This window comes from uncultured Desulfovibrio sp. (assembly GCF_902477725.1).
Taxonomy (GTDB): Bacteria; Desulfobacterota; Desulfovibrionia; order Desulfovibrionales; family Desulfovibrionaceae; genus Desulfovibrio.
Genome location: NZ_CABSIF010000004.1, coordinates 230,687 through 282,124, shown reverse-complemented (window position 1 = coordinate 282,124; position 51,438 = coordinate 230,687). Strand labels below are relative to the sequence as shown.

General features: G+C 57.6%; 45 protein-coding genes and 2 pseudogenes (1 of these 47 running past the window's edge). 30 read left to right on the top strand and 17 right to left on the bottom strand.

Translation table 11 applies throughout. The features are described 5' to 3' along the window. Positions 1 to 240 precede the first annotated feature (240 nt). A complete protein-coding gene (locus RDK48_RS05315) occupies positions 241 to 507 on the top strand; it encodes an RNA-binding protein (RefSeq protein WP_022658563.1) in 267 nt (88 codons plus the stop codon). Between the two features lie 337 nt (positions 508 to 844). Here RDK48_RS05315 and RDK48_RS05310 read toward each other — a convergent pair whose 3' ends face one another. Beyond that, entirely contained in the window at positions 845 to 1,057 is a 213-nt protein-coding gene (locus RDK48_RS05310) for a hypothetical protein (protein WP_298992598.1), read from the bottom strand. A gap of 165 nt (positions 1,058 to 1,222) precedes the next feature. Next, positions 1,223 to 1,510: a hypothetical protein gene (locus RDK48_RS05305; protein WP_298992601.1), complete on the bottom strand. Its 288-nt coding sequence runs from the start codon at positions 1,508 to 1,510 to the stop codon at positions 1,223 to 1,225. A gap of 1,304 nt (positions 1,511 to 2,814) precedes the next feature. Between RDK48_RS05305 and RDK48_RS05300 the strand changes: the two genes are divergently transcribed. The 11 genes from RDK48_RS05300 (at position 2,815) to tolR (ending at position 19,348) form a co-directional block, all read left to right on the top strand. Beyond that, a complete protein-coding gene (locus tag RDK48_RS05300) occupies positions 2,815 to 5,751 on the top strand; it encodes a pitrilysin family protein (RefSeq protein WP_298992603.1) in 2,937 nt (978 codons plus the stop codon). Continuing rightward, on the top strand, positions 5,751 to 6,647 hold the full coding sequence (locus RDK48_RS05295; RefSeq protein WP_298992605.1) for an ABC transporter ATP-binding protein: 897 nt from the start codon (positions 5,751 to 5,753) through the stop codon (positions 6,645 to 6,647). The genes RDK48_RS05300 and RDK48_RS05295 overlap by 1 nt, the downstream gene beginning before the upstream one ends. Before the next feature lie 65 nt (positions 6,648 to 6,712). Continuing rightward, positions 6,713 to 7,381 carry a hypothetical protein gene (locus RDK48_RS05290; protein ID WP_298992607.1) on the top strand — a complete coding sequence of 223 codons (669 nt, stop codon included), beginning with the start codon at positions 6,713 to 6,715 and terminating at the stop codon, positions 7,379 to 7,381. Next, the gene (locus RDK48_RS05285; RefSeq protein WP_298992610.1) at positions 7,381 to 8,694 is read left to right on the top strand and encodes a DUF4857 domain-containing protein; all 1,314 of its coding nucleotides are present in this window, start codon (positions 7,381 to 7,383) and stop codon (positions 8,692 to 8,694) included. The genes RDK48_RS05290 and RDK48_RS05285 overlap by 1 nt, the downstream gene beginning before the upstream one ends. Before the next feature lie 119 nt (positions 8,695 to 8,813). Further along, the gene (locus RDK48_RS05280; RefSeq protein ID WP_298992612.1) at positions 8,814 to 11,405 is read left to right on the top strand and encodes a TonB-dependent receptor plug domain-containing protein; all 2,592 of its coding nucleotides are present in this window, start codon (positions 8,814 to 8,816) and stop codon (positions 11,403 to 11,405) included. 21 nt (positions 11,406 to 11,426) lie between these two features. Beyond that, a complete protein-coding gene (locus tag RDK48_RS05275) occupies positions 11,427 to 13,361 on the top strand; it encodes an extracellular solute-binding protein (protein ID WP_298992613.1) in 1,935 nt (644 codons plus the stop codon). Continuing rightward, entirely contained in the window at positions 13,361 to 14,458 is a 1,098-nt protein-coding gene (locus tag RDK48_RS05270; protein WP_298992615.1) for a microcin C ABC transporter permease YejB, read from the top strand. The genes RDK48_RS05275 and RDK48_RS05270 overlap by 1 nt, the downstream gene beginning before the upstream one ends. Continuing rightward, on the top strand, positions 14,455 to 15,525 hold the full coding sequence (locus tag RDK48_RS05265; RefSeq protein ID WP_298992617.1) for an ABC transporter permease: 1,071 nt from the start codon (positions 14,455 to 14,457) through the stop codon (positions 15,523 to 15,525). The genes RDK48_RS05270 and RDK48_RS05265 overlap by 4 nt, the downstream gene beginning before the upstream one ends. Then, entirely contained in the window at positions 15,522 to 18,107 is a 2,586-nt protein-coding gene (locus tag RDK48_RS05260; protein ID WP_298992619.1) for a dipeptide ABC transporter ATP-binding protein, read from the top strand. The genes RDK48_RS05265 and RDK48_RS05260 overlap by 4 nt, the downstream gene beginning before the upstream one ends. A gap of 117 nt (positions 18,108 to 18,224) precedes the next feature. Further along, the gene (locus RDK48_RS05255) at positions 18,225 to 18,914 is read left to right on the top strand and encodes a MotA/TolQ/ExbB proton channel family protein (protein WP_022658554.1); all 690 of its coding nucleotides are present in this window, start codon (positions 18,225 to 18,227) and stop codon (positions 18,912 to 18,914) included. 2 nt (positions 18,915 to 18,916) lie between these two features. Continuing rightward, positions 18,917 to 19,348, top strand: coding sequence for a protein TolR (tolR, locus tag RDK48_RS05250; RefSeq protein ID WP_298992623.1), 432 nt, complete (start codon positions 18,917 to 18,919; stop codon positions 19,346 to 19,348). Positions 19,349 to 19,360: 12 nt separating this feature from the next. Here tolR and RDK48_RS05245 read toward each other — a convergent pair whose 3' ends face one another. From RDK48_RS05245 to RDK48_RS05195, 11 genes are all read right to left on the bottom strand, one after another. Beyond that, complete coding sequence (locus RDK48_RS05245) at positions 19,361 to 19,489, bottom strand: hypothetical protein (RefSeq protein WP_298992625.1); 129 nt, start codon at positions 19,487 to 19,489, stop codon at positions 19,361 to 19,363. A gap of 133 nt (positions 19,490 to 19,622) precedes the next feature. After that, a complete protein-coding gene (locus RDK48_RS05240; RefSeq protein ID WP_291442389.1) occupies positions 19,623 to 20,711 on the bottom strand; it encodes an ABC transporter substrate-binding protein in 1,089 nt (362 codons plus the stop codon). A 204-nt stretch (positions 20,712 to 20,915) separates the two neighbouring features. Continuing rightward, positions 20,916 to 21,683, bottom strand: coding sequence for an ABC transporter ATP-binding protein (locus RDK48_RS05235; RefSeq protein WP_374042249.1), 768 nt, complete (start codon positions 21,681 to 21,683; stop codon positions 20,916 to 20,918). An 18-nt stretch (positions 21,684 to 21,701) separates the two neighbouring features. Then, positions 21,702 to 22,574, bottom strand: coding sequence for an ABC transporter permease (locus RDK48_RS05230; RefSeq protein WP_298992630.1), 873 nt, complete (start codon positions 22,572 to 22,574; stop codon positions 21,702 to 21,704). Positions 22,575 to 22,578: 4 nt separating this feature from the next. Beyond that, entirely contained in the window at positions 22,579 to 23,391 is an 813-nt protein-coding gene (locus RDK48_RS05225; RefSeq protein WP_192111466.1) for an ABC transporter permease, read from the bottom strand. Positions 23,392 to 23,407: 16 nt separating this feature from the next. Then, positions 23,408 to 24,109 carry an ABC transporter ATP-binding protein gene (locus RDK48_RS05220; protein WP_022658549.1) on the bottom strand — a complete coding sequence of 234 codons (702 nt, stop codon included), beginning with the start codon at positions 24,107 to 24,109 and terminating at the stop codon, positions 23,408 to 23,410. 558 nt (positions 24,110 to 24,667) lie between these two features. Then, positions 24,668 to 24,922, bottom strand: a complete 255-nt coding sequence (locus tag RDK48_RS05215; protein WP_298992635.1) for a hypothetical protein — start codon at positions 24,920 to 24,922, stop codon at positions 24,668 to 24,670. Next, positions 24,922 to 25,986, bottom strand: coding sequence for a DMT family transporter (locus RDK48_RS05210; protein ID WP_298992639.1), 1,065 nt, complete (start codon positions 25,984 to 25,986; stop codon positions 24,922 to 24,924). Before RDK48_RS05210 ends, RDK48_RS05215 begins: the two co-directional genes overlap by 1 nt. An 11-nt stretch (positions 25,987 to 25,997) precedes the next feature. Then, the gene (gene gcvH / locus RDK48_RS05205) at positions 25,998 to 26,399 is read right to left on the bottom strand and encodes a glycine cleavage system protein GcvH (RefSeq protein WP_298992643.1); all 402 of its coding nucleotides are present in this window, start codon (positions 26,397 to 26,399) and stop codon (positions 25,998 to 26,000) included. Positions 26,400 to 26,403: 4 nt separating this feature from the next. Continuing rightward, positions 26,404 to 27,831, bottom strand: a complete 1,428-nt coding sequence (gene lpdA, locus RDK48_RS05200) for a dihydrolipoyl dehydrogenase (protein ID WP_298992646.1) — start codon at positions 27,829 to 27,831, stop codon at positions 26,404 to 26,406. 8 nt (positions 27,832 to 27,839) lie between these two features. After that, positions 27,840 to 28,277 carry an OsmC family protein gene (locus tag RDK48_RS05195; protein WP_298992649.1) on the bottom strand — a complete coding sequence of 146 codons (438 nt, stop codon included), beginning with the start codon at positions 28,275 to 28,277 and terminating at the stop codon, positions 27,840 to 27,842. A gap of 205 nt (positions 28,278 to 28,482) precedes the next feature. On the opposite strand from RDK48_RS05195, the gene RDK48_RS05190 reads away from it, so the two are divergent. Further along, positions 28,483 to 29,901 carry a sigma-54-dependent Fis family transcriptional regulator gene (locus tag RDK48_RS05190; protein ID WP_298992652.1) on the top strand — a complete coding sequence of 473 codons (1,419 nt, stop codon included), beginning with the start codon at positions 28,483 to 28,485 and terminating at the stop codon, positions 29,899 to 29,901. A gap of 59 nt (positions 29,902 to 29,960) precedes the next feature. Here the strand turns inward: RDK48_RS05190 and RDK48_RS05185 are convergent, their stop codons facing one another. The 3 genes from RDK48_RS05185 to RDK48_RS05175 all read right to left on the bottom strand — a co-directional run bounded on the left by RDK48_RS05185 (position 29,961) and on the right by RDK48_RS05175 (position 34,087). Further along, the gene (locus tag RDK48_RS05185; RefSeq protein ID WP_298992655.1) at positions 29,961 to 30,950 is read right to left on the bottom strand and encodes a hypothetical protein; all 990 of its coding nucleotides are present in this window, start codon (positions 30,948 to 30,950) and stop codon (positions 29,961 to 29,963) included. A gap of 610 nt (positions 30,951 to 31,560) precedes the next feature. Further along, complete coding sequence (locus tag RDK48_RS05180; RefSeq protein WP_298992658.1) at positions 31,561 to 32,109, bottom strand: hypothetical protein; 549 nt, start codon at positions 32,107 to 32,109, stop codon at positions 31,561 to 31,563. A 91-nt stretch (positions 32,110 to 32,200) separates the two neighbouring features. After that, the gene (locus tag RDK48_RS05175) at positions 32,201 to 34,087 is read right to left on the bottom strand and encodes an alkaline phosphatase family protein (protein WP_298992661.1); all 1,887 of its coding nucleotides are present in this window, start codon (positions 34,085 to 34,087) and stop codon (positions 32,201 to 32,203) included. Positions 34,088 to 34,746: 659 nt separating this feature from the next. Here RDK48_RS05175 and RDK48_RS05170 point away from each other — a divergent pair. After that, positions 34,747 to 36,321: an outer membrane homotrimeric porin gene (locus RDK48_RS05170; RefSeq protein WP_298992664.1), complete on the top strand. Its 1,575-nt coding sequence runs from the start codon at positions 34,747 to 34,749 to the stop codon at positions 36,319 to 36,321. Positions 36,322 to 36,505: 184 nt separating this feature from the next. On the opposite strand, the gene RDK48_RS05165 is transcribed toward RDK48_RS05170, so the two are convergent. Next, positions 36,506 to 37,354, bottom strand: coding sequence for a MerR family transcriptional regulator (locus tag RDK48_RS05165; protein ID WP_298992667.1), 849 nt, complete (start codon positions 37,352 to 37,354; stop codon positions 36,506 to 36,508). Positions 37,355 to 37,850: 496 nt separating this feature from the next. Between RDK48_RS05165 and RDK48_RS14935 the strand changes: the two are divergent. The 16 genes and pseudogenes from RDK48_RS14935 to RDK48_RS05090 form a co-directional block, all read left to right on the top strand. Continuing rightward, a pseudogene (locus RDK48_RS14935) lies at positions 37,851 to 38,087 on the top strand (BMC domain-containing protein); the annotation flags it as partial. A 93-nt stretch (positions 38,088 to 38,180) separates the two neighbouring features. Continuing rightward, positions 38,181 to 38,447 (top strand): BMC domain-containing protein, encoded by a 267-nt coding sequence (locus RDK48_RS14930; protein ID WP_227117840.1) that lies wholly within the window; start codon positions 38,181 to 38,183, stop codon positions 38,445 to 38,447. 20 nt (positions 38,448 to 38,467) lie between these two features. Beyond that, on the top strand, positions 38,468 to 39,919 hold the full coding sequence (locus RDK48_RS05155) for an aldehyde dehydrogenase family protein (protein ID WP_298992674.1): 1,452 nt from the start codon (positions 38,468 to 38,470) through the stop codon (positions 39,917 to 39,919). A gap of 58 nt (positions 39,920 to 39,977) precedes the next feature. Then, positions 39,978 to 42,536 (top strand): choline trimethylamine-lyase, encoded by a 2,559-nt coding sequence (cutC, locus tag RDK48_RS05150; RefSeq protein ID WP_298992679.1) that lies wholly within the window; start codon positions 39,978 to 39,980, stop codon positions 42,534 to 42,536. 57 nt (positions 42,537 to 42,593) lie between these two features. Beyond that, on the top strand, positions 42,594 to 43,526 hold the full coding sequence (gene cutD / locus RDK48_RS05145; protein ID WP_298992683.1) for a choline TMA-lyase-activating enzyme: 933 nt from the start codon (positions 42,594 to 42,596) through the stop codon (positions 43,524 to 43,526). A 57-nt stretch (positions 43,527 to 43,583) separates the two neighbouring features. Continuing rightward, positions 43,584 to 43,847, top strand: a pseudogene (locus tag RDK48_RS14925) (BMC domain-containing protein); the annotation flags it as partial. Between the two features lie 279 nt (positions 43,848 to 44,126). Then, entirely contained in the window at positions 44,127 to 45,638 is a 1,512-nt protein-coding gene (locus RDK48_RS05135; RefSeq protein ID WP_298992688.1) for an acetaldehyde dehydrogenase (acetylating), read from the top strand. A gap of 127 nt (positions 45,639 to 45,765) precedes the next feature. Next, positions 45,766 to 46,053, top strand: coding sequence for a BMC domain-containing protein (locus RDK48_RS05130; RefSeq protein WP_022658528.1), 288 nt, complete (start codon positions 45,766 to 45,768; stop codon positions 46,051 to 46,053). 212 nt (positions 46,054 to 46,265) lie between these two features. Beyond that, entirely contained in the window at positions 46,266 to 46,937 is a 672-nt protein-coding gene (locus RDK48_RS05125) for a phosphate propanoyltransferase (RefSeq protein WP_192111450.1), read from the top strand. A 1-nt stretch (position 46,938) separates the two neighbouring features. Continuing rightward, entirely contained in the window at positions 46,939 to 47,760 is an 822-nt protein-coding gene (gene eutJ / locus RDK48_RS05120) for an ethanolamine utilization protein EutJ (protein ID WP_298992697.1), read from the top strand. A 58-nt stretch (positions 47,761 to 47,818) separates the two neighbouring features. Further along, positions 47,819 to 48,412, top strand: coding sequence for a hypothetical protein (locus tag RDK48_RS05115; RefSeq protein ID WP_022658525.1), 594 nt, complete (start codon positions 47,819 to 47,821; stop codon positions 48,410 to 48,412). Between the two features lie 7 nt (positions 48,413 to 48,419). After that, the gene (locus RDK48_RS05110) at positions 48,420 to 48,707 is read left to right on the top strand and encodes a EutN/CcmL family microcompartment protein (protein WP_022658524.1); all 288 of its coding nucleotides are present in this window, start codon (positions 48,420 to 48,422) and stop codon (positions 48,705 to 48,707) included. 3 nt (positions 48,708 to 48,710) lie between these two features. Beyond that, positions 48,711 to 49,283 carry a BMC domain-containing protein gene (locus RDK48_RS05105; protein WP_209817672.1) on the top strand — a complete coding sequence of 191 codons (573 nt, stop codon included), beginning with the start codon at positions 48,711 to 48,713 and terminating at the stop codon, positions 49,281 to 49,283. Between the two features lie 29 nt (positions 49,284 to 49,312). Then, complete coding sequence (locus RDK48_RS05100; RefSeq protein WP_022658522.1) at positions 49,313 to 49,642, top strand: hypothetical protein; 330 nt, start codon at positions 49,313 to 49,315, stop codon at positions 49,640 to 49,642. Positions 49,643 to 49,687: 45 nt separating this feature from the next. Beyond that, a complete protein-coding gene (locus RDK48_RS05095; protein WP_108702565.1) occupies positions 49,688 to 49,966 on the top strand; it encodes a BMC domain-containing protein in 279 nt (92 codons plus the stop codon). A 201-nt stretch (positions 49,967 to 50,167) separates the two neighbouring features. Beyond that, positions 50,168 to 51,438, top strand: the 5' portion of a protein-coding gene (locus RDK48_RS05090) for a 4Fe-4S dicluster domain-containing protein (RefSeq protein WP_227117586.1). The gene runs 55 nt beyond the window's last position; 1,271 of the gene's 1,326 nt are visible here — the first part of the coding sequence; it begins with the start codon at positions 50,168 to 50,170; the stop codon falls past the right edge of the window.

Genomic DNA, 51,438 nt, shown 5'->3' with positions numbered 1-51,438 from the left:
AATAATAAAAAATAATTTTTTAGTCTGTATCCCACTGATCCGCCAGATAATAGTTCTATAAAAAATGTAAATTCCCGCCGTCATGCTACTTATTTTAAAATAACATTCATTGACATTTTCTGCACACCACCCTATGTTACCACATCACTGATTGGGTATAGTAAATTTTTCGCCAGAGACTTTACATGGGTAAGGCTTCAAGCAGAAAGTCTACCTCCCCTTAACCCCTTGGAGTCTCACATGGCTACTTCTATTTATGTCGGCAATTTGTCTTGGTCTGCTACCCAGGACGGCGTTGAAGCTCTCTTCAAGCCCTATGGCGATGTTCTTTCCGTGAACCTGATTTCTGATCGCGAAACCGGCCGCGCCCGTGGCTTCGGTTTTGTTGAAATGGACGAAAGCAGCGCCATCAACGCCATCTCTGCCCTTGACGGCAAAGAAGTTGACGGCCGCGCTCTGCGCGTGAACAAGGCTGAGCCCAAAAAGCCCGCCGCCCGTCGCTGGTAAGTCCAGCAAGCATTTAAAATGCAGGAAGGCCGTGATTTTCACGGCCTTCTTTTTTTGTCTGAACTATGCCACAGGCCTGCGCACAGTAATTCAACCGCCCTCGAAAAATTGCCTGTCTCTACCCAAGCTGCTACCAGAATGGTTAACAGTTTGCTAAACCGCCTCTCCCCCACAGAGACCCTACTTCCCCAGAGAGTCGCAGTCTGGATCCATCCACCATCAAAACAAAGGGGGTGAGATGAACCGCCCCAAGGATGCAACGTTCAGCTCTTGCGACCAAATAACGTTGCCACCCCTGACAAGGACAGCCCTACTCACACCCTTATTTTACCCAGCTTTATAATGCCGTTGCGTCAAGGCGCGTTCTCAGCTCATCTGCAACAAAGCGCAAGTTATTAGTAAAAGTATCTTTTTTCACTAACGACGTATTCATACCAAGCCATTTATGTAATTTCAAATCATCGGATGCTGGCGGAAGACTATCAAGATATCTTTTCCAATTCGATAAAATTCGTTCTATTTCAGCACGCTGTTTTGAGTTAATTTGCATAATTCATTCTCCCTGTTCATGTTCAAAAAAATTGTACCTCCTCACATGGGCAAATAAATGTTACCCATTGTAAAATAAAAGCATGGTGCGGATTGATTGTAGAATAATTCATGGCCTGTGTCTGATATTTGCAAGCATCATGCATTGCAAATTATTCAGAAAACGTCATTCAATATCATCTTTGTACATGAAAAGGACCTGATCAACATTGTCTTGTCCTTCCCGAGTTTCATCCCATCCGGCAATGCCTCTACCCTCTAATATCTGTCTGATTATTTTTACAAAGTCATTAGCTCCTTTCGTCTTGTATGAAACACCGTCATCAATAATGATGGACATTGTTTTGCCATCGCCCGATGGCAAAATTTTCATTTCATGACCATCTGCAAGGGTGAATATTTTTTCACCTTCACTCTTGAGAGCCACAGAAACAAGATCAAGTTGATATTCCACAGCTACTCCCATCAATCAATACCTGCTAGCAGTGTACCATAACAAATTAACAGTGTCTCTAAAATTGCTATAATTAAAAAAACTAACAAAAATATACATCAATAACAAAACTACACTACACATACAATTAACCTTATTGTCATTTAACTGTACGCATTGGCAAACGCTGAAACAGCCTTTCATAAATCCGCTGACAAGGCGCACTTAACCATGTCTAATAATTTAATATTATTTCCATCGTTCCTTTCAGCCCTGTTTGCAAACAGGGGATCGCAAAGGCCTGCCTAACAAACCTATGAGCTAGCAGGGGAACAAAAAGATACTGTGAGTTGTCCACTTTCAAGCTGTCCGGGTTTATGCCACCGCTCAGAACACCTGGCAGGCCTTTGTGGTTAATCCCTTTTGACTACTGGCAACAAGAAGATTATGTTGCCCGCATGAACAAAGAAAACCTTCCTGTCATTCATCCCTGCATCAAATGTGGAAAGGCCCCAAAGGTCGAAGTATCCAGACCCGAAGGCAGAATTAACGACATATATCGGCTTGTCTGCGAATGCGGAAACTGCCCCTTGCAGTGGTCTGTGAGCGAATCCGCTGCTATCAGACTGTGGAATTCATATGTTGCATCCTGATAACAGGTAGCACTGCAAATTTTTTGAAATCTGCAAGAACCTAACAATAAACTGAAATACGCATGGCACGCTACATGCCTTGCATTATCATGTTTTTATCGCATTAATGCTGATTTATTAGCAAGTTGCGAGAACGTGCAGCAGTTGTTGGCAAATCAGATACATTTTCTGAGGATGTCAGCAGTGTGGCGCTGCCAGCAGATTCAAACTTGGTGCCGGGTAAGGCGGTGCAGCCAGTCAGCCTAAACAGGCAAGGAGGAGAAGCACAACTCCTCCTTCTTTTTTTACGCACTCGCAACTACTTGCAGATACAAATAATTTGCCCCCCGGCACCCTCTCACCGCCTCCAACGCAACCTGCCCCCCTCTCGACGGTAACCGCTATAGCTCCGCGCCTTCTCCTTTTCAAAGGGCACTCCTTTCCGAATGTACCCGCAGCAAACGTTTTATAAAAGTCATTTTAATTCAATATGTTATGAAATTATTATCAGAAACTCCAGCCCTTTAGATTTTCTGATATTTTTCATAAGTTATACCAACTTACAAATAATACCCCATTATAATTGACACTATTTGAATTTCAGACTAGTTAACTAAACCAAAAGAAATTCAATTTCATTTCCATATAGCAATTTTCATTACTCCAGACACCCAAACATGCGGATATGAAGACATGCCCATATTTTTGACCGAATCAATCCTTGCCCTGTGCATTGTGTTAACGGCCTTAACTTCCACATCATTTGCAAAAAATATCCTTACAAACGCCCCCCCGGAAGCATTTTGGTACGACGGCAAATGGGCGCACGAGCATTCTGACCTGCCGCCAGATCCTGCCATCACCTTTGGGCGGCTGCCAAACGGTTTCCGTTATGCGGTCATCCCCAATGCCAAACCAGCTGGTCGCGTTTCCATGTATCTGAATGTTCAGGCTGGTTCGCTGATGGAAACGCCCAGCGAGTTAGGCTACGCCCACTACATTGAACATATGGCGTTTAACGGAACGCACAATTTTGCCCCCGGATCGCTCATTCCCTTTTTCCAGCGCCACGGCATGAGTTTTGGCGGCGACACCAATGCCCATACTGCATGGGCAGAAACCGTCTTCAAGCTCAACCTCACATCCAGCGACACCAGCACTCTTGCCATGGGGATGAAAATTCTGCGCGACTTTGCGGATGGCATCCAGTTTGCCCCGCAAGAAGTCGCCAAGGAGCTGGGCGTTATTCTGGCAGAGAAAAATGTGCGCGACAGCGAAGCCATGGCAAGCAAACGTCAGCGCACTGCCCAGCTCTATGCGGGCACAGCCTTTGTGAACCAGCCCATCGGCACGGAAGACTGCATCCGTGGGGCAACCTCCGAGCGCCTGAAGGCTTTTTACCGCAAATGGTACCACCCGGAACGCATGATTCTGGTTATCGCAGGCTCCGTCACTGCCGATCAGGTCAGTCAGCTTGTGAAAAACAGCTTTGCAGACATGACGAACCCCGGCCCGGTGCCCTTCCCCCCGTCATGGGGCGAGGCGTGGCTTGGCGGCATCCAGGCGCAAGGGGAGCCGCGCGCCATCAGCGGCGAGGAAATTTCCGTAATAATGCGTTTCCCGCGCATGCACCAGCGCGATACGCGTCTGAATCAGCAAAACCAGCTTGTGGACTCCGTGCTCGGGTACTGCATGCAGCGCCGCCTGCTGGAGCGAGACCAACGCGACAATCTTTGGAACAACGCGCGCTTTGTCGCAAACTGGCGGCAGGGTCTTACTCCTTCTGCCGCAATCGGGCTGGCAACGCACTCCGGCGGCTGGCAACAGGCGCTGCCTGCCCTGGCACAAGAGGTGAAGCGGGCGGCAACGCACGGCTTCACCCGGCAGGAGATAGCTCAGGCACTTGATTTTGCTGAAAAAAGAATTTCCCGCTTCAAGGAGCAGCGCGCTGGCATGAGCAATGCCGATGTGGCAGACCAGTTTGTACGCACCGCCAATGCGGACTACGTTCAAACCGCGCCCACCTTTGATCTGAACCTGTTCCGGCAGTTGCGGCCCGCCATCACGGAAGATGCGGTCAATGCGGCGCTCCGCTCCATGCTGGCAATGGAAGATGTTTTCCTTGCCGTGGGCAGCGCCACACCGCCCGATGCAGCCGCCATCCTCACAGCATGGCAAGAGGGCCTTGCTGCACAGCCAGCGCCCACGGTGCAGACAAAATCCATTGCCTTCCCATATCTTGAACTTCCGGCGGCAGCATCGGCAACTGCGGCCCCCGCAGATGCGCCCATAGCCAGCCGTGATCTTTCCCAGCCGGGCAGCCCGGCTGTAACCCTCCTCCAGACCCGTCTGAGCGACGCCGTTGAATGCTACGTGCTTCCGCTTAATTTTGAGCCCAACAAGGCCTCGGTGCAGCTTCTCTTCGGCAAGGGATACGCCAACTTGCCCGACAGCGTCATTGCCCTTGCCCAAACAGCCAGCGCAACTCTGGCAGAAAGCGGCCTCGGCGCGCTTTCGCGCCTTGAAACGCAAAAACTGTCGGAGCGCATGGGCGGCAGGGTCGGTGAGGTGCACGGCCCCAACAACGCCATCATCAGCGTTGAAGGCGACTCCCGGCAGCTTGAGCTGCTGGTGCAGGCGGTGTGGACGCAGTTCAGCGATCCGCAGCCTGCGGCTGACGACCTCCAACGCGCCCTGCGCAAACTTGAAGCTCAAAACCGCAAACAGACTGAAACGGTTGAAAAAGTTTCAAAAATCGCAGGGCAGGCCTTTTTTTACGGCAATGTGCGCAGATATCAGCCCCTCAGGCCCGAGGAAGCGGCCAGCCTGGGTATTGACGATGTGCGCAGCTTTATCGCCGCCAGCCGTAAAAAAGAGCCTGTGCGTGTGATCATCAGCGGCGATATTGATCCCAATACTGCAATTTCACTGGCAAAACGCTACTTCGCTCACATCACAACCCAGCCTGCGGCTGTGGAAGAAAAACCCGCTCCGCTAGAATTTCCTGCTGGCAAATCCGCGAGCATTCAGGTTCCGGATTCTGTTGATCAGGCTGTTGTCCGCAAGGCATGGCGTCTTGATTTCGCACCGCAGGGCAACAGGGAGGTTCTGGCTGCCCGGCAGCTCGCGGCAGCGCTGCTGCGCGACAAACTGCGCCGCGATCTGCGCGAACGCATGGGTGCAAGCTACAGTCCCAGCGCCTTTTACCGCACCATGCCCAATGAGGACGGCTATTCCCTGCTCCAGATCGATGTACACACCAACCGGGAACAGATGGGGCAGGTTAAAGAATATCTGGGGACTCTCGCCCCCTGGAAGGTGAGCCAGCAGGAACTGGACCGACTGCGCCTGCCCATGCTCACCCAGGTTCAGACCAGCCGCAGCAACACCCAGTACTGGCAGCGCATGCTGCTTACGGAACTGGCTACAGGCTACCCCTATCTTGAATGGAGCAAAACAACAGAGAGCAATCTGCAAAACTGCACAAAAGAAGCTGTAGCGGAGGCTCTGAAAGACCTTCTGGCAGCTCCCTCTGCCCTATGGACAGTTGCGGCGCATCCCCAAAAGAATGCCAACAAGGAAAAAATAGTCAGGCCCAGCAAGACCAATACAGCCAAGGAGAGCAAGTGATGGATGAGCTTATTTCATGCGAGGCTCTTCGCCACAGCTACCACGGCACAGAAGTGTTGCACGGCGTTGATTTCAGCGTATCGCGTGGCGAGATTGTGGGCTTGCTGGGTAAAAACGGCGCGGGGAAAAGCACCAGCATCAACATCCTGATGGGCTTCATGCAGCCGGATTCGGGCCGGTGCATGGTCATGGGGCACCCAAGCCACGCCATCCCGCCGCAGGCGCGCGCGCGTATCGGCCTGCTGCACGAGGGCTTCATCCAGTACAATTTCATGACCATCGGCGAGATTGAACGCTTCTATTCCAGCTTTTATCCACAGTGGGACAGGGGCATCTATTATGATGTGGTGGGCCGCATGGACATACCCTTTACCCGGCGCATCACCAGACTTTCCTGCGGGCAGCGCTCGCAGGTCACGCTGGGCCTCATCTTGGCGCAACGGGCCGAACTGATGATCCTTGACGATTATTCCCTAGGCCTTGATGTGGGCTACCGCCGCCTGTTTCTCGACTTTTTGCGGGACCATGTGCGCCGCTACGGAACCACGGTATTGCTGACCTCCCATGTGGTGCAGGAGCTGGAAAACCTGCTTGATTCGCTGGTGGTTATCCACAAGGGAGCAGTTCTGGCCAAAGAACGCCAGGCGGATTTCATGCGTTCATTTTTGCGCTATGATCTGCCGCTTTGCACTGCCGCAAACGAGTTGCGCAACAACGAGGGCCCCCTTCTGCGGGTCGAGCGCTGCGCAGACAGGTTGATGCTGTTCAGCCGGGCCCAGCCGGATGAAATGCGCGTTTTTCTTGAAGCACGAGGGGTGGCTTGCCCGGATGGCGCGCCCCAACCCGTGCCCATGACCTTTGAAGACGCATTTGTGGGCCTGACGGGCAGATACTAGGGCATTCCAACGGCAATCTACTCTGAACGGCACAGCAACACGGCATAGAGCAAAGCAGGAAGGACATGATCAAGGCATTGTTTTTTAAGGAATGGATCAAATTGCGCTATTTTTGGTGCATACCCTTTATTTTCGCTGGCGCGGCCCTTGCGGACTACCACCTGACGTTCAAGGGCGTGCTTTCCATGCACGGAGCCGTGGATACCTGGAACGGGCTGATATTCAAGGAGAGCATCTATTTTACCTCTCTCCAGTGGGCCTTCATTCTTGGCGGCATCTGGCTTGCCTCGGTGCAGATGGCCCCTGAATGCTTGGGTAAAAGACTGCGCCTGCTCTTCCACCTTCCGGTCAACGCCATTCCTGCTCTTGCTGTTCAGGCCGCAACCGGTCTGGGCCTGATGGCGCTTGTATTCTGCGCCGCATCCGCAGGCTTTGCCCTGATAAACAATCACCACGGCCTGCCGCCGGAGCTTTCCGTACCCATGTTCAAAACCCTGCTGCCCTGGGGCCTGGCTGGCATCACAAGCTGGTGCGCCACTGCCGCCGCCATTGCCGACCCTTCGTTCAAACGCAAGATATGCTTTGCTCTGGCGGGATTCGCCTATGTAACCATGCTGACAGGGGGGCGAGGCTTCGCACCCATGAGCAACAGCACATGGCTTTACGCCGCGGCATGTCTGCCCTGGATTCCGGCTGTGGCCGCAGCCGCCCTGCGGGTCAAGGAGGGAGAATAATGCGTATTTACTGGCTGCGCCTTGCCCCGGTGTTTCTGGGCATTTTTGTTCTGGCCTGGTTTGTTCCGCAACTGTATCTGCGGGCCACGCGGGCGGATTATCTTCAGCTGAGCGCTGTATACAGTTCGGTAAAAAAGGACTTTATCATTTTTGAAACCGGCCCTTCGGTGTTCCAGTTCAGGGACGAGGAAGGCAACCGCATCAGCCAGCGCGATGGGCGCATGGCCCTGCCCTACATGTTTTCGCGCGATGTGGAAAAATGGGGCGGGTTCCCCATGAGCATTAACGGGCGCTCCGTCACCTTCAGGGATGCGCAGGAAGGCGTGCGCCTGCGGGCAACCCCGCGCGAAGTCATGCTCCCGCAGTCCCGCGTTCTCGTGCTTATGGAATCTGCGCCAGAAACCGCGTCATTTTCCCTGCCGCCAGACATCCTGCTGCTGGACGACACCCGCCTGCGCTTTGTGAATTGCGCCGACGGCAAGGAAAACACCGCCAAGGGAACCGCCTATACCGCCGCAGTGCTCACCGCCGGGGTGCAGTTTCCCCTTCAGGCTGCGGGCAGCAATGCCGACCCCTTCAAAAGCATTGATGAAGGCCTCTTTTTCGTGGATGCAAAGGGTATGCTCTTCCAGTTGCTCATGGTGCGCGGCAAGCCCGAATGCCGCAACACCGGGCATCTCATCCCCGGCAAAACGCTGCGCGTGGATGTGCGCGAAAACAAATACAGCGACCTGCTGGGCACCATCGCCACAGAAACTGGTCTGTACATAAACAGGCGCGGTCAGGCCCCCATGCGGCTGCCCATGCAGTATCAGCCTGATGTGCAGAATGTTTCGGTGTGGGCCACCCCGCTGGACGCGACCTTTAACGTGAACACCCTTGGCTCGCGCCTGGCGCAGGATGTGCTTGTGATTGCCGCCGACGGCGACCTTAAAATCATCCGCAACCTGCTGCTCAGCCCCCCTGCAACGGTTGTTGAACGGCAGATGAGTCAGCAGCGCTGGCTTTCATTCCTCTGCCCCCTGACTGTGGTGCAGTTTGAACCCCATATTGCCGGAACCAGCCTGAAAATCGCCCTGCCGGAATATCCCCTCTGGGCCGCTGGCGGAAACCTGCTAAGTTTGATCCTGCTCCTTGCCATCCGTAAGCGGCAGGGCAACAGACGCATGGAATCCGGTACGCTGCTGCACACCTGCGCACCCGAAATCCTGCTTGTACTTGTTTTTGGTCTGCCTGCCCTGCTGACGCTTCTGGTTGCAGGCCCTCTGGCACGGATGCTGCCGCAGGGCTGTCATTGCGGCAGCGCCGCTTAACATACACGGGTTGATGCTGCGCTCACGCGCGCGAAAGGCAGTGCGCCTGCAATACGGGCGCATGGACTTTCGGTTTGTCTGTCACAGGAAGAAAGGTAGCCTTAAAGATGAAAAGGAAATTGCATTCTTTTTTTAAGAAAAAAGCGCTCTGCGTGCAGCTCATGCTGCTGGCTGCGGCACCGCTGGCGCAACTCCCCTCTGCGCGCATGGCGCTTGCTGTGGAATCGGAATCGCCAGATGACGCAGCCATTGAGGAGGCTTTGCGCCGCAATGGTGCGCCCTCCCCAGCTCAGCAGGGCAAACCGGCGGAAGGCGCAGCTGCGGACGAATCAGCCGGGAAAGTACACCGGCTGGAAGGGGTGCAGGTTCGCGGCCAGACAGAACAGCCCGGCGAAATTCTGATTGACCGCCGCACCATGGACATGACCCCCTCAGCCACCAACAGCATCAATGACCTGTTGCGCGGGCAATCCAACGTGCAGTTTGACTCGTCCTCGCGCAGCGGCATGCTCGGCGGCGAGATCACACCGCCCAAAATTTCCATTCGTGGCGCAAAGCACTACGAAAACAACTTCATCATCAACGGTCTGGGCAACAACAACCGCATCAATCCCGGCGGGTATGAACACACCGGCAACGCCGCCATTCCCAGTGGAGACTCGCAGTCCATCATGCTCAGCACCGACATGCTGGACACCGTGAAAGTCTACACAGAGAACGTGCCCGCCAAGTACGGCGACTTTCTTGGCGGCGTGATTGACGCCAAGCTGCGCGACGCTGCCTCCGACAGGTGGCGCGGCATGGCGGCCTTTCGCTATACAGACAGCAACCTGACGCAATTTCACTACACCAGCAGCGACAGCAACGCTCAACCCCTTGCGGGCAACAATTACCAGCCGGAATTTTACAAGTATTATCCTTCGCTGCGGCTGGAAGGCCCCCTGTGGCAGAACGGCCCCGGAGTCATGATGGCCTATACCAACACCACATCCATCATCCCGCTCAAACTCAAGGCTGGCGATGGATCCGTGACCGAACGCCGCCTCAATGAGAACTACCTATTCAAGATCAACACGCCGGAGAGCAGCCCCCTGTATCTGAGCCTCACCACCATTTACGCGCCCTACAAGGCCACCCTGTACAACGCCAATTTCAAGGACGGCGGCGAATACAGCGTGAACAGCGGCGGCGTTGATATGATGCTCAACAGCCACTACGACTTTCCCATCGGGCGCTGGAGCAACGACATCACCTACAGCAAGAACAATCTTGACCGAAAAAACAGCAAAGATGTCAACTATGTGTGGAAAGTAAGCCCTTCCACCAAAAGCTGGGCCTATAGCAACAATCTGGCAACGGAAGGCGGCTACGGCGACTACCTTCAGCAGCAAACCACCCTGAGCTGGGCCAGCAGCATGGACTTCAAGGCCTTTGGCCCCAAGTACTTTACGCATCAGCTGGAAACAGGCTTTGAACTCAAAAAGATCATGCTGGAGAGCGAGCGCAAGGGGTACACGGTTTTTACCAACGCTGCGCTGGCCAGCGGGGCATCGGGATCGTACGGCAACGGCGTCATAACCGGCGAGCAGTACGCCAAGACAAAACAGGTTTACAACGACCTTGAGCGCCGCGAGAGCGTATTTGCCCCGGCATTTTATTTACAGGACACCATCAAGATTGAGCGGGTAACTATCCGCCCCGGTGCGCGCGTTTCCTACGATTCGCTGACAGAAAACACCGATGTGGCTCCGCGCTTTTTTGTCAATGTCGACCTGCTCAACGACAACCGCTTTAATGTTTTCGGAGGTTACAACCGCTATTACGGCACTCAGGTAATGGAAAGAGCCTTGCACGGCAGCTCATTCTTGCAAACCTTCACGCGTGCGAACTGGAACTCCCCCTGGGTTGCGGGCGCGAAAACGCCCCCCGGAGCGTTCCGCCTTGGGTCCCTCAAAACGCCGTACAACGATGAATACACTCTTGGGGCTTCGGCTGACGTGTGGGACACGCTGTTCAAGGCCACCTACGTCAAACGCGACTACCGCAACCAGCTCAAGGGCGCAATGGTCAAGGAAGACGGCGTCAGCTACACCCAGTACTGCAACGATGGCAAGACTGACTACAAGGGCATCACGCTTTCTGCCGAGCGCACCTTTGATTTTGGCGACTGGGGCAAACACACGGGCGAGCTTTCCGCCACATGGTCCAAAACCGAAGGCAACTATACGGACTGGACAAACGCATCGTACAACGAAACGGATAACGTTCTCCGCGATCCAAACTTTGTGTTGCTCAACGGCGTGGTCACGCCAATTGGCGACATGCCTGCCAGCAACTTCAACTCCCCCTGGGTTATCGCCTACACCCACAGCGCCCAGTTCTGGGAAGACCGCCTGCGCCTCATGGGCCAGTTGCGCTGGGAACAGGGCGGTAAACGCCTTTACAATGATTCCGGCTCAACCAATGTGGTCGGGCCTTCCGGCCTTCTCCTCTCGTCCTACAGAACGGCCTATCAGGAAGACAGCCTCAACGTGGACGCCAAGCTGAGCTTTGACGCCATCAAGTACAAGGATCAGACCCTTACGCTGGAGGTGGAAGCGCTTAACTTGCTGGACAGAAAAAACCTGTCCAACCTCAGCACTACCGCCACATCACAGGGCACCTACGCCCTGGGCCGCCAGTTTTACTTTGGCGTAAAATACACCTTTTAACGCATCTGGAGCCACCACGTCATGCATGCTGAAACGGCAGCGGCAGCCGCCACCCCACGTCACCCAGCCATGAATCGCGCGCCTTACTGGCCGTTGCGCGGTAGTCTGGCTGCGCTCAAGGCTGGCGTGTGCGCGGCGCTGCTGGCCGCCGTAACAGTTTCGCCCGCCCTGGGCGCGCCCTATGAGGTTCTGGGCCTGTGGGAGGATGCGCAGCAAAGCGAATCTCTCCCGCCCTTTACCCACGTAAACCCGGACGCGCCCAAGGGCGGGAGGCTCCGCCTGAGCGCCATTGGCACATTCGACAGCTTCAATCCCTTCAGCCCTCGTGGCGTCAGCGCGGCGCAGCTTGGCCTGACCTACGAAACGCTTGGCACAAGCCAGCGCGGCACGGAGGAGTTCATCATGCGCGGGCTGCTGGCCGAAAGCTTTGACCTCTCGCCTGACCGCACAACCCTGCGTGTGCGCCTGCGCCCGCAGGCCAAATTTTCTGACGGCGCCCCGGTTACAGCGCAGGATGTGGCCTTTACATTCACCGCACTCATCAAGCAGGCCTCGCCCGTCTACCGCTCCTATTACGAGCAGGTGCAAGGAGTTGAAATTACTGGTGAACATGAGGTGATCTTCAAACTTGCCTCCGGCACCAACCGCGAGCTGCCGCTCATTGTCTGCCAGATGCCCGTGCTGCCCGCCCACTGGTGGCAAGGCCGCAATCTGGGCGACCCGCAGACGGACATCATGCCCGGCAGCGGCCCCTACCGACTTGCGGGCAGCGTTATGGGCTCGCGCCTCATTTACGAGCGCCGCAAAGACTGGTGGGGGCAAGACCTGCCCGTCAATCAGGGCCGCTACAATTTTGATACGGTTCAGGTTGATTATTACCGTGATGTTTCCGTTGCGCGCGAGGCCTTTTTTGCCGGAGAAGCGGATTTTTACAGCGAAAGCAATATCAAGGACTGGACCAATGCCTACAATGTGCCCGCCGTGCGCGATGGCCGCATTACCCGGCAGCTTCAGGAGTATGCCAGCCCCATGGGCCTGGGCGGCATTTTCATGAACACCCGGCGCCCGGCACTGGCTGACAGGCGCGTGCGCCAGGCGCTGAGCCTGCTGTTTGACTTTGACTGGATGAACAGCGCCTTCTTTTACAATGCCTACACGCGTTACAGCAGTTTTTTCACTGGCTCCCCCTTTGCGGCGCAGCCCCTGCCCTCCGCCGGGGAGCTTGAACTCATGGAGCGCTGGCGCGACAAACTTGATCCCGCAGTTTTCGGCCCTCTACCCGTGCAGCCCGCTGGCGGGCGCGATACCGAACGTCAAAGAATGCGAGCCGCCCTGCACCTGCTGGAACAAGCCGGCTGGCGCATACAAAACAGCGAGATGCTCAACGCTCAGGGGCAACCCCTCAGCCTGACCATCCTGACCAGTTCGCCCTCCATGCAACGCGTGTACACGCCCTTTCGTAATACGCTCAAAAGGTTGGGCATCACGCTCAACGTGCGGCTGGTGGATCAGACCCAGTACGTCAGCCGCGTGCGGGCATTCGACTTTGACCTTATTCAGGCCACGGTGCGGCAGTCGTCCAATCCCGGCAACGAGCAGCGCAACTACTGGTCTTCAACGGCTGCCGGGGCGCGCGGCTCGCGCAATTATGCGGGCATACGCGATGCCGTGATTGACACGCTGGTGGACGAACTGGTGGCGGCCCCCACCCGCGAGGATCTGCACACCCGCGCCGCACTGCTGGACAGGCTGCTGCAACACGGCTGCTACGTCATCCCCGCATGGTACAGCGGCAGCATGCGCATAGCATGGTGGAAAGACCGCATCACCCCGCCAGCAGAGCAAGGCAATGAAGGCGTGGACATCATGGCGTGGCATGTCCCGGCAGCCGGGGCCACGCCGCCCGCGCAGGCGGTTCCCGCCGCCGCTGCGCAAACCGACAGGGAGGCGCGCTGATGCTGCGTTACACTCTTCGCCGTCTGTTGCTCATATTCCCCACGCTGCTGGGCATTCTGACCATCAACTTTTTTATTGTGCAGACTGCGCCCGGCGGGCCTGTGGAGCAGTTCATCGCCATGCTGGAAGGCAGCGGCAGCGCCTATATGGAACGGGTGGGCAGCGCTGGGGCCGACCTGCCCGCCGCAGGCATGGCAGATACTGCTGAAAGCGCCTATTCCGGCGCGCGCGGGCTTAACCCGCAAACGCTGGACGCCATCCGCAAGCTCTACGGTTTCGACAAGCCCATTCTCACCCGGTATGGGGAAATGCTGCGCGACTTTGCCACGTTTGATTTCGGCAAAAGCCTGTTCAAGGCAGACAGCGTAGCCGGGCTCCTTGTGAATGCCTTACCTGTTTCCATCAGCATTGGCGTGTGGAGCACCCTGCTCATTTACCTTGTGTCCATACCCGTAGGCATAGCCCGGGCCGTACGCCGGGGCAGCACCTTTGACTTCGCCACCGGGGCCGTCATGGTGGCGGCCAGCGCCATCCCCGGTTTTCTGTTTGCCGTGCTGCTGATTGTGCTGTTTGCGGGCGGCTCCTACTGGCAGATATTCCCGCTGCGGGGCCTGCACACTCTGGGTTACGAGAGCCTGCCCTTCTGGCGGCAGGTGCTGGACTACCTGCACCACATGGCCCTGCCCGTGCTTTCCATGACCATCGGCGGTTTTGCCGGGCTCACCATGCTGACCCGCAATTCCTTTCTGGACGAGCTGAGCAAGCAGTATGTTGAAACAGCGCGCGCCAAGGGCCTGAACGAAAGAACCGTGCTCTACGGGCATGTGTTCCGCAACGCCATGCTGATCATCATTGCCGGGCTGCCCGGCGCGTTTGTGCGCATGTTTTTTGCCGGATCACTGCTGATAGAGACCATATTCTCGCTCAACGGGCTGGGGCTGCTGGGATTTGAGGCCGCCATGCAGCGGGATTATCCCGTCATGTTCGCCACGCTCTACATTTTCACGCTCATCGGCCTTGTGACGTCCATCATTGGAGATCTGACCATGACAAAGGTTGATCCCCGCATCGATTTCAGCGGGAGGAGCAAGGCATGAACCCCATCACACGCCGCAGATGGCAGACATTCCGCAGCAACCGCCGGGCATTCGTCAGCCTGTGCCTGTTCTGCCTGTGCTTTGCCGCCAGCCTGAGTTCCGAATTTCTGGCCAATGACCGCCCCCTGGTGGTGAGCTACGAAAACCGGCTCTACTTTCCCATGTTTCACACTCTGGACGAGCGCGTCTTTGGGGGCGACCTGCCCATTGCCGCCGACTTTGCAGACCCATTCATCCAGACCGCCATCGCGGAGCGCGGCTGGGCCTTGTGGCCCCCGGTGCGCTATTCTTTCAACACCATTTCGCGGCAGGAGGGCACAACCTTTCCCGCGCCGCCAGGGCACGGCAACTGGCTGGGCACGGACGATCAGGGGCGGGACATTCTGGCGCGGCTGCTTTATGGGTTCCGCATTTCCGTACTGTTCGGTCTGTGCCTCTCGTTTTTCGGCTGCGCCGTGGGCATGACCGCAGGGGTTGCCCAGGGCTATTACGGCGGGCTGCCAGACCTGCTGTTTCAGCGCTTCATGGAGGTGTGGGGCGGGATTCCCGTTCTCTACCTTATCATCATCATTTCCAGCGTCATGACCATGGGATTCTGGGCGCTGCTTGCCCTCATGCTGGCCTTCAGCTGGATGCGCGTGGTGGGCGTGGTGCGGGCCGAGAGCCTGCGGGCGCGCAACATGGAATACGTGCGGGCGGCCCGTGCGCTGGGCGTGCCGGATAAAAGCATCATGCTGCGCCATGTGCTGCCCAACGCCGTTGTGGCCCTGATTTCCATTCTGCCATTTTTGGTCAATGCCTCCATCGTCACCCTGACATCGCTGGACTTTCTGGGTTTTGGGCTGCCGCCAGAATACCCCTCGCTGGGCGAACTGGTGGTGCAGGGCAAGAACAACCTCTTTGCCCCGTGGATAGGCCTTGCCGCCTTTTTTACCCTTGCGGGCATGCTGACCTGCCTCGTTTTTATTGGCGAGGGCCTGCGCGACGCCTTTGACCCAGGCGTATTTTTGAGCGGCGGCGCGGCAGACGCGGAAACCCCGCAAAACACATGGAGGGAGCAGGCATGAGCCTTCTTGACGTTCAAAACCTGCATGTGGCCTTTGCCAGAGCTGATGCCAAAACCGGGAGGGGAATCTCCGACCCGGCAGCCCTTGGCACAGCCAGGGGCACGGCTATGCGCACAGTGGTGCGCGATGTTTCATTCAGTGTGGAAAAGGGCCAGTGCGTTGCCCTTGTGGGCGAGAGCGGCGCGGGCAAAACCCTCACCTCCCGTTCCATCGTGCGTCTGCTCCCCGGCGGGGCGCACGTAACGCAGGGGCGCATTCTGTTTAAAGGCGAGGACGTGCTCAGCCTGCCGGATAAGTCCGTCATGGCCCTGCGCGGACGCAAAATCGGCATGGTTTTTCAGGATCCGCTGGCAGCGCTCAATCCCCTGCACCGCGTGGGCGATCAGGTGGCCGAATGCCTGCGCGCGCACGAAAGCCTGAGTGAGGAGCAGGTGCGCTCGCGGGTGCTGGATCTCTTTGACCTTGTGCGGCTCGACCATGCTGTGGAACGTTACAGGGCATACCCGCACCAGCTTTCCGGCGGACAAAGGCAGCGCATCATGCTTGCGCTGGCCGTGGCCAACAAGCCCGACCTGCTCATTGCAGACGAACCCACAACCGCTCTGGACGCCACCGTGCAGCAGGCTATTCTGGAGCTTTTGCGCGACATGCGCGCGGAACTGGGCATGAGCCTGCTGCTTGTGAGCCATGATCTGGGCATGGTGCGGCGATTTGCGGATACGGTTCACGTGATGCGCCACGGCGAAATTGTGGAGTCCTCCTCCTCGCTCTTTGCAGACCCGCAACACGAATACACCCGTGCCCTGCTCCACACAGGCAGCCGTCAGTGGGCCGAGGATGTTCCCCGGCATGGCGGCAGCCCCATTCTGGAGGCTCAGGGTCTGAGCGTGGATTTTTGCCGCCCGAAAACGCGGCTTTTCCAGCGGGTGCAGCTGCCCTTTACCGCGCTGGACAACGTGAGCTTTGCCCTGCATCAGGGCGAATGCCTGGGCATTGTGGGCGAGAGCGGATCTGGCAAATCAAGCATGGCCCTGGCCGTGCTGCGGCTTGTGGCCAGCCGTGGCGGAATCCGTCTTATGGGCAAAGAAATCCAGAATCTGACCCATGCGCAAATGGCCCCCCTGCGCGCCAGCATTCAGGTGGTCTTTCAAAACCCCTATCTTTCGCTCAATCCGCGCATGTGCGTGCATGACCTCATTGAAGAAGGCCTGCGCGTGCACGCCCCACGAGCGCAGGACAGGCCGCAGCGCGTTCTTGAGGCGCTGCGGGATGTGGGACTTTCCCCGGCATATGCCAGCCGTTTCCCGCACGAACTTTCCGGCGGTGAACGCCAGCGTGTAGCCATTGCGCGCGCTCTTGTGCTGCGCCCCCGCATACTGCTGCTGGACGAACCCACCTCATCGCTGGACAGGGCGCTGCAATTCCAGATTATTGAGTTGCTGCGTGGTTTGCAGCAACGCTTTGGCATGTCGCTGATCTTTATCAGCCATGATCTCACGCTGGTAAAAGGCTTTTGCCAGCGGGTGCTTGTGCTGGACAAGGGCAAATGCGTGGAACAGGGGCCAGTGCGGGAAGTCTTTTGCCAGCCGCAGTCGGCCAAATTGCGCGAGCTGCTCAAGGCTTCCGCCCAGAGCGAAGACCAACATCTGCCCGCCGCTGGCCCTGTGGCGGCGCGCCCCACCCTGCGGCGCATCAATCCGCAAAAACTGGGCGCGGTTTCTGCCGCATCCCGCGAAACGCACAAAAGAGGCCTGCTGTTCTCGCTGGGCGTACACGTCGGGCTGTTTATATGCCTGTGGGGCATCCCTTTGCAGGCCTCTGGCGGCGGCGAATCGTCCATGCGGGTTTCCCTTGTGGGCATGGGCATGGGCACTGCCACGCAAGGCGCAAGCCATGCCTCGGTCACCAACGGCACTGATCCCAACGCCACAGCCAGGGAGGAGCGCAACGCCCCGGTTGAGGAAAAAGAACAGCCCACGGACAAAAAAACGCCGCAGGCCGAGCAGCCAGTTGAACAGCCGGATCTGATACTCAAAAAAAAGTGCGAACCAAAGCGCCCGCCCAAAAAGGAGCATCAGCAAAAACGGCCCACGGCCAAAACAGAAGACCGCCCCCCCATGGAAACACCGCCGCCCTCGCTGGGCAGTGATACCCGGCAGGGGCCGGATGCCGAATCCGCTGGCAGCGCCGCCGAAGCTCAGGGCAGCGGCAGAAACGATGGAGGTCAGGGCGGCGGCAGCGGCGGCGGGCTTGGCATGCATCAGGGGCGTGGTCAGGGCGCTGGCTCGGTATACGGCTTCAACCAGTGGGATCAGTCCCCTGTTGCCATCCACCGGGTCAAGCCCAACTACCCGCCTGCGGCTAAGCGTATTGGCAAGGAAGCCACCGTCATTGTGCGCGCCGTCATTGACGCCCAGGGCAAGGTGGTGCGCGCCGTGGTTCTGCCAGGCAAGGAAACGCAGCACTTCAAGGAAGAAACCCTTGAAGCCGTGCAGCGCTGGCGCTTTGCCCCCGGCAAGGTGGGTGGCAAACCTGTGATGTGCGTGGTGGAATTTCCGGTCGACTTCAGCATCAACAGGTAACATGCTCAACATTATACTGTTTTGCTTGAATTTATCGCTGTCAGGTTGACAAAGCTTGCGGAGCGTACTACCACACAATAGCTTTGAATTTCAATTTCATATTCTTTGGGGGATATAATGGATTCCATGATTCAGGCGGTGTTGCAGGCAACATTTGTTTCCAAGTGCGTGCTGGCGCTGCTCTTGTGCATGTCTGTGGCAAGCTGGGCCTATATGTGCAGCAAATGGCTGTTGCTGCGCACTGCCCAGCAGCGCACGCAGGCGGGGCTGGCGGCGTTTGACGAGGCCGGGGAGCTGAGCCGGGCGCTGCCTGTGCTGGCAAATGACAAGCACTCCCCCCTTTTTGGCATTGCGCGCCGCGCCATCCGCGAATTCAACCGTATTTCCCGCACGGGTGATGTTGACCGTCTGTTGAACGACAATGTACGCAGGGCCCTGCACTTTGCCGTTGCGGAAGAACTCGCCGTTCTCAAATCATCCCTGGCCCTGCTTGCCACCGCAGCCAACACGGCCCCCTTTATTGGCCTGTTCGGCACGGTGTGGGGCATCATGCATTCCTTCACTGCCATTGCCCAAATGAAGAGCGTTTCGCTGGCAACTGTCGCGCCCGGCATTGCCGAGGCGCTCATCGCCACCGCTGTCGGCCTGTTTGTGGCCATACCCGCTGTGTGTGGTTACAACGTGTTCCGCGCCAAACTGGCCCATATTGAGGGCGTATGCATCAACTTTGCAGGCCAGATGCTCAACCGCCTGCAACACGAAGCGCCGCAACACGCTGACGGCATAGCCTTTTCAGAGGAGCGCTAGTCATGGCCGCATCTTCCGCCGACGACGATTTTGTTGCCGATATCAACGTCACGCCCTTTGTGGATGTGATGCTGGTCTTGCTGATCATCTTTATGGTCACAGCCCCCATGATGACCGAGGGGCTTGATGTGGCCCTGCCCAAGGTGGAGACCTCAGAAGTGCTGCCCACGGATGACGACCACGTTATCCTGACGGTCAAAAATGGCGGAGCGCTGTTTCTCAACGAGCAGGAAACAGACATGGACAATCTGCCGGATGCCCTGGGCGCGCGGGTAAAGGACAGCGGGCGGCAGCTCTTTGTTCGGGCCGACAAGGATGTTCCCTACGGCATGGTCATGAGCGTGATGGACAGGGTACGCGGCGCTGGCATCAAGGACGTGGGCCTTGTGACCACCTCCGCGCCGGATGATGGAGCTGAAGATAAAGGCAAATGATCAGAGGTCAGATCACTTGCTGCCCACATAGCGGATAGCCGCGATATTCCCGCACAGACTACCCCCGCAGCAATCCTCCACGGGCTTTACCGGGGGCAGGTCTCCCCCGCCCTGCCCGCCACACACGGCCTTCACAGACATCCACAACCATCCTCTGCAATCCTCTGTCATCCCCTGCCATAAAAAATAAGGGGCCTGTTCTTGCCCGGCAATAGGCAAAGAACAGGCCCGGTACTGCCGGATTTACATCCGGCGCGTGTCCGTGGGGGAGGAGCTACTTCCAGCTGGGAATGGGCAGCTGAACCTGCTTGAGGAACTTGTCGGTATTGATCTGGGCGTCCTTGAACTTCTTGATTTCAGCAGGCGAGAAACGCTTGATGCTGCCAAAGAAGTCGGCCACAGAATTCTGCCACTTGTCGGCCTGCGATTCACCCTTGGATCTGTCGAGCAGAGCCATGGTTTCTTCGTAAGACCAGCGGGGGTGGATCTGGATGTCGAGCTTGGCTTCTTCGTCAGTCATGCGGATACCGGCGAATTCGTTCATGTACTGGCGGTATTCCTTGATGATGCGGGGGCTGGGGCCTTCTTCGCGCAGCATGTTGGAGCCGCGCAGGTACACGCGCAGGAACTTGGCAACCAGTTCGGGGTTTTCATCGCACCATTTTTTGTCGCCCACGAGCGAAGACACGGTGATGCAGTCCATGTCGGTCATGGTGCCGGCGCGCTGCCACTTGCGGGAATCAGCCACAAAGGTAAAGGGTGCCCACAGGCACACGGCATCGCCAATGCCCTTTTCAAAAGCAGGCACGGCTGAGGGCTGTTCCATGTTCACCAGAGTCACATCGGCTTCGGTAAGGCCAAGGATGCTCAGCCACTTGCCGATCATGTAGTGAACGGTGGTCTGGGAGGTGTACAGGATCTTCATGCCCTTGACGGTTTCAGGGCTGCCGTACACGTTGGGATACTTGGGGTTGTAGCCCTTGACCTTGGCGGCGGGGCTGTCGGGGCGCAGGTAAAGCACGTGCACTTCGCCTTCGCTGATGATGGGGGCCACGGAGTAGATATTATAACGGATGCCGCCGATCAGCTGACCGCCAACGCCCGTGGAACCGAGCACCCATTCCTTGGCGGGCAGGGCTTCCATCTGGGCAGGGCCGCTGTTGAACAGCAGCATCTTGATGTCCAGGCCTTCTTCCTTGTCCCAACCCATTTTCTTGGCGTACCAGATGTTGAAGCCCGGGGATTCGTCCATCCAGCAGGTGGAAATTTCAACGGGCTTGTCGGCTGCCAGAGTGGCGACAGGGCCGCCGCAGATGACAGCGCCCATGCAAAGCAGAAGCGCGACCAGAAGCAGTTTTCTCATGCATGACTCCTAATTGGTTAGTGGACAGATCCGCTTTTGACGAAAAACCTTTCAACTGCTTGAACCTTCAAACAAACCACTTGAGCAACCTCGGCAAGTGCATACAGGTTTGCCGAGAAATCCATGCTCTCGCATGCGCGGCAAGGGCCGTACCGCTGGCAGGCGCACCCATGCGCGGCGCGGCCCTTGCTGCTGTGCGCAGTACTAGAGCGTGAGCTTCTGTTCTTCCGTAATTCTGGCCCGCAGTTCAAGGAACGCGGGGTCCATGGTGTCGCGCGGGCGCGGCAGCGGCACATCATATGAGGTGTGCACATGCCCCGGCAGCTTGTCTTCCATGGTGACGATGCGGTCGGCGAGGAACAGGGCTTCATCGATATTGTTGGTCACAAAAATCATGGTGCGCTTGTCCATGTGCCAGATGCGCTCGGTTTCCTGCTCCATGAAAAAGCGGGTCTGGGCGTCAAGCTGACCAAAGGGTTCATCAAGCAGCAGCACCTCTGGGTTGAGAGCATAGGCGCGGGCGATGCCCACACGCTGCTTCATGCCGCCCGAAAGCTGGTGAGGATAGTAATCCTCAAAGCCTTGCAGACCCACCATGCCAAGATAGTGATTTGAGATCTCACGGATCTTCGCAGGCTCAAGCCCACGCACCTCAAGGCCGATTTCCACGTTCTGGCGCACGGTCTTCCACGGAAATAGCTTGTAGCTCTGAAACACCAAGCCGATCTGCGGTCCGGGGGCCGCAATCTGCTTGCCATCCAGATAAGCCGCGCCGGATGAAGGCGCTTCAAGCCCGGCGAGGATGCGCAGCAAGGTTGTCTTGCCGCACTGCCCCGGCCCGAGGATGACCAGAAACTCCTGATCGCGCACCTCAAGGGAGATGTTTTCCAGAACCGGAACCACCTGGGTTCCCTTCTGGATGAAGGTTTTGCTTATATTGTCACAGACAATTTTTGGCTGCGTGTCTTTCACGTTCAGCTCCTTGGCTCTCTAAAGATTCTCGATTTCACGCTGCCAGGGGCACAGCTTGCGGGTCAGCAGATCCATCCCCAGGGTGAACACCAGCGATACGGCGGTAATAATGAGCATGCCGCCGATAATCATGCCGGGGTCGGACAGCTTCATACCCTGCACAATGATGTAGCCAAGGCCGGAACGGGAATTCACAAGCTCCGCAGCCACAACGCACGTCCAGGCGCTGGACATGGCGATCTGCAAACCAGCCGTAATGGCGGGCAGTGCGCCGGGAATGCACACAAGGCGGATTTCGTCCCAGCGTTTGCCGCCGATGATGCGCACCACATCGAAAAATTCGGGTTCGATGAGTTGCAGGCAGCTGTAAGAGTTGAGCACCACCGGCACAAAGGAGCCAATGACGATGATAAAAATCTTGGGCGCTTCGCCAATGCCGAACCACAGGATGGCCACAGAAATCCAGGCCAGGGGCGGCATGGGCTTGAACATGTCGAAAATGGGCTTCACAACGGCGCGGAATGTTTCGTTGAAAGCCATGAACAGACCCAGCGGGATGCCAAAGCCAGCGGCAATCAAAAAGCCGATGATAACGCGGCGCGTGCTGATCCACAGATGTTCGAGCAGGCCAAGGCCGGAAAGCTTGTTGACGCTCAGGTCGTGCAGGCTTTCCGCCACCTGAAAGGGCGTGGCCAGGGCGCTGCTGTACCCGAACACGTTGGACGTGGCAGCCCACTGCCACAGGCCGAAAAAGCTCACCAGCGAAACGATGTACAAGAAGTATTCGCTCTTGAGGGCACGTATCAGCGAAAACTCGTATTTTTTCGTGTTCTTGATGGTTTCATTGCAGACGCTCTGGGTCTGCCCGTTGGACGCCGAGGAAGACTGCATGGCGCTATCTCCTGATGCCGGCCAGCAGCCGGGATTCGATCTTGTCAATGATGAAACCGATGATTGCGCCAGCAATACCCACGCTCACCATGCCCACCATCACAAGGTCGGTACGGCCAAGCATGCGGCCGATGGTGATGAGGTAGCCAAGGCCCTTGTCTGCGGCCAGCAGTTCAGCGGCAACCAGGGTCACCCAGCAGTAGGCCAGGGCGATCTGCAATGCGCCAAACACCATGGGCAGCGCGGAAGGAACGCAGATGGAGGTAAATATCTGCCAGTCGGAAGCGCCATAGGTTCTGGCCATCTGAATATGTACGGGGTTGGTCATGCGCACGCCGGTGTATGTATTGATGACGCACGGCACGATGCCCGAAAGCCAGATGATAAAAACCTTACCGGGCAGACCGATGCCGAACCAGAAAATGGTCAGCGGAATCCAGGCAACCGGCGGAATGGGCCGGATGATTTCAAATATGGGGCGCACAAGGCCGCGCACCGTGGTGAACCAGCCCATCGCAAGGCCCAGGGGCAGGCCCACAATCAGGGCCAGCACGTAGCCCAAAAAGGCTTCCTGCATACTTGTCCAGGCATGCTCCAGCAACACTGCGCCGTCAGGCGCGGGATTGGTGAGCTTGTCGAACATGAGGCTCAGAATGTCATACGGCGAGCTGAGCAGCGTACCGGGAATGCGCCAGTCGTTGCTGTCAGCCGGGCCAACGCACATCTGCCACACCCCAAGAAAAATACAAACGCTCAGAACCGGCAGGATGCGAAGCCGCATGGGCTTGCGGTAGGTTACTTTTTCATTGCATTGCATAAGCTGTCCCTTTTTCCTACCACCAGCGGATGAGGTCTGTGACCTGGCGGCGAAGTTCGACAAAACGCGGATCCCTGAAATCCCTCGGGCGCGGCAGGTCAACAACCACTTCCGCCCTCACCTTGGTGGGCTTGGGGCTCAGCACCAGGATGCGGTCAGCCACATACACGGCTTCTTCAATGTTGTGCGTAACAAAAAGCACGGTGCTCTTGAGGGTCTGCCACAGCTTCACAAGCTCGTCTTCAAGATAGAAGCGCAGCTTCACGTCAAGCTGGCCGTAGGGTTCATCCATGAGCAGCAGATCAGGGTTCACGGCAAAGGCGCGCGCCACGGCGATACGCTGCATCATGCTGGCCGAAACCTGGTTGGGATACAGCTTGGCCGTATCTTCCAGGCCCACCATCTCCAGGATCATATCAAGGCGTTCCCTGAGCTGCTTGGGCGGAACCTTTTTTATGCGCATGCCATAGGCCACGTTTTCTTCCACGGTAAGCCACGGCAAAGCCGTTGGTTCCTGAAACACAAAGGCCAGGTTATGCTTGCGCGGATTTGCCACTTCACCATCAATGTAGATGTTGCCGGAGGTGGTTTCCGTAAGTTTGGACATGCAGTTGAGAAAGGTTGTCTTGCCGCATCCCGTAGGCCCGACTATGCAAACCAGCTCTCCGCGCTTGATGGTAAAGTTGACCTTATCCAGAACGGTAAGATCCCCATACATTTTCGTTAGATCCCTGACTGCTATTTTAGCGTCGGAACAGGTACAGTCATCGGTTTGCTGCACGGCTGCACTCCTTGGTGAGAGTTGTTAAATGTCCCGGTCTGCCGTCCGGGTGCTCAAAAGAAGCCAAACGCCCCTGAAAGCTGCCAATGGGCTGCCGGGATAGTTGCGCGTGCTTCGAAATTCTTTGTGAGTCATTTTGCATAATATATACCATTTTTCACAACTCCTGCAAAAAACCGCTTATCGTCAGCTATTGCAGGATATTTTTTACTCAACATGCCCTTGTTGCGGCACTGATTGCGACACGAACGCGCATTTTGCGACACATGTGACGCACCCGCCATTGACACGCATATTTGGGGCTTGCGCGGGCCGCTGTACCCGATTTTTCCAGGCCACGCTAGGGAATAAAAGAACAACCCCTGCCGGGATGCCCTCGTCCCCCCATCTCTCCGCACAAGGGAGGTGACAATTACGTCGCACTTTCCTCCGCAGGGGATGGTTTGATCTTTCCGGTTTTGATCGGGCTTGCCGTTTTGCGCGGCCTGCCCTGCGCTAGATATTGCGCAAAACCCGCTGCCTGCCATCAGGGGTGATTCCGTACGCAACGCCCTGATCGGATTCATTACAAACGATCACAATACCCACACCCTTGAGGGATTGCAGCTGGGCTTCAATGTTCGCCGCATTGATCTGCCTTTCGCCCGCGTATTCTAGTTCCAAGGCCACGCACACCTCACTGGCCGTGCGGGGGATGCCGTCCAGCAGCAATCTGCCCACAGCCAACCGCAAAGGCAGCCGGATACGCATCACAGCCCATCCTGTGCCTGGCGCAAGGCGGTTCCCCCCTTGCCCTGCATGACAACCAGCACAATGCCCGCAACTATCACCACCGCGCCCGCCACAAGATTACGGGTAACGGTAACGTTGGTAAAAAGGGCGCTGAATAGTATGCCCCAGAGGGCATAGGTCACGTTCAGGGCCATGGCCCGGCACACGCCGGTCATGTTCATGGCCGTGTACCAGCAGCGGTATGAAATACAGCCCACCAGGCCAGCGGCTATGCAAAAGGGCAAACCGGGGCTGGCAAAGGCCTGCATCAGCAGACCAACTGCGTCCAGACCGGGCCGGGTGCGCTCCAGCAGCACAAAGGCCGCAGGCACGATCACCAGCACATACAGCAGGCTGGAAACGATCTGATAGACGTTCAGAGCCACGACGGGCTCAATAAAATCCATACCCGCCGTAACACACACGCCTTCCGACGCCCAGCCGAAGGCAGCCAGAAAAGCGAACCCCAGACCCAGATAAAAGGCCTGACCGCCCACCCCGCCCTGCGGCGCGGACCAGCCCACGGTAAACGCGCCCGCCACGCAAAGTGCAAGGCCGCACATGGCCCTTGCGGAAATGCGCTCTTTCAGAAAAAAGCGCGCCAACACCGCTGCGATGGCCGGATACAGGGTGGAAATGGGCAAGGCATAGGCTGGCCCTGCCAGCGAAATGCCCATCAGGTACCCCCCCATGCCGAGGGGAGCGCCCATAAAAGCGCCCATTATACAAAACCTGCCGGGCTTGCTGCAAAAGGTGCGGAACACCTCCCGCCCTTTGCCCTGGGCCACATTGAGGACAAGAGAAAGACAGGCCGCGCTGATGTCGTGACAGCCTGCGGCAAACAGGGGGGCCAACAACCAGAATTCAGGTATGCTGAACGGCTCTTTCACCAGACCCTGCTTCAGAATAGGGCCATCAAGACTGAAAATTACCCCTGTCAGCGCAGCGAGAAAAAGCCCCTTGCGTACGTATGCCGCATCCCGCGCAGAGGTGCTGCACACGCCCCTGTCGCTTTTCGGGCCGTTGCCGGAAGGGCCTTTCACCGCTTTGCCTCTTAGCCCTTGCGCAAAAGGTTGAGGTAGGCGGCGCTGTCGGCCAGAGCTGTTGCCTCGGCAGGGTCGTCCATACGGATGCGCAGCATCCAGCCTTCGTTGTAGGGCTTGGCATTGACGAGGGTGGGCGTGCTTTCCAGCGTTTCATTCACTTCAAGCACTGACCCGGCAACCGGCATGAACAGGGCGTTGACGGACTTCAGCGATTCAACGGTGCCGAATTCCTGACCGTTTTTGTATGTTGTACCCACGGCGGGCAGATCAACAAAAGCGATCTCGCCAAGCTGATCCTGGGCAAAGTCGCTGATGCCTACGGTGGCGGTTTCGCCTTCCACGCACAGCCACACGTGTTCGTCGGTATAGCGCAGGTTTTCGGGCAAAGCCAATTGGTCAAGATCTTTCATGATACTACTCCTCTTCCATACGCAGGGCAGCGTCGCCAATGGCTTCGGCCAGCGTGGGGTGGGCGTGAATGGTGGTGGCTATGTCGTTGATGGAAGCGCCCATGCGCAAAGCCAGAGTTGTTTCGGCAATAAGGTCGGTGGCGTGCGCGCCAGCCATGTGCGCGCCCAGCAGGGTGCCGTCGCTGGCATCCGCCACCAGCTTGCAGAAGCCGGGCAGCGCGCCCATAGCCTGAGCCTTGCCAAGTTCGCGCACCTGCACAACCGAGGTTTTGACCTCATAGCCCGCATCGCGCGCCTGCTGCTCGCTCATACCCACGCAGCCGATTTCCGGCGAGGTGAAGATGGCCGAAGGTACAAAACGGTAATCCATGGGAGCGCCCTTGCCGCCGGTCAGGCAGTCGTTAACGGCGCAAAGAGCTTCGGCGGCAGCCACATGGGCCAGCATGACGCGCGCAGGGCCAAGGGCATCGCCAATGGCATACACGTCGGGCAGGGATGTGCGCATGTATTCATCAGCGCGTATCCAGCCGCGTTCGTCCGTGGCAACACCGGCTTCCTTGAGGCCAAGCCCGGCGGTCATGGAGGCGCGGCCCACAGAAACAAGCACCATCTCGGCGCTGATGGGGCGCTCGGGCCTCGCGGGCGCGCCGCTCACAAAGGGCGATGGCGCAAGTACGCCGCTGACGCCGTTTTCATCCACGCGCACATGGGTGAGCGTTTGCCCGAGTTCGCAGGCAATGCGGCGCTTTTTCATCTCGCGCTGGAGCAACGTGCTGATGTCGGCATCCACCGAAGGCAGGGGCAATATCCTGTCCTGCCCTTCAATCACTGTGACAGCGGAGCCAAAAGCCCGATAGATGCAGGCCAGCTCGCAGCCAATGACGCCGCCACCCACAATGATGATGGAGGCAGGCACATGCGTGAGCTTGAGAGCATCGTCGCTGGTGAGAATGCGTTTGTGGTCGGCTGTAAGGCCCGGCAGGTTCACAGGATGCGAACCCGTTGCCAGTATGACGTAATCCGCTGAAAGACTTGAGCTTGCGCCGTTGCCGGTCACCTCCACCGCGCCGCCGCAAAGCAGACGCCCCTTGCCGCGCACCAGGGTTACGCCCAGGGCGGCGCAGGTTTTTTCAAGGCCCGAACGCAGGGTGGCGCAAACGCGCTCCTTGCGCTCGTAGACGGCCTGCGGGTCAATGCTGACGCCGCCTTCAATCTTGACGCCGAACTGCACCGCCTGTTGGGCAATCTCCAGCGCTTCCGCAGACGACTTGATAGTCTTGGTGGGTATGCAACCGTTGTTGAGGCAGGTGCCGCCAAGTTCGGCGCACTCCACGAGGGTTACGGCCATTCCGGCCTTGGCGGCCGCAAAAGCCGCCGTGTAACCGCCAGGGCCGCCGCCCACAACGATCATGCTTTTTTTCTGGTCGGACATGCGGGCTCCTAATCCTCGTCGTCGGCGAGCCTGAGGTTGTACTTCACGGGGAAGGCGGCCTCCAGCGAACCCGTGACCAGGCAGCCTTGACGCATGATCTTTTCCACACGGTCAAAAATGAATTCGTACTCTTCATCCAGATGCACGGTAACATCGATATCAATGCCCGTTACCCTGCCCCGGCCCAGATCATCGGTGCCTGTGTGCAACGTGGCCTTGGCCTCGATTTTGTCGTACTTGGCATTGCGCGTATCCAGGGCTTTGTCCAAAGCAGCGCAATAGCAGTACAGGGCAGAGGCGGCCAGGAGCTTTTTGGCCGTGCCGGAACGTTCTTCGGGCGGAATCTTTTCACCGTCTATGGTGAGCACGCCAAAGGCGCCGCTCTCCATATCCAGATCCACCTTGCCGCCGCGGCGGCAGAGAGAAACACTGAGTTCATGTGACATTTCAAAGCCTCCAGGCTGAAAAAACGCAAGAGCACTCTGCCCCCGCGCGATTTGGCCTGCCTATTGCACTAATAGTGCCATCAGATTGCCCTTGGCTTCACAACGCCATCCGCGCTTGTGTTTTATGGCACATGCCGCTAGTATCCCGGCCCGGAAGCGACATTTGTGTCGCGACAAACGACATTTTTTGCAAGGTTGCCGCCACATGCTTTCATCGCCCCCAGTTCCCCCCATTAATGTGGAAAAAAGCTATCGCCGCCTGCTCAATCACCTGCCCGGCATGGCCTATCGCTGCCGCGTTCTCAATATCGACGCGCCGGAAAGTGATTATCTCCAGTATGAACTGGAGTTTGTAAGTCGTGGCAGCTACGAGTTGCTGGGGGTGCCAGCCGAAGACATGGTGCTTGACCACCACAACACCATTGAACTGATGACCCACCCCGATGACCTCGGCCCCAGCCGCAAAGCCATCCGCGACAGTATTGTCGCCCATGAGCCATATCAGGTCATGTACCGGCTTTTACTGCCGTCTGGGCGCGTCAAATGGCTGTGGGATCAGGGGGAGGGCGTGTACGATGATTCGGGCGTTCTGCGGTATCTCGAAGGCCTGATCATGGACGTGAGCGAGCAAAAATTTCAGGAAATGGCCCTGCGCGAAGAAAATAGAGAGCTGCGAACCTCTGTTATCAATCTTTACGGCCTTGGCAACATTGTGGGCAAAAGCGAGCCCATGCGCCGAGTATACAGCCAGATTCTCAAGGCGGCAGAAACAGATTCAAACGTCATCATTTACGGTGAAACCGGCTGCGGCAAAGACCTTGCCGCCAAGAGCATTCATGAATACAGCGGGCGCAAGGGCCGTTACGTGCCGGTAAACTGCGGCGCAATCCCCGAGCAACTGCTGGAGAGTGAATTTTTCGGGCACGTGAAGGGGGCTTTTTCCGGCGCGCATGCCAATAAAGAGGGCTACATAGGCGCGGCCAACGGCGGCACGCTGTTTCTGGACGAAATAGGCGAACTGCCCTTGCATCTACAGGTCAAGCTGCTCAGAGCCATTGAAAACAAGATGTACACTCCTGTGGGCGGCAATACGCCCAAGGAATCATCCTTCCGCCTTATTGCGGCAACCAACCAGGATCTTGCAAAAATGGTGCGCGAAAAAACCATGCGCTCCGATTTTTATTACCGCGTCAACGTGCTTTCCATCACCCTGCCGCCCCTGCGCGAACGTCACGGCGACATTGCCCTATTGGTGGAGGCGTGGCTTGAAAAGCGAGGCCTGAACCTTATTCTGCCGCCCCATGTGCGACTGGCCGTGGAGCAGTACGACTGGCCCGGCAACGTGCGTGAACTGCACAACTTTCTTGACCGGTACCTTGCCTTTGGCGACGAGGCGCTTCTCTCGCTGGGGGACGCTGGTCGGGCCGACCTGCTGCTCAACACACCCCAGGGCATCAGCCTTGATCAGGCAGTGCTGCAACTTGAAGAACGTATGATCCGGCAGGCGCTTGAAAAGTGCCGCTGGCACAGGGGCAAAGCTGCAGAAGAGCTGGGGCTGAACCTGCGCACCCTGCAACGCAAAATGCGCAGAATGACCGGGGGGAGTGAAAAGCTGCAAGGTTAGAGATTACAATGGTCTATAACCCATTGAACCAATAAACTGTCTTCCTGTAGTGCAGGAACTCAGGCACTGTGGGAACGCCTTGCGATGCCTTCCCGGCATACGGAGACAGGATCAAGGCCAAAACAGCGGCATAATTCCTCAGAAATCATGTGGTTTTTATCAAGCAGCATAGAATAGTCGTTGTCCACCCAGGACTCAATGTCCGAAATTCCATCGCGGTCAACGGCTTTCCAGCCCACGCCGCCCTCATCTGGATCATCCCATTCCCGCACATATTTCAAGAAAAATGTCAGTATTTTCAGGCTCGGGCTGAAATGGACTTTGACACAAGAACATACTGCCCACACTGACAGTTCCTTGCGTGAGGTCTTGTACAATACAAGATGCAACACAACTGGCTTGTTTAACTCACTGCGGGGATTTTCAAAACCTTTAAGATTATCAAGTTGCACTCTTAATCCACCTGCGGACAGATTCACAACCTGTACAGCAGAACATATATTGTCACCAAAAAATCCAGAACTCGTCTCATTCATGTCATTCACAGATTTAGGCAACTGCTTGTTGCAAATCCACAGAGAACTTTTTTTGAGCATCAGAGGCGTGAGACCTACACGCTCATGTCGCTGCAGATCACGCTGCACATATGTTTTAGGCATGGAAACTTCAACAAGGCACTGCTTTGATTCTGTATCTATAAAATTTGCGATGATTCGTGTTTTAAAAATGAAACCATGCCTGATTGCAGGATATGAAATTCCAAGATATTTTTCAGCTATTGCATGAGGTACTTTTACATACAGACTACAGCGCTCTCCTTTAAGAATATCAGGCAAAAAACGCTTGTTTGATTTGAGCAATATTTTTTGTGGTGAAATATACAGAACATCGCAGGCAACATTTTCAAGCTGGCGTTGTCTGTCTACAAAAAAGAGCCGCAATAACAAATAGTCCCTTTGTGCGACCACAAAGATTTTACCGGGTTGAACGGATCGAAACCGGAGCGATGCCCTCCAGAAAAAGTCAACAATTGTTCTGAGAAACTTCATGCATTCCCCCAATTGTCAAACTGAAATTTATAATCGCGACTACCCTGCATTCAAATCTGACAGAAATTCGCAGGGTGTTCAGCCTAACGCAGCTCTTCGCGCCACTTTTAATGAAACAAATACTTTCCCATTTATTATTTACAGATGCACCGTTAATAACAAATGCTGACTATTATCAAAAAAAACAACAGCCATAATTTAAAAAGCACTTCTGATTACTTCATTTTAATGATTTCAAATTTATCAGAGAATAACAAGTACACAGACAACAATACAGCACAAAACACAAATAATAACGCAACAACAAGCCGTTATAAAAATACAATAATGCTAACTATTGCCACATACATATAGCTATATTTTTATTATCACATAAAAAAAATCACAATCAACAGTTATCGCAAAATTTTATCAACAGCAAAGCTGCGTTAAACAGGTTTAAGTTGCCCGCATACCGATAAAACAACAGCCTGCGAAGACTGAACATAAAGCTCAATCTCCGCAGGCGTTTGGAGGAAGGTATGGGTCGGAACCGCAGCACGGCTGCGGTTCCAGATAACCGCGCACGTCATGCCCCCACACGGCAGGCGCGGTCACAGCGGCAAGGAATTTAAGCGCAGTCGTGCTTGTCCCAGGGTTCGCGGTTATCACGCTGGATAACCGATTCCATGCGCACCAGGGCTTCTTTGAGCTTTCTGATTTCATCAAGCTTGAGGTTGGGATTTTTCATTGCCTGATAAATGATACCCCCGGTGCACTGGGCGCTGACGGGCAGATCCGCAATGGTGGCAATGGTAACGGCAATATCCTGCGCGTTAACGGCGCGGGCAACGGCCCCGGCCTTGCTGTCCACAGCCAGACCGTAGAAGGCCACGCCGTCAGCGGCGGCAACCACCACCAGGGTGCGACGGTCAGCGGCTTCCAGAGCGGCAGCCAGAGCGGCTTCGTCACCCTGCACCACCAGCAACGCGTCTTCCGCGCCTTCAAGGGCGGCAGCTTCAACCTTTTTGCCGCCAAGTTCCAGGGCCAGAGCTTCCAGACCAGCGCTGTCGGCATTGGCCAGCAAAACGGCCTTTTTCTTCAGCTTGTCCAGCGCTTCGGATGCGCCGCTGAGCGCAACGGAAGGCAGCATCAGGAGAATCGCTTTCTTTTCAGCCATGATCTTATCCTTGTCGTCTGCCCCGCTGATGCGGGGCTTTGTGTTTTATCGCGCCGGGGCAAAAGCCGCGCCCTTGCCCCGGCATGGTGAATTAATCGACCAGATTGGGGTTTTCCATGATCTGGTAAATGGGCGCGCCTTCGGCGTCGGCGGGCACAGGATTGCCCGTGATGTAGCAGAAGGTGGGCACAATGTCGGCCAGCCAGCGCGGACGGGTATAGCGGTAGCCCTTGCGGATGTTGGGGCCGCGGAACATGAGCAGGTTCTTGAGGCTGCCGCAGCCGGATTCGCCGGTGGGCAGGCCGTAACCGTGTTCGGCCATGTATTCGGGTTTGAGCACGTACACCACATCGCCAGCCTGCGCGCCGCCCATGCCAAACACGTGAGCGTCTTCCTTGCGCACGGCAAGCAGCACGGGGCGGTCGCCCGTGTCGGGATGCTTGTAGTCCAGCAGGGCGTTGATGATGCGGTCGCGCACGTTTTCGTAGTCTTCCTGCTCAACAATACCGCCGGGGTAACGGCCCTTCAGGTTCACGTACACGAACATGTAGCGCTGCGGCACGGCAAGCGACTTGCTCACATCAAGCACGTAATTGAAGCCTTCGGTTTCCTCGTAGATATCCCAGTAGTTTTCAGACTTCTTGGGTTCGTAAGAGCACAGACCCGCTTCCTTGAGGGCGTGGGCCGTGTTGAGGATGGGGCCGAGGGGCGTTGCGCCGTGGTCGGAGCATACGCACATGACGGTTTCATCGCCCATGATGTCCATGAGGCGGCCAAGCAGACGGTCTTCCACTTCGTAGATGTAGCGTTCCATCTTTTCGGCCTTGGTGCGAACCGCATCGTCCGTGCTGTCCAGCTCGCTGAGCCAGCCGTGGTAGAACCAGTCAATGGGGTGGGAGTGCATGTAGAAGAGATCCCAGTCCGCATTAGCCTTGATAAGCGACTCAATGGTGTTCCAGAGCCATGCGCTGTGAAAGTCCACCAGTTCGCACACGGTGTCGGTATCAATAATGCCGTGCAGATAGGCAACCAGACCAATATCGTTGGCCGTGATGTGCTTGCTGAAGTCAATCTGCGCGGCGGCTTCAGCCGGAGCGATAAAACCGCAACGGCCAGCAATGCCGGAAATATACAGTTTGAATTCTTCAGCATCGTCAGAAAGCTGCATGAGCTTGGCGCGGAACACGCCTTTTTCGGTGCGGCCATCGGCCTTCACGGTAAAGTCGTGCTGGGCGGGTTCGCTCCACTGGCCAAGCTGGATGGTAAAGAAGGCCTTGGCGTAGTCCTTTTCAGGGCAAAGGGCCATGCGGTCATAGCCTTCATCGCCACTCTGCCACACAAGGCAGTGCCAGGTCTGGTCTTCCAGGGGTTCTATGGCTTCCTTGAAGTGCATGCGCACGTTCATTTCAAGGGGTTCTTCGCCTTCCGGCAGGTTGGCCCAGCCTTCGGCATCGTCAAAGGTGCCCTGCGAACCCATGGGATAAAAATCTGTGGAGATAACGCTTTCAGAGCACAAATATTCCTTGTGCTCATTGCCATGCAGGGGCCAGCGCGTTTCGGCGGGGCTGAGGCCCTCGCCCATGATCATGACGCCGTGCTGCATTTTGGACGGCCACGACATGGGGTAGTTGACCACGAGGCACTTCTTGCCAGCTTTGTCCCACGCGTCCCAGATGGTCTCTGCGGTCAGGATGGTGGAGCCGAAAGCCTGTGAGGTTTCCTTGTAATCAAGGCTGCGGCCTTCATGGTAGTAATAGTAGTCTTCCACGCCGTGGGTGCGGGGCCATGCGCCCGTGCAGATAGTGGCCCAGGACGGCGGAGTGACCGTAGGCAGATTGAAACCTTCGGGAATGTAGCTGCCCTCCTGCATGAACTTTCTGAAGTTATCGAGCCCCCCCTGAGCGAGCATTACTTCAAGCCTTTTAGGAATAAGGCAGTCGTAACCTATAAGGGCGGCGCGCTTTGCTTTTGCAGCCATGATTAAAACTCCTTCGTAGTACCGACGGGCACTGTTGTGATATTAACGCGCCCCTCCTTTCAATTTACATGCCAAATGATTCACAACGTCCCCTGCCCTTTTGCTATCCCCGCCAGACCTCACTTTTTCCCAATACGTTCTTTGCGGAACATGCCGCACCGTTCAAATTAGCGACAAATATGTCGTACTTTTCAATAAAAACCGTTATCATACTTAATTTATTAAATTTTTATGAAAAATTTTTTTGTCGCAACATACGACAACTCTGCCGCGTATTTACCCCATTCACAAGCAATATAGCAAAAAAGTAAATTATTTCAGCATGGTGAAATTTGGCACACAGGATGCAAACATGCAACAAACCTGTTCCCGACCAAATACCTTGTGAGGCGTCCTTGGCTGCACCCATGCCTGTTGCTGCTTTCCGCAGCTCCCTCTTTGCACAAAAGCACCTGCACGGCATTGCGCCCTGCGACGGCCGCTTTGCGCAAAGCGCCGCACCGTCCCCTTGCATCCCTTACATCCCCTGCACCAGACCAGCCGGGCCGGGCCTCGCCCGGCAGGATCGGATACGCTTCCCTTGAGCGCGGACAATTTCGCCCGCGCTCTCTTATGGATCAGGCTGTAGCAAATGGATAACGTTTAACTTGGGAGGTACTATGTCTTTGAAACGGAAAACCATTCTTTCCGCAGCAGCTCTTGCGCTTACATTGGGGTTGGCGTTTGGGCAGTCTGCCGAAGCGGTGGATTTCAAGGCAAGGGGCATCTGGTCGATGGGCTTTGGCGTGGGCGATTCCAGCCTGACCAAGGACGTGACGACCAATGGGGCAAAACAGAAAGCCAACAACTCTGACCAGTTTGTTTCGCGTCAGCGCGTTCTGCTTTTCCTTGACGCCATTGCTTCTGAAAACCTTATGGGCAGCGTGCAATTCAAGCTTGGCCCGCAGGATTGGGGCAGATCCGGTCAGGGTTCCGCCCTTGGTGCGGACGGCACCCTGGTGCGCGTGACCCAGGCCAACATGCAGTGGTCGGTTCCGCAGACCGATCTGAAGTTCAAGATGGGCTTGCAGTATCTGGCCCTGCCCAACGCCGCTGGCGGCTCTGCGGTGTTTGACACCCAGGCTGCCGCTGTGGTTGGCAACTATGCCTTCAACAAAAACGTGGGCCTCACCGCCCTGTGGATGCGCCCCTTCAACGACAACTATCAGGGCGGCACCTACAACAACGTGATCAGCAACGACAAGGCCAGTTATCTTGATAATATGGACCTGTTTGCCCTGAGCATGCCCCTGACCTTTGACGGCATCAGCATCACCCCATGGGTCATGCCCGGCATGATGGGCCGCAACACTGGCAAGTTTGGCGCGTTCACCAACTATGGGCTCAATGATGGCTCCCCTGCCACCACCCTGTACCCCTATCTGAACAAGATCGGCGCGGGCCACGGCCTCAACGTGACCGGCGTGACCAATGCCTCCAAGGAATACGGCACCGTGTTCTGGGCTGGCCTGCCTGTCAAGATCACGGCTCTGGAACCCTGGAACATTGAATTCGACACCAACTACGGTTTTGTCGAACAGATGGGCAGCTTCAATGTGATGCGCCGCAACAACGCCAATGATGTGGTGCACGGCAGCACCCAGCGCCAGGGCTGGCTGGCCAAGGCCCTTGTGGAATACAAGCTCGACTGGGGCGTGCCCGGCGTGTTCGGCTGGTACGCTTCCGGCGATGACGGCAACGTCAAGAACGGTTCCGAGCGCCTGCCTTCCGTATGTGCTTACGGCAACTTCACGTCCTTCATGGGCGATGGCAACCTCGGCTGGAGCCCCAACGTCAACTTCATGGACAAGTCCCTGTCCTACGCGGGCACCTGGGGCTTTGGCGCGCAGATCCGCGACGTCAGCTTCCTCGACAAACTCACCCACACCTTCCGCGTGGCCTACTGGGGCGGCACCAACAGCCCCGCAATGGTCAAGTACATGGACCATGCCAATGCGTGGGATTCCACGTCCAACATGTTTGACGGCCCTTACATGACCACCAACGATGGTCTGCTGGAATTCAACGTGATTTCTTCCTACAAGATTTACGACAATCTTGAGATGAACGTTGAACTGGGCTACGTGGCCAACTACATGGACAGCAGCACCTGGAACAAGAGCTACCAGAACTTCGGCTCCTACTCCAAGCAGGACGCCTGGAAGGGTCAGGTGGTCTTCCAGTACAAGTTCTAAAGATCCGGCGGTTCCTTCCTCCGGTACAGGCCTGCTGCCGACCACGCATACTGGTCGGCAGCAGGCCCATTTTTATGCCCAGTGCTGTAGATAGTGCGCAAAAAGGCCGTTGCCCGGACTCTCCAGGCAACGGCCTTCACTTTTGCCGGGCTGTGCCAAACACCGCCCGGCGGCAACGTGCCGCTTAAACGAATGTGTCGTTGGGGCGGCGCACCCGCACGAGGACCTCGGTCACAAAAAGCGCTTCATTGTTGGTTGTCCAGTAATCGGTGACATACCGTTCAAAGGCATCAGGGGCATGCACATAGCTGCTGGATGCACACCAGCGTTGCAGCTTGCGGTAGGTGTCGTTGATGTTTTCATAAGGGCCAATGTGATAACAGCTCGCCATGAGCACGCCCCCAAGCGTCTGCATCAGCTCCGGCTTACATGGGCGCATGGGACGCTGCAAAACCTGTATGGGCTGCTCCACCTTTTTCAACCTCTCTTCCACCGAAGAAAAATGAACAATGACCGGCCCGGCGATGTTATTATCCAGTGATTCAACATAATTGGTGAATCCCATATTGATGATGGTGGACTTGATGTCCAGAGAGAACACCTCGTCATGGAACAGCAGATTCTGCGGCGGAACATATTTGACCGAGACCTGCCGCAGGTCGTTATCCAGCACCATTTCCGCCTCGTGCAGCAGCTCAAGCCAGTCATGGATGGAGGCCGAGCGCAAACGCAGCACGTCTTCCTCCTGCCGCAGGTCTTGCATCTTGGTAGTAAACATCTCGCGCAGTGCCCTCAGCGAGGCGTTGCTGTCCGCATCAAAGGCCGCGCGGATTTCTTCAAGCCGGAATCCCATCTGCTTGTAATATTTGAGAGGCGGCACGGAGAGCACATCTTCATGCGTGTAATAGCGATAATTGTTGGCCCCGCGCAGGCGTGGCGTGATGAGGCCCAGCTTGTCGTAAAAACGCAGGGCCTTTTTTGAAATATTCGAAGTCTCGCTCATTTCGCTTATGGTGTAGCGCTGAGAATTCATGAAGCTCTCCTGAATGTGCGGTGTCCGGCTTGGGGCATACCCTCCTTGATAGTGCAAAAGTCGTTCCTGCCTCTTCCCCTTACAGCCCCCCACCCTCAAGGCGCTCATGCAATCTGAACCATCTGTGTGCGCCTGCTTCCCCAAATCTGGCCCAAGGTTCCAGTTTTAGGGAAGGTCGCCGCCCATTGCCGCAAAAAGCAGACATTTTTGCGACAGGCCCGTAATTAAACGCAAAAATGCCGCTGACCCTTCTGCGCGCTCCGCAGCCGCCACGCGCTCGCATTGCCGCGCAGCAGGCGGAAAAATCAAAAAAAAGCCCTGTAAAGGGCCAAAACCCGCACACCGCAAGGGCTGCAACAAATTTCACACACAAGACGAAAAAAATCGGGATATGGCTTGACTTTTCCCTATAGGGGAACGGCTAGAAAGGAACTAGGAGATTTGCTCCGCCCGGCTACGCCCGGACACGAACACGGGTCCCCACGAGGTGAGTTGTATGCAGTATACAGGTGAAGAAGCCCTTGGCCTGATTGAAACTCTTGGCATGGTTCCGTCCATTTACGGCGCGGACAGCATGCTCAAAGCCGCAGATGTCGATCTTGTCGGCTACGAAAACGTTGGCTCAACGCTCGTTACCATCATGGTTCGGGGCGATGTGGCCGCAGTAAAGGCCTCTGTTGACGCTGGCGCCGCTGCTGCCGCCTCTGTGGGCAAGCTTACGGCCACCAACGTCATGCCCCGCCCCGCGCGCGGCATGAGCGGCATTGTCCGTGCGCATACGCTGGACGAAATACAGGAAGACGACCCCGGTCTGCGCGCTCTGGGCATGATTGAAACCTTTGGCATTGTCTTTCTTATGGAAGGCGCGGACGCCATGATCAAGGCCGCCGACGTGGAACTGATCGGCTACGAAAACGTGGCCTCCGGTTACTGCTCCGCCCTGGTGCAGGGCGATGTGGCCGCTGTGCAAGCCGCAGTGGCCGCTGGCATCAAGGCCGTGAACAATATGGGCGCTACCGTTTACAGCTCCGCTGTGATCCCCACGCCCCACCGTCGTCTTGTCAGGCTTGTAAGGCGCTACGCCCTGAGCTGACCGGGTTCATCGGAGGAAACATGATCGGCGACAAGGATCTTATTTCCATCCAGCAGGCTCGCATCCTTGCTGAAAACGCGGCTGACGCTCAGACGCGGCTTTCCGCCATGCCTCAGGAATCACTGGACACGGTGGTGGAAGCCATGGCTGAAGCCGCCGCCGCTGAGGCCCAGTCGCTTGCCGTCATGAGCCACGAAGAAACCGGATGCGGCGTGTGGCAGGACAAAATGGCCAAAAACCTTTTTGCCTGCCGCCGCGTCATACAGAGCGTACGGGGCATGCGCTGCGTGGGCAAACTGCCCCAGAGCGCCGATGCTGCGCAACACGTGTTTGAAGTGGGTGTGCCCGTGGGCGTTATAGCCGCCCTCAGCCCCTGCACCAACCCGGTTTCCACCACCATCTGCAATGTGCTTGCGGCGGTTAAGGCGGGCAATTCCATTGTGGTTTGCCCTCACCAGCACGCCGTGGAATGCACCAGCCGCGTGGTGGCGGCCATGTCTGCCGCCGGTCAGGCCCACGGCCTGCCCGAGGGTTCTGTGACCTGTCTGACCATGGTCGCCGACAGCGGCATTGAAGAACTCATGCGCCACCGTCTTGTGGCTCTGGTTCTGGTAACCGGCAGGGACAGCATGCTTGAGGCTGCGCGCCACAGCGGCAAGCCCTTCATTTACGGCGGCATGGGCAACGGCCCGGCCTTTATTGAAGCCACTGCCGACATTTGCAAGGCCGTGGACGACATTCTTGCCAGCAAGAGCTTTGACAACGGGTTGGCCCCATCTGCCGAGCAGTGCGTCATTGTGGACGGCAAGATCGAGCCGCAGGCGCGCCGGGCATTTGAGGCGAACGGAGCCTGTTTTATCAACGAGGCGCAGGCCCTGGCCCTGAGCGAAACCATGTTTCACCCCAATGGCCGCCGCAACCGCGCCATGCTGGGGCAATCGGCAACAGTGCTGGCCGAAAAGGCGGGCATTGCCGTGCCGCAGGGCACGCGTGTGCTGCTGGTTGAACGCCGCTACGTGGACCCCGCCGACCCCTTTATCAGGGAACTGCTGGCCCCTGTGCTTGCCTATTATGTTGAACCGGACTGGCGGCATGCCTGCGAAAAATGCCTCGAACTTCTGCTGCGCGAGGGTCACGCCCAAACCATGACCATCCATAGCCAGGATGAAGAGATCATCCAGCAGTTCGCGCTCAAAAAGCCCGTGGCCCGCATGCTGGTCAACACGCCTGCCGCTTTTGGCGGCATGGGCCTCACCACCGACCTTTTCCCTTCCATGACGCAGGGCAGCGGTCTGGCCGGGCACGGATTCAGCTCCGACAACATTTCACCAATGAATCTCATTTATCGGCGCAAGGTGGGTTACGGCGTTCGCGGCTTCTCGTTCAGGGAACAGCAGAGCGACCAGACCGACCCCGTTTCAGACGCACTGCGGCGCGTTTTGCGCAAGGCTCTCAATGAATTGAACAGGTGATGCGGAACAAGCCCCGGCAACAGCCGGAGCCGCCATCGCAAACCATGGAGGAATCAACGTGGATCTTCATGATTTTACTCAAAAGATAGCAGAAGTCACCAAAAGCCTGACGCCCGAAGAGCGCGAAACGCTGCGCAAGATATTTGCCACGTCTTCCGGCTCGGCTGTTACCCTTACGCCCACTGCCTCCGCGCAGCATTCCGGCCCCAAGGCTGGCGTGTCTGACGGCGTCAACGTGCCTGACGGCCCCACAGAGCGCCACCTCAAGCTCAAGACCAACTATCTTTTGCAGATGCCGCGCATCACCATTCACCGTGCGCGCGCCATTACCAAGATTGACAGCGAAAACCCCGGCATGCCGCGCATCCTGCTGCGCGCCAAGGCTTTCCGCTACTGCTGCGAAACAGCGCCCCTGGTCATTCAGGATAACGAACTCATCGTGGGCGCACCCAACGGCGCGCCGCGCGCTGGCGCGTTCTCGCCCGACATTTCCTGGCGCTGGCTGCGCGATGAGCTGGACACCATCGGCTCCCGCCCGCAGGACCCCTTCCATCTTGCTGAAGAAGACAAGAAAGTTCTGCGCGAAGAAATCTTCCCCTACTGGGAAGGCAAGTCCGTTGACGAATACTGCGAGGCCCAGTACCGCGAAGCCGGTCTGTGGGAACTTTCGGGCGAATCCTACGTGTCCGACTGCTCGTACCACGCCCTCAACGGCGGCGGCGACTCCAACCCCGGCTATGACGTGATCCTGATGAAAAAGGGCATGCTGGACATTCAGCATGAAGCGCAGGAGCACCTGACGCACCTGGATTACGCCAATCCCGAAGATATCGACAAAATCTACTTCTACAAGTCGGTTATTGAAACCACCGAAGGCGTCATGTGCTATGCAAAGCGCATGTCGGAATACGCCGCCCAGCTTGCGGAAAAAGAACACGATCCCAAGCGCAAGGCCGAACTGCTCAAGATTTCCGAGGTCAACGCCCGCGTTCCCGCCCACGCTCCCACCACCTTCTGGGAAGCCATTCAGGCTGTGTGGACCGTGGAATCCCTGCTGGTGGTTGAAGAAAACCAGACCGGCATGTCCATTGGCCGCGTTGACCAGTACATGTACCCCCTCTACAAGGCCGATATCGAAGCTGGCCGCATGACCCCCTGCGAGGCCTTTGATCTTGCTGGCTGCATGCTGATCAAGATGTCTGAAATGATGTGGCTCACCAGCGAGGGCAGCTCCAAGTTCTTTGCCGGATACCAGCCCTTCGTGAACATGTGCGTGGGCGGCGTTACCCGTGAAGGACGCGACGCCACAAACGAGCTGACCTACCTGCTCATGGACGCCGTGCGCCACGTGCGTATTTACCAGCCCTCGCTGGCAACCCGCGTGCACAATTCCTCGCCGCAGGAATACCTCAAAAAAATCGTGGCCGTCATCCGCTCCGGCATGGGCTTCCCCGCTGTGCACTTTGACGACACCCACATCAAGATGATGCTGGCCAAGGGCGTGAGCATTGAAGACGCCCGCGACTACTGCCTCATGGGTTGCGTGGAACCGCAGAAAGCGGGCCGCCTCTACCAGTGGACCTCCACAGCCTACACCCAGTGGCCCATCTGCATCGAGCTGGTGCTCAACCACGGCGTGCCGCTGTGGTACGGCAAGCAGGTCTGCCCCGACTCCGGCGACCTGAGCCAGTTTGACACCTACGAAAAGTTCGAAGCCGCGGTGAAGGAGCAGATCTGCTACATCACCAAGTGGTCCAGCGTTGCCACGGTCATTTCCCAGCGCGTGCACCGCGACTTTGCGCCCAAACCGCTCATGTCCATCATGTACGAAGGCTGCATGGAACACGGCTGCGACGTGGCCGCTGGCGGCGCCATGTACAACTTCGGCCCTGGCGTGGTCTGGAGCGGTCTTGCCACCTACGTGGACTCTATGGCCGCCATCAAGAAGCTTGTGTACGAAGACAAGAAGTACACGCTTGAATACATGAACGAAGCCCTCAAGGCCGACTTCAAGGGCTACGACGCAGTGCTGGCCGACTGCCTTGCCGCGCCCAAGTACGGCAACGACGACGACTACGCCGACGACATCGCCGCCGACCTCGTGTCGTTCACCGAGCAGGAGCACCGCAAGTACCGCACGCTCTACTCCATTCTGAGCCACGGCACCCTGTCCATCTCCAACAACACGCCCTTCGGCCAGCTGCTTGGCGCATCCGCCAACGGCCGCAGCGCATGGCAGCCCCTTTCCGACGGCATCAGCCCCACCCAGGGCGCGGACGTCAAAGGCCCCACCGCCATCATCAAGAGCGTGTCCAAGATGTCTAACGACAACATGAACATCGGCATGGTGCACAACTTCAAGCTCATGTCCGGCCTGCTGGATACCCCCGAAGGCGAACAGGGCGTCATCACCCTCATCCGCACGGCCAGCATCCTTGGCAACGGCGAAATGCAGTTCAACTACCTGGATAACCAGACCCTGCTTGATGCGCAGAAGAACCCCAAGGACTTCCGCGATCTGGTTGTGCGCGTGGCTGGCTACAGCGCCTTCTTCATCGAGCTGTGCAAGGACGTTCAGGACGAAATCATCAGCAGAACCGTGCTGCGCCACTTCTAGGCCGCCCGGTACTTACGGCAACACAAGCGTAACGGCATACGGCAGGGGAAAAGCACCGTGATCGAAAGAAAAGCCATCGTTTTCAACATACAGAAATACAATATGTATGACGGTCCGGGCATACGCACCATCGTTTTCTTCAAGGGCTGCGCCCTTCGCTGCAAATGGTGCTCAAACCCCGAAAGCCAACGTCGGCGCTGTGATGTGCTGTACAAAAAAGACCTTTGCATCTCCTGCGGCGCGTGCGTGCCCGTCTGCCCCTCAGGCATTCACGCGCTCGCGGGAGAGCAAGGCCAGCATACCGTAAACAGGGAGCTTGACTGCATCGCCTGTGGACGCTGCGTAAAGGCCTGCCCCCAGGGGGCGCTGGCCATCGCGGGCGAATGCAAGGGCATTTCTGAACTGCTGGAAGTGGTGGAACAGGACTGGCCCTTTTACCAGAGCTCCGGCGGGGGCGTTACCGTTGGCGGCGGCGAACCCATGCTCCAGCCGGAAGCCGTGGCAAACCTGCTGCTTGCCTGTAAGCACAAGGGCATCAACACCGCCATGGAAACGTGCGGCTATGCCCGCCCCGAAGTTGTGCGCCAGCTTGCCGAAGTGGTTGATCTCTTCCTCTTCGACATCAAGCACATGAATCCGGAAAAGCACTATGCCCTCACAGGCGTGCGCAACGAGACCATACTGGCGAACCTGAGCTGGCTGCTTGAAAACGGCAGCAACGTGCGTATCCGCATGCCCCTGCTGAAGGGATACAACGATGATACGGAAGAACTGCACGCCGTAGGAAAATTTCTGTATAATTACAAAGGTATGAAAAATTTAAAGGGTGTTGATCTGCTCCCCTACCACAAAATGGGCGTCGGCAAGTACGCCCAGCTCGACATGGAATATCCCATCAAGGACAACCCTGTGCTTGATGACCGGGATATGGCGACAATGGAAAGCATTTTGCGTGGCTATGACCTCGATGTGAAGACTATCAGGCATTAGAGCTGAGCATTTTAGACAAACCCGCGCCGCGCCCTTGCGCAGTGAAGGAGAAAAAGCATGCTGGCATTAGGACTTGTGGAAACGAGGGGCTTGATAGGAGCCATTGAGGCTGCCGACGCCATGCTCAAGGCGGCAGACGTGCGCCTGCTCGAAAAGTCCCTTGCTTCCGGCGGGCTTGTGACCATCACCATCGCGGGCGAAGTGGCTGCCGTGCAGTCCTCCGTGGACGCAGCAGCGGCCTCCATTGCGCGCATTGAAGGTGCGGAGTGCGTTTCGCGGCATGTCATCCCCCGCCCCGATGCGGAGCTTGAACATATTTTGCTGTTGCAACCGCGCAGCATTGAGATTGAGGCGGCGGCCCCGGCAGAGGCCGCACAGGAAGGCCAGACAAGCATGACTGACCCCGCCGACAAGGCGAAGCCCGCCACGCAGGCCGCGCCCCCGAGCAAGGAAAAGCTCTCGGGCATGAGCATAAACAAACTTCGGCAGTTGGCCAGAGACCTTCAGGTTCCGCTTACGCGCGGGCAGATTGTCTCCTCCGACAAGAAAACGCTGATAGACGCCATTTGCCGGGCGGCTCTGAAGGAAAAGGAGTAAGAAATGGTCGATAAGGATTTGCTCTCCATTCAGGAGGTACGCGCACTGGTTCGCGCTGCACGCAAGGCGCAGCCGGAATTCGCACAGATGAGCCAGGAGCGTGTGGACGCCGTGATCAAGGCCGTTTCCGAAGCCACCGCTGCCCAGGCTGAAACGCTGGGCGCAATGGCTGCGGAAGAAACCGGCTTTGGCAAACCGCAGGACAAAAAGACCAAGAACCTGCTTGCCAGCGAAAAGGTCTATGCCTGCATTCGCGACATGAAGACCGTGGGCATTCTTTCCACCAACAACGAGACCAAGGTTGTGGAAGTGGCCGTGCCCGTGGGTGTGATTGCGGGTATCGTGCCCTCCACCAACCCTACGTCCACCACCATCTACAAGTCGCTCATCTCGCTCAAGTCGGGCAATGCCATTGTGTTTACGCCGCACCCCAGCGCTCGCAAGTGCATTGCCAAGACGGTGGAAATCATCCAGGGCGCGCTGCGCAGCTGCAACGTGTCGCCCGATCTGGTGAGCTGCATCACCATTCCCACCATTGAAGGCACCAACGAACTGATGAAGATCTGCGATCTCATCCTTGCCACGGGCGGCCCCGGCATGGTCAAGGCCGCGTACAGCTCCGGCACGCCCGCGCTGGGTGTGGGCGCTGGCAATACGCCCGCCTTCATCGAGCGCACCGCGGATATCGAAAGCGCCGTGACCAAGATCATGAGCAGCAAAACTTTCGACAACGGCACCATCTGCGCCTCCGAGCAGTCCATCGTCACCGAATCCTGCATCGCCGCCAAGGTGCGCGCCACGCTGGAAGCCCAGGGAGCCTACTTCCTCCAGGGCGAGAAGCTGGAAAAGGTCAAGAACGTCATGGAACGCGGCAATGGCAGCATGAACCCCGCCATTGTGGGGCGCGACGCCCAGACCATCGCCCGCATCGCCGGCATCGACGTGCCCCAGGGTACGCGCCTGCTCGTTTCGGACGAAAAGGGCGTTGGCCCCAAGTATCCTTTCTCCAAGGAAAAGCTCACGGCCCTGCTCGGCTTTTACGTGGTGGAAGACTGGCATGAAGCCTGCGAACTGTGCACCGCTCTGCTGCACAACTGCGGCGCTGGCCACACCCTTGCCATCCACTCCAACAACGAAGAAATCATCCGCGAATTCGGCCTCAAAAAGCCTGTTTCGCGCATCATGGTCAACACGCCCGCCACACAGGGCGCGGTGGGCCTCAGCACCGGGCTGTTCCCCTCGTTCACCCTGGGCTGCGGCGCCGTTGGCGGCAGCGCGACTTCCGACAACGTCACGCCCATGAACCTTATCAACATTCGCCGTGTGGCCTATGACCTCAACTCCCAGTGCTGCTGCTCCAGCAATGGCCACGGCGCGGACAGCCATGCTGCCCCTGTCGCCTCCTGCTGCTCCGGCAGCGGTCATGGCACGTCGGCTCCGGCTGCTGGCGCTGGCAACATTGATATCAACGCCGTCACCGAACTGATTGTGGCCGAGCTGAAGAAGGTTCTTTAGCAGCTACACCGGGCTGGCCTGTGCCCGCCCAATGTAACCGTAACAGCCCGTTATTGCGGAATGCCCCCAACGGCATGACCCGCTCAGGGGCACAACAACATACGCAAATAACGCAAGGAGAATAGCTATGACCGCTTCCGCCAACGCTCTGGGCATGATCGAAACCCGTGGTCTTGTGGGCGCCATTGAAGCCGCCGATGCCATGGTGAAAGCCGCCAACGTAACCCTTATTGGCCGCAGCCAGGTGGGTTCCGGCCTTGTCACCGTGATGGTGCGCGGCGATGTGGGCGCTGTTAAGGCCGCCACTGACGCCGGTGCCGCCGCTGCCAAAAAGGTGGGCGAACTCGTGAGCGTGCACGTGATCCCCCGCCCCCACAGCGAAGTGGAAATGATTCTGCCCAAGCGCGAAGCCTAGTCTTTGCCGTATCTGGCCCCCCGGCGCACACTGACGGGCAGCGCGCTGCACGCGAGCAGCGCCGGGGGAGCCACAGGCAGAACGCCTCTACGGAAACGGCGCGGCGTTGCCCATGAAAAGACGTCCGCCAAAGGAATTTGAGCCTGCGGCCCAATTCCCGCGTATTTACAAGGCGGTTGCCCAATGCGCAGCCGTTGCATGCTGGAGCCAAGATGAACGAACAAGCGATCAAGGACATTGTGACAGATGTTGTGCGCAAGGTGCTGACAGAGCAGTGCGCCAGCAGCGACAGGGAAGAAACCATGAACGCCGGGCCCATCCCGGTGGAGATTTCCGCCCGTCACGTCCATCTGAGCGTCGAAGATGCGCTGTCGCTGTACGGTGAGGCCCTGCGACCCGAAAGGCCGCTCTCGCAGCCGGGACAATTTTTGTGCGTTGAACGCGTGCGGCTGATCGGCCCCAAGGGCGTCATGGACAAGGTGGCCGTTCTCGGCCCCGCCCGCAGCGTTTCGCAGATCGAGCTTTCCAAGACCGATGCCCGCATTCTGGGCATCAATCCTCCGGTGCGCCAGAGCGGCGACACCAAGGACACCCCTGGCATTGTGCTTGCATCCACCACGGGCATTGTGGGCCTGGAATCGGGCGTGATTGTTGCCGCCCGCCACATCCACATGCACACCGATGATGCCGAGCGTTTCGGCCTCAAGGACAAGGACAAGGTCGCCGTGCGTCTTGATACGGAACGGCCCATGATTCTTGAAGACGTGCTGGTGCGCGTGAGCGACTCCTTTAAACTTGCCATGCACATTGATGCGGACGAAGGCAACAGCGCAGGCTGGAAGCCCGGCGTCACCGGCGTCATCGTGCGGCGCTCAAGGGGCTGATATGGACTTTGCCGCAGCGGATAAACTGATCGCCACGCTTGACCAGTGCCGGGAAAATCCCCGCAAGGTCAGCCCCACGGAACCCCTCTATGTGGGCGTAGACCTTGGCACCGCGTACATTGTGGTGGTTGTGGTCAATGCCAAACGCGAGCCCGTGGCCTGTGCCATGCGCTTTGCCCAGGTGGTGCGTGACGGTCTGGTGGTGGACTACGCGGGCGGCGCGCGCATTGTGCGCGAGCTGACCGAAGAGCTGGAAGAACGCCTTGGCCGCAAGCTTGAGAATGCCGCCATTGCCGTTCCGCCCGGCACCAGCGAGCGTGACTGCGCAACCCACCGCCATGTGGCGGAGGCCGCTGGCTACCGCGTTACCGCCCTGCTTGACGAACCCACTGCGGCCAACAGCGTTTTGCAGGTGCGCGACGGCGCCATCGTGGATATCGGCGGCGGCACCACCGGCATTGCCCTGTTGCAGGACGGCAAGGTTGTGTACGTGGCGGACGAACCCACGGGTGGAACGCACGTTTCGCTCGTGCTGGCGGGCAATTACGACATCCCCTTTGACGAAGCTGAAGACCTGAAAAAGGACGCGAGCCGTCACAAGGAACTTTTGCCCGTGGTGCGGCCCGTGATTGAAAAGATGGCGGCCATCATCAGGAAGCACATTCAAGGGCGCAAGGTTTCGGCCCTGTACCTTGTGGGCGGCACCTGCTGCCTCGCTGATATGGAATCCATCATCCAGAAGGACACAGGCGTGCCCACTTTCAAGCCCGCCAATCCTTTTCTGGTGACGCCGCTGGGCATCGCACTCAACTGCACTGACTAGAGCATTTTGCTTTTACGAATATAATTCAAAGCCTTAAATGATTATAGGAGCGCGGCTTATGCCCGTGGAACTGAACACACTCATTACCGCCGTAGTGCGGGCCGTGCTGGATCAGCTTGATACCAGGCCCGCGTCCGTGGCTCAGGTGCTGGCCCCCAGGGACGAAGCCCTCGCCCGTCAGGTGGAAAAGCGCCTCGGCAGCGCCATGCAGGTGTGCTTTCAGGGGCAGAGCGCCGGGCAGGAACCGGCCCTCTACATCCTGCCGGAGCTTTCCTGCCCGGATATGGCGGATCTGGCGCTGGGGCGCGGCTCAAGCCTTGCCCAGCGCGAAGTGCTTGACCTGCTCTTGCAGGGCAAACAGGTGCGCACCCTTGGCTTTGCCTACCGCGCACACGCCGCCACTGCCCCGGACGCGCTTTTGCGCCTGTATGAAGAATATGAAGCGCGGCTTGCGGCTTTTGGCCTGACGGAACTCACCGAGGCCGCGCCGGAAGCGTCGCGCACGCGCGATTGTCTTATAACCGCAAACCATGTGGCCGAGGCCGCCGCAACGGGCGCGCGCACCCTGCGTGCTCCCCAAGGGGCCGTTGTAACACCGCTGGCGCAGGATGCGGCGGCGGAACGCAACATGACCATTTTGAAAGATCTGTAGGTGTCGCATGCTGATAGGCATTGTCGTCGGTAACGTATGGGCCACGCGAAAGGAAGATTCCCTCAACGGGCTCAAGCTCATGGTGGTACAGCGCCTTGACCTCGCCCACAACAGGCTGGCCGAAAGTTTTGTGGCGGTGGACTGCGTGGGAGCCGGTATTGGCGAGCGCGTGCTTATCACCACCGGCAGCCCGGCCCGCAAGGCTCTGTACAATCAGGAATCCCCTGTTGATGCAGCCATTGTGGGCATTCTGGATCAGGAAGAAATGATGGGCAAAAGCCCGGAGAGCGAATAGCTCATGGATACACTGGGCATTGTGGACAGCCGCAGCATAGCCGCTGGGGCGGAGCTGGCCGATATCATGCTCAAGGCCGCTCCGGTCACGCTGGTGCGCGCTTCCGTTGTCTGCGCAGGGCGCTTTCTCATCCTTGTGGGGGGAGACAGAGAGGCGGTTGACGCCTCGGTGCATGCCGCCAGAGCAACGGAAGCGCGCCTTGCGGGCAGCTATGTTGTTTCCAATGTGTCCAGCCAGGTGCTCAATGTTCTGCGGCGCATGCCCGCTGAAATCGGCGGCGCGGCCCTGGGCGTTGTTGAATGCCGCAACGCGGCGGACAGCGTCATAGCGGCAGACAAAGCCGTCAAACAGGCGGCGGTGTCGCTGATGCGCATGGTTCTTGGCCAGGGCATTGGCGGCAAATCATACTTTGTGCTGACAGGCGATGTGGCCGCCGTGCGTGAAGCCGCAGCCGCAGCCGCTGACGTGCTGGGCAACAACCTGATGCGTATGGTGGTCATTCCCCAGCCCGACCCGGAAGTGGTCAGCGCGCTGGCGGGCACGGCGCGGCGTAGCGCCAATGACGCCCAACAATAACCCGCGCCTGCGGAACGAACGAGGCACATATGGGAAAAACGCTGATAACCATTGATAATCTTGATCAGTTCATCCACGGCAACAAGCTTGTGATGGACTCTGCTAAGATTCTGACCCCCGGAGCGCGCGATGAACTTTGCAAACGCGGCGTCCAGCTAAGCTACGACGAGGCCGCCGCGCACTGCGCACATGGTGAATGCTCGCAGCACGCGCATGACGGGCATGACGAACACTGCGATGACCTGCTCATCGGCGTGGCCGCCATCATCAAACAGCACTATGGCATCACCGACCCCGATGAACTGCGGAAGGTGACGCTGGAAACCGTGGCAGTGATCGGCAAAAGCCTTCACGCTTAAGCCTCTGCCGCGCATACGCAAACATAAAAGGAGATTACAATGGCTATAATGACTGACGCTCTCGGTATGGTTGAAACCCGTGGTCTTGTTGGCGCTGTGGAAGCTGCCGATGCCATGGTCAAGGCTGCCAACGTGACCCTTATCGGTCGCGAACAGGTGGGTTCCGGTCTGGTGACCGTGATGGTGCGCGGCGATGTGGGCGCTGTTAAGGCCGCCACCGATGCGGGCGCTGCCGCTGCCTCGCGCGTGGGCGAACTCGTGAGCGTGCACGTGATCCCCCGCCCCCATGAAGAAGTGGAAATGATTCTGCCCAAGTGCAAGTAAAGCCTGAAGCCGGGCAGTGTGATTGCGGCGGGTGCGGTTAGGGCAGTTTACGAAGGAAATGGGGTAACTGCTCTGCAGGGATTTTTCTGAAAATCCTTGCCACGAAATGCGAGCAGGCAGGCTTGGCCTGTCATAAGCGAACATTTCAGGAGTGAAATGCTCTGGCGGCCCGCTTTGCGATAATTCCAGTGAGAGGACATCATGGGAAAACCAATTGTTGACGCCATTCGCGCGGCTGGCGTGGTAGGTGCGGGGGGCGCAGGCCTGCCCACACACGTCAAGGCCGATGCCGCCGCGCAGACGGTGCTGGTCAACGGGGCTTCGTGCGAGCCGCTGCTGATGAGCGATCCGTATCTGATGGAAACACAGGTGGACACTCTGGTGCGCGGCCTCGAGGCCATGATGGATTGCACAGGGGCCGGGCGCGGCGTCATCTGCCTCAAGGGCAAACACGCCCATGCCATGCAGAGTGTGCGCGAAGGCGTTGCCCGCCTTGGCAAGGGGCGCATCGAGGCCTTTGAACTGGGCGACTTCTACCCCGCCGGCGACGAGCAGGTTATGGTGTATGAAGTGCTGGGCGGCATTGTGCCCGAGCGCGGCATTCCTTTGCAGATCGGCGCAGTGGTAAGCAATGTGGAATCGCTCTGCAATGTGGCCCACGCGCTGGACGGCAAACCTGTAACCCACCGCTACCTCACCGTGGGGTGCGAGGTGCGCAAGCCCATGGTGGTGCGCGTGCCCGTGGGTACCAGGGTTGCCGAGGTGCTGCAATTTGCGGGCGGGCCGACCATTGACGAATACCGCGTGGTGGACGGCGGCCCCATGATGGGCCGCGTGCTGCCCGATACGGATCAGCCTGTCACCAAGACAACCAGCGGCCTGCTTGTGCTGCCGCCCGATCACAACGTGGTGTGCCGCAAGGTCATGGACCCGCATACGGTCAAACGCCTTACCAACACCATATGCTGTCAGTGCTCGCAGTGTACCGATCTTTGCCCCCGGCAACTGCTTGGTCACAGCCTGCACCCGCACCGGCTTATGCGCGTGCTTGACGGGCAGGCCGTGGATTCGCCCATCGCGCGCGAGGCCCTGCTCTGCTCCGAATGCGGCATCTGCGAAAAGTTCGCCTGCCCCATGGGCCTTTCGCCCAGGGAAGTGAACGCGCAGCTCAAAAAGGAACTCATGGCCGCCGGGGTCAAGTGGGAAAACAGGGGCGAACCCCTTGTGGCCTCGCGTTTCCGCGACGAACGCAGGATTCCCACCAGCCGCCTTGTGAGCAGGCTTGGGCTTGCGGGTTATGAAGCGCACCCGCACTTTGCCGGTGACTACACGCCTTCGGAAGTGCGCATTCCCCTGCGCCAGCACATAGGCGCGCCCGCCCTTGCCGTGGTGCATGCGGGCGATCACGTCAAAACAGGCGACCTCATCGGTGAAATTCCCGAAGGGGCCATGGGCGCGCGCGTACACGCCAG

Coding starts and splice junctions, on each gene's coding strand:
- lpdA (WP_298992646.1), bottom strand. CDS start 27,831: ATGTCCGACCAGAAAAAAAGCATGATCGTTGTGGGCGGCGGCCCTGGC.
- RDK48_RS05270 (WP_298992615.1), top strand. CDS start 13,361: ATGCTGCGTTACACTCTTCGCCGTCTGTTGCTCATATTCCCCACGCTG.
- RDK48_RS05225 (WP_192111466.1), bottom strand. CDS start 23,391: ATGCAATGCAATGAAAAAGTAACCTACCGCAAGCCCATGCGGCTTCGC.
- RDK48_RS05290 (WP_298992607.1), top strand. CDS start 6,713: ATGATCAAGGCATTGTTTTTTAAGGAATGGATCAAATTGCGCTATTTT.
- RDK48_RS05285 (WP_298992610.1), top strand. CDS start 7,381: ATGCGTATTTACTGGCTGCGCCTTGCCCCGGTGTTTCTGGGCATTTTT.
- gcvH (WP_298992643.1), bottom strand. CDS start 26,399: ATGAAAGATCTTGACCAATTGGCTTTGCCCGAAAACCTGCGCTATACC.
- RDK48_RS05180 (WP_298992658.1), bottom strand. CDS start 32,109: ATGGCTGAAAAGAAAGCGATTCTCCTGATGCTGCCTTCCGTTGCGCTC.
- RDK48_RS05230 (WP_298992630.1), bottom strand. CDS start 22,574: ATGCAGTCTTCCTCGGCGTCCAACGGGCAGACCCAGAGCGTCTGCAAT.
- RDK48_RS05175 (WP_298992661.1), bottom strand. CDS start 34,087: ATGGCTGCAAAAGCAAAGCGCGCCGCCCTTATAGGTTACGACTGCCTT.
- RDK48_RS14930 (WP_227117840.1), top strand. CDS start 38,181: ATGATTGAAACCTTTGGCATTGTCTTTCTTATGGAAGGCGCGGACGCC.
- RDK48_RS05310 (WP_298992598.1), bottom strand. CDS start 1,057: ATGCAAATTAACTCAAAACAGCGTGCTGAAATAGAACGAATTTTATCG.
- RDK48_RS05135 (WP_298992688.1), top strand. CDS start 44,127: ATGGTCGATAAGGATTTGCTCTCCATTCAGGAGGTACGCGCACTGGTT.
- RDK48_RS05275 (WP_298992613.1), top strand. CDS start 11,427: ATGCATGCTGAAACGGCAGCGGCAGCCGCCACCCCACGTCACCCAGCC.
- eutJ (WP_298992697.1), top strand. CDS start 46,939: ATGGACTTTGCCGCAGCGGATAAACTGATCGCCACGCTTGACCAGTGC.
- RDK48_RS05110 (WP_022658524.1), top strand. CDS start 48,420: ATGCTGATAGGCATTGTCGTCGGTAACGTATGGGCCACGCGAAAGGAA.
- RDK48_RS05125 (WP_192111450.1), top strand. CDS start 46,266: ATGAACGAACAAGCGATCAAGGACATTGTGACAGATGTTGTGCGCAAG.
- RDK48_RS05295 (WP_298992605.1), top strand. CDS start 5,751: ATGGATGAGCTTATTTCATGCGAGGCTCTTCGCCACAGCTACCACGGC.
- RDK48_RS05130 (WP_022658528.1), top strand. CDS start 45,766: ATGACCGCTTCCGCCAACGCTCTGGGCATGATCGAAACCCGTGGTCTT.
- RDK48_RS05220 (WP_022658549.1), bottom strand. CDS start 24,109: ATGTATGGGGATCTTACCGTTCTGGATAAGGTCAACTTTACCATCAAG.
- tolR (WP_298992623.1), top strand. CDS start 18,917: ATGGCCGCATCTTCCGCCGACGACGATTTTGTTGCCGATATCAACGTC.
- RDK48_RS05300 (WP_298992603.1), top strand. CDS start 2,815: ATGCCCATATTTTTGACCGAATCAATCCTTGCCCTGTGCATTGTGTTA.
- RDK48_RS05170 (WP_298992664.1), top strand. CDS start 34,747: ATGTCTTTGAAACGGAAAACCATTCTTTCCGCAGCAGCTCTTGCGCTT.
- RDK48_RS05215 (WP_298992635.1), bottom strand. CDS start 24,922: ATGCGTATCCGGCTGCCTTTGCGGTTGGCTGTGGGCAGATTGCTGCTG.
- RDK48_RS05190 (WP_298992652.1), top strand. CDS start 28,483: ATGCTTTCATCGCCCCCAGTTCCCCCCATTAATGTGGAAAAAAGCTAT.
- RDK48_RS05185 (WP_298992655.1), bottom strand. CDS start 30,950: ATGAAGTTTCTCAGAACAATTGTTGACTTTTTCTGGAGGGCATCGCTC.
- RDK48_RS05100 (WP_022658522.1), top strand. CDS start 49,313: ATGGGAAAAACGCTGATAACCATTGATAATCTTGATCAGTTCATCCAC.
- RDK48_RS05165 (WP_298992667.1), bottom strand. CDS start 37,354: ATGAATTCTCAGCGCTACACCATAAGCGAAATGAGCGAGACTTCGAAT.
- RDK48_RS05245 (WP_298992625.1), bottom strand. CDS start 19,489: ATGTCTGTGAAGGCCGTGTGTGGCGGGCAGGGCGGGGGAGACCTGCCC.
- RDK48_RS05240 (WP_291442389.1), bottom strand. CDS start 20,711: ATGAGAAAACTGCTTCTGGTCGCGCTTCTGCTTTGCATGGGCGCTGTC.
- RDK48_RS05105 (WP_209817672.1), top strand. CDS start 48,711: ATGGATACACTGGGCATTGTGGACAGCCGCAGCATAGCCGCTGGGGCG.
- RDK48_RS05315 (WP_022658563.1), top strand. CDS start 241: ATGGCTACTTCTATTTATGTCGGCAATTTGTCTTGGTCTGCTACCCAG.
- RDK48_RS05265 (WP_298992617.1), top strand. CDS start 14,455: ATGAACCCCATCACACGCCGCAGATGGCAGACATTCCGCAGCAACCGC.
- RDK48_RS05255 (WP_022658554.1), top strand. CDS start 18,225: ATGGATTCCATGATTCAGGCGGTGTTGCAGGCAACATTTGTTTCCAAG.
- RDK48_RS05155 (WP_298992674.1), top strand. CDS start 38,468: ATGATCGGCGACAAGGATCTTATTTCCATCCAGCAGGCTCGCATCCTT.
- RDK48_RS05195 (WP_298992649.1), bottom strand. CDS start 28,277: ATGTCACATGAACTCAGTGTTTCTCTCTGCCGCCGCGGCGGCAAGGTG.
- RDK48_RS05260 (WP_298992619.1), top strand. CDS start 15,522: ATGAGCCTTCTTGACGTTCAAAACCTGCATGTGGCCTTTGCCAGAGCT.
- RDK48_RS05115 (WP_022658525.1), top strand. CDS start 47,819: ATGCCCGTGGAACTGAACACACTCATTACCGCCGTAGTGCGGGCCGTG.